Source organism: Streptomyces sp. NPDC101219 (genome assembly GCF_044767675.1).
Classification (GTDB): Bacteria; Actinomycetota; Actinomycetes; order Streptomycetales; family Streptomycetaceae; genus Streptomyces.
The window spans coordinates 1-57,671 of the sequence record NZ_JBIWOK010000027.1 but is presented as its reverse complement, the minus strand read 5'-3'; the positions used below and the strand labels follow the sequence as shown (position 1 = coordinate 57,671).

Here is a 57,671-nt window from a genome sequence, read left to right as displayed (position 1 = left end):
CGAAGGTCCGCGCCCGAGGACTCAACAGCCCCAATCCCCAGGGACCATCGGCCACCACCGACAGACGGAGCCGAACGGCACTGCGACGACGCCCGAGCTCTCACGCACGCGCGAACGCGAGCCGATGCCGGGAAGGGTCATCCACCAGCCCGGCCGGCCTCGGACGTGGGTGGGAAGGAGACCCGACGAGCTCCACGACCCTTGACGCCCCAGTCCCGGCGCTTCCGTCTCGATGCCGGCACCCGCACCGTGCGGACCGGCGCCGCCGCGGGCCGGGCACTTGCGCCAGAACGATCCGGTGGGCCGCGCCGTGCACCTGTCCGTGGGCTGCGCGGTCCTCGTTCGGTGATCCGGCTCGGGTACGGCCTTGAAGGGCCCGCTTCACCGTGGCCCGGTCGTGGAGGGCGAGGTGTGATCGTGCACCGCGCGGTCCCGTCGGCAACGCACGCGACCTGGTGGCATCCTGCCTGCGGCACGCCCCGGCCGGCACGACATCAGCCGGGGCTCTGCAGAAGTACGGCGCTGTGGACCCGTCTGCCGGGCCGGTCGGCCCACATCGACATGTCCGTGCTTCTTCCCGCGCGGCATCTCCCCGCCGTCCGGAGCGCACCCGGCATGCACCTGGATCTCCGGAGCCCGGGCCAACGTGCTGCTCACCGTGCAGTGGGAGACCACCGCGCGCGACGCGATCAGCCGCTCGTCGGGCAGGGACGGGCGCGGACGATCACCGACAGGGCGGCGACCCGCGCGGGTCGGTCGTCGGCCATGCGGAAGCCCACTCGGACGGTCGGACCGTCCCGGCTGAGGCCGTGGCGGTCCAGGTACCGGCCCGGGTGGTGCGCGGCGCAGGAGGCGACGGACGCGACGGACAGTTCCAGAGGAATGCGCACTGTGAGCGGATGGCCCCGGTGAGCGGCCGACCTCGCTGCAGCGCTCCTGAGGAGTCGCCGGAGGACGTCCGCTCGCCGGCGCCGTGCGTCACGAGGCGGGCCGGCCGCCCTCCGCGTCGGCCGAGGACTGCTCCAGCGGGGCGTGCCAGACGAGCCGTGTCCCCCTTCCTCCCGGACTCTCCAGCTCCATGTCGCCGCCGAGCTTGCGTGCCCGCTCGGCCATGTTGGTCAGACCGCTGCGGCGGCCTCCGGCCGGGACACCCACGCCGTTGTCCGTCACCGTCAGGCGGACCTGCTTGCCGTCGGTCTCCAGCACGACGTCGGCGCGGTCGGCGCGGGCGTGCCGGGCGACGTTGGACAGGGACTCGGTGAGGACGGCCAGGACGTGGTCGGCGGTCTCCGCGGGAACGTTCGTGTCGAGCAGGCCCTCCATGCGGACGCTGGGGGCGAAGCCCAGCATCGGGGTGGCCTCGCCGACCGCGCGCACCGCGCGGGAGCGCAGGCCGGGAGCCGTGTCGTCCGTCCGGGAGCGCAGGCCGAAGATCGTCGACCTGATGATCTTGATGGTCTCGTCGAGGTCGTTCACGGCCCGCTGGACCCGGTCCGAGGCCCCTTCGTGCTGGATGAACCGGTCGGCGCTCTGCAGCGTCATGCCGGTGGCGAAGAGCCGCTGGATCGCCAGGTCGTGCAGGTCGCGGGCGATCCGGTCGCGGTCCTCCAGCAGGGCGATCTGCTCGGCGTCCTCGCGGCGTTCCGCCAACTCCATGGCGACGGCGGCCTGGGCGGCGAAGACCTCGAGCGGCTCGGTCTCCTTCTCGGAGAACTCAAGGCCCCCCGACTGCCGTACCAGCAGCACCACACCGCGGGTCTCGTCGCCCGAACTGACCGGCACGGCGACGGCCGGCCCGAACCCTTCGAAACGCGGAGGTCCGGCCGAGGCCCGGAAGTCACGTGAGACGTCCGGGCTGCTGACAGGGGTCCGCTGAACGAACGCCTGCCCGATGAGCGTGCCCTCCACGGGCAGAACGACCCCGCGCCATACGTCGGCCTCCTGGCCGATCGCGAGTTCCACGACGAGTGTCTCCGTCCCGCTCACCGGCATGGCCACCACGCTCAGGGCGGAGGCGGTGATCTCCTTGGCCCGCTCGGCGATCAGCGGCAGCACCCCGCCCTGGTCCGCGCCGGACATCAGAGTGTGGGTGACCTCCGCGTTCACCTGAAGCCAGCGTTCGCGCAGCCGGGACTCCTCGTACAGGCGGGCGTTGTCGATGGCCACGCCGGCCGCCACGGCCAGGGTGGCCAGCACCGATTCGTCGTCCTCGTCGAACTGCTGCCCGCCGCGTTTCTCCGTCAGGTACAGGTTGCCGAAGACGTGGTCCCGCACCCGGATGGGAACCCCGAGGAAGCTGTTCATCGGCGGGTGATGGGCCGGGAAGCCATAGGAGGCGGGGTGGTCGGAGAGTCTGGCCAGGCGCAGTGGCTCGGGGTGGCGGATCAGTTCGCCGAGGATGCCGTGGCCCTCCGGGTAGGGGCCGATCCGCGCGATCTGTTCCTCGTCGACGCCCACCGTGTGGAAGGCCGACAGCCGCTCGCCGTCGGGGCCGATGACGCCGAGCGCCGCGTACTCCGCGTCGACCAGCGCCGCCGCCGCCTCCACGATGCTGTAGAGCGCCTGCTCCAGGTCCAGTTCGCGACCGACCGACAGCACGGCCTCCAGCAGGCTGTGCACCCGGTCCCGGGTGCCGCGCGCCGCGTCCAGCCGGGCCTGCAGTTCCTCCAGCAGTTCGTCCAGCCGCAGTTGCGGCAGTCGTACCCGCGCCTCGCGAGCTTCTTCGGCGTTCTCCAACGCTGATCCTCCAACGCCCCACCGCATGCCGGCAGCCGTACCGTTCACCTGCCACGGTATCGGCTCGAACAGGGAGACGATATGGGATCAGCGCCGGCGTGCGGGCCGCGGTGGGCGGCGTTGATCCCTCCGCGCGCGCCGCCCGGTCCGAGGACCACGATCAGGTCGGTCAGCGAGCCGTCCTCGACCGGTACGCGCACGGCGCTGCCGTCCGGCGTGCCCGCCGGCTCCGGCAGGAACAGGCCGACAGCGCGGGCCGAAGCCGATGGCGGGGGACGGGTACGTCGCCGACCGGCGGCCACGACTCCTATGGGGCTTCGGACCGCGTCCGGTCGCGTGCCTGGGTGGCGATGACGGCGGCCTGGACGCGGCGTTCCACACCGAGCTTGGCGAGCAGCCGGGAGATGTGGTTCTTGACCGTCTTCTCGGCCAGGTACAGCCGCTGGCCGATCTGCCGGTTGGTCAGCCCTTCGCCGATCAGGTCCAGGATCTCGCGTTCCCGGTCGGTCAGCCCCGGCAGGACGTCCGGCTCCTCGGCCGGCTGCTGTCCACCGCCCCGCAGCCGTGTCATCAGCCTGGCCGTGGCGCTGGCGTCCAGCAGCGACTGGCCGCGGGCCACCGTCCGCACGGCCGAGATCAGGTCCGAGCCCTGGATCTGCTTCAGCACGTATCCGGCCGCGCCCGCCATGATCGAGTCCAGGAGCGCCTCCTCGTCGTCGAAGGAGGTCAGCATCAGGCAGGCCAGGTCCGGCATCTTGGACCGCAGTTCACGGCAGACGGTCACTCCGTCCCCGTCGGGCAGGCGCACGTCGAGGACGGCCACGTCGGGGCGCAGGGCGGGGACCCGGATCAGTGCCTGCTCCACCGTCGCCGCTTCTCCGACCACCGTGATGTCCGGTTCGTCGTTCAGCAGGTCGTGCACTCCCCGCCGTACCACCTCGTGGTCGTCCAGGAGGAAGACCTTGATCGGGCTTCCCGTGCTGTCGCCCTGCTCGGTGTGCGCCATCGCATGCTCCTCGTGGTGCCTCGGTCTCCGTCGAACTCCCCATCCTGCCAGGGCGGCCGAGGTCCAGGGGCGGTCGGTCCCGTGCCCGCCCGCCTCAGTGGGCCGCGAGGCCGCGTCCACGGAACTGAGCCCGTACCCGGTCCACGAGCGCCGCGTCGGGGACCGGAGTGTCCCGCAGGGTGAAGGGGATACCCAGGGCGTCGTACTTGGCGGCACCGAGCTTGTGGAACGGCAGGATGTCGACCCGCTCGACGCTGCCCAGGCCGGAGAGGAAGCCGGCGAGTCCGTCGACGGCGTCCTCGTCGTCGGTCCAGCCGGGCACCAGGACGTACCGGATCCACACGCGCTTGCCCAGCCGGTCGAGGCGGGTGGCGAAGTCGAGGGTGGGGGCGAGGTCTCCGCCGGTCAGCTTCCGGTAGGTGCGGGCGTCGAAGGACTTGACGTCCAGCAGCACCAGGTCGGTGTCGGCGAGGAGTTCGTCCGTGGCGCGGGTGCCGAGGAAGCCGGAGGTGTCGAGCGCGGTGTGCAGTCCGAGCTCCTTGCAGCGGCGGAGGATCGCGGCGGTGAAGGCCGGCTGGAGGAGGGCCTCGCCGCCGGTGAGGGTCACTCCCCCGCCGGCGGTGGTGACGAAGGCCCGGTACTTCTCGATCTCGGCCATCGCCTCGTCGACGGTGGCCGGTTTCCCGTCCCGCATGTGCCAGGTGTCGGGGTTGGCGCAGTACAGGCAGCGCAGGGGGCAGCCGCTGAGGAACAGCACGAACCGGGTCCCGGGACCGTCCACTCCCGTGGACAGGTCCCAGGAGTGGATCCGGCCCGTGACCGGCTCGACTGTGGTGCTCACAGCGATCCGTGGAAGGTGCGGCTGATCACGTCGAGCTGCTGCTCGCGGGTCAGGCGGACGAAGTTGACGGCGTATCCGGAGACCCGGACCGTCAGCTCCGGGTACTTCTCCGGGTGCTCCATGGCGTCCTCCAGGGTCGCCCGGTCCAGCACGTTGACGTTCATGTGGAAGCCGCCCGAGGACATGTAGGCGTCGAGGATGCCGACCAGGTGACCCGCTCGCTCCTCGGGGACGTGGCCGAGGCCCTCCGGGGTGATGGTGGTGGTCAGGGAGATGCCGTCCCGCGCCGCCTCGTAGGGGAGCTTGGCCACCGAGAGAGTGGAGGCGGCGACGCCGTGCTGGTCGCGGCCGTTCATCGGGTTGGCGCCGGGGGCGAACGGGGCGCCCGCGCGCCGGCCGTCGGGGGTGTTGCCGGTGTGCTTGCCGTAGACCACGTTGGAGGTGATGGTCAGCACGGACTGGGTGTGCTCGGCGTCGCGGTAGGTGGGGTGCTTGCGCACCTTCGCCATGAACGACTCCACCAGGTCGACGGCGAGTGCGTCGGCGCGGTCGTCGTTGTTGCCGTAGGCCGGGAACTCGCCTTCGGTCTCGAAGTCCACGGCCAGTCCCGTCGCGTCGCGGAACACCTTCACCCGCGCGTGCTTGACCGCGGACAGGCTGTCCACGGCGACGGACAGGCCGGCGATGCCGCACGCCATGAAGCGGTGCACCGGATAGTCGTGCAGGGCCATCTCGATGCGCTCGTAGGCGTACTTGTCGTGCATGTAGTGGATGACGTTGAGCGCGTCCACGTACGTCCGCGCGAGCCAGTCCAGCACCCGGTCGTACGCGGCCGACAGCTCGCCGTAGTCCAGGTACTCCCCGGTCAGCGCCGGCATTTCGGGGGCGACCTGTTCGCCGGTCATCTCGTCCCGGCCGCCGTTGACCGCGTACAGCAACGCCTTGGCCAGGTTGACGCGCGCGCCGAAGAACTGCATCTGCTTGCCGACCGCCATCGCGGAGACGCAGCAGGCGATCGCGGTGTCGTCGCCGGTGCGCGGGCGCATCAGCTCGTCGGACTCGTACTGGACGGCGCTGGTGTCGATGGACACCTGCGCACAGAACTCCTTGAAGCCGGCCGGGAGCCGGGGCGACCACAGCACGGTCAGGTTCGGTTCCGGGGCCGGGCCGAGGTTGTACAGGGTCTGCAGGAAGCGGAAGGAGGTGCGGGTGACCAGCGTGCGTCCGTCGGCCCCGAGGCCGCCGATGGACTCCGTCACCCACGTCGGGTCGCCGGAGAACAGGGCGTCGTACTCGGGGGTGCGCAGGAAGCGCACGATCCGCAGCTTGATGACGAAGTCGTCGATCAGTTCCTGGGCGCGGGACTCGTCGAGGAGCCCTTCGTCCAGGTCCCGCTGGAGGTAGACGTCGAGGAAGGTGGAGGTGCGGCCCAGCGACATCGCCGCGCCGTTCTGCTCCTTCACCGCGGCCAGGAAGCCCAGGTAGAGCCACTGCACCGCCTCGTGCGCGGTGGCGGCGGGACGTGAGACGTCGCAGTCGTACGCGGCGGCCATCTCGGTCAGCTCTCCCAGCGCCCGGATCTGCTCCGCCAGTTCCTCACGGTCCCGGATGACGTCCGGGCCGGAGGGCCGCGCGTCCAGCAGGGCCCGCTCGGCGCGCTTGGCCTCGATCAGCCGGTCCGTGCCGTACAGCGCGACCCGCCGGTAGTCGCCGATGATCCGGCCCCGGCCGTAGGCGTCCGGCAGCCCGGTGATGATCCCGACCTTGCGGGCGGCCCGCATCTCGGGCGTGTAGGCGTCGAAGACGCCGTCGTTGTGGGTCTTGCGGTAGTTTCCGAAAACGCGCGTGACGAAGGGGTCCGGCTTGTAGCCGTACGCCTTGAGTCCGTTCTCCACCATCCGCAGCCCGCCGTTCGGCATGATGGCCCGCCGCAGGGGGGCCTCGGTCTGCAGGCCGACGATCAGTTCACGGTCGCGGTCGATGTAGCCCGGCCGGTGCGAGGTGATGGTGGACGGGTTGCCCGGGTCGACGTCGAGGACGCCCCGGCGACGTTCCTCGGGAAACAGTGCGGCCACCTTGCCCCAGACCGCGAGCGTGCGCTCGGTCGGACCGGCCAGGAACGCGGCGTCGCCTTCGTAGGGGGTGTAGTTGGCCTGGATGAAGTCGCGCACGTCGATGCGCTCACGCCACCCGCTCCCGGCGAACTGCCGCCAGGCGTCGGCGGTCCGGGGGCCGGCTGTCACCGTCGCGGTCATCTCAGGTCCTCTCCTCGAACGGTCTTGTCACTGTCGATCCTCGTCGTGCGGGATCGCGGCGAGGAGTGCCGGACAGGGCACCGGGCGGTCCCTTCCGCCCTCGGTCGGCCGGGACCTTCGGCCCCCTGTCCCGACAACAGCGCACCGCAGGACGGTTCCGTCGTGGGAAAGCCGGACAGCCGGGGAGGCGCGGTGCGCGTGCCCGACCGTGACGCCGCGGTGCCGGTGCCCCCTCGCGCCCGCCGGGGCCGGCACTGACCGGTGGGCCCCGGCGGGCCGGTGGCCGGCCGATGTGCCGCGCCACCTCAGTCGTGCGGGACGACGGCGACGGGGCATCCGACATGGTGCAGGACGGCGTGGGTGACCGGGCCCGTGTGGGCACCGACCCGGTGGTCGGCGGTACGGCGGCCCACCACGAGGAGGCCCGCGTTCCGGGTGGCCCGCACCAGTGCGACGGTGGCGCGTCCTTCGGTGACCGTCTCGGTCACGGGGACGGTCGGGTACTTCTCCCGCCAGGGGCGCAGCACCGCCGTCAGGGTGCGCTCCTCGTCCGCCAGCATCCGGGCCCGCGGCTGCGGGACGAGAGCCGGGCCCTCCGGGGCGACGGTCACCAGGGGCGCCGAGGCAGCGGGTGCGGGGCGGAACGGCGTCCGGAAGGCGTGGACCACCCGCAGGCCGGTGTCACGCCGGCGGGCGGCGTCGAAGGCGAACTCGATCAGTTCGTCGCAGGGACGGTCCGTCCGCAGTCCCAGGACCACCCGGCGGTAGGGCGTTGTCGGGATCTCCTCCGGGGCGACGCCGTCCGTGGCCGGCAGGTGCTCATCGGCGGCGCCCCGCCCCGCCCGGACCAGGACGACCGGGCGGGCGGACCGGCCGACGACGCGCTGGGACACGGAGCCCGTCACGAATCCGCTCAGGGCCCCGAGGCCGAGGGAACCGAGAGCCAGCAGGTCGGCGTCGGCCGAGGCGGCCAGCAGAGCGGTGACCGTCGCGTCGCACACGAGCCGGTCGGTGATCCGCAGACCCGGGTGGGCGGCACGGACACTGCGTACGGCCTCTCGCAGGAGCTGCTCGGCCCAGTTGTGCTCGTTGCTGTCCATGGGGATGTACGGCGCGGGACGGGCGTGGCGGTGCCAGGCGTGGACCACGGTGAGCCCGGTCCCCCGCCGCTGCGCCTCCTGCGCCGCCCAGTGCGCGGCGGCGAGGCCCTCGGCCGATCCGTCGACCCCCACCACGATGTCGTGCGGCATGACGTGTCCCCTCCCGGGTCGATGACTTCCGATGTCTTCGAGCGTCCTCCCGGCCGAGCGGGTGGTACACGGGTCGTACAGCCCCGGCGAGGCTCCCGAAGGTCCTTCCGGGACGGACGGTGCGAGCCGGGGCCGACCGGTCCCCCGGGCGGGACGGCCGGCACCTCGCGCCGGGCACGCCCCCGTCCGACGCTGGAACCATCACGCCCCCACGCTTGAGGAGCGCAACGTCATGGTCCGTTACGTGTACGACTTCACCGAGGGCGGCCGTGACATGGCCGACCTCCTCGGCGGCAAGGGCTCGAACCTGGCCGAGATGACCCGGCTCGGGCTCCCCGTGCCACCGGGCTTCACCCTCACCACCGAGGCGTGCCGCGCCTTCCTGGCCACGGGCAGCGAACCCGCGGGCCTGTGGGAGGAGGTCTCCGCGCACCTGTCGGCCCTGGAGGCGTCCGCCGGCCGGGTGCTGGGCCAGCCGGACGACCCGCTGCTGCTGTCCGTCCGCTCCGGCGCGAGGTTCTCCATGCCCGGCATGATGGAGACGATCCTCGACATCGGCCTGAACGACGACTCCGTCCTCGGGCTGGCCAAGGTCTCCGGCAGTGAACGCTTCGCCTGGGACTCCTACCGCCGTCTCGTCCAGATGTTCGGCGCCACGGTCATGGGCGTCGACTCCGCACGATTCGAGCAGGCCCTCGCCCGCCTGAAGGGGCTGCGCGGCGTCGAGGAGGACACGCACCTGGAGACGTCCGACCTGGCCGAGCTGGTCGAGACGTACAAGGACCTGATCCGCCTGGAGACCGGGGAGCCCTTCCCGCAGTCGCCCGCCGAGCAGCTGCGCCGGGCGGTGCTGGCCGTGTTCGAGTCCTGGAACGGCGAACGCGCCCGTCTGTACCGGCGGCGCGAGCACATCGCCGACGACCTGGGCACCGCCGTCAACGTGCAGCGCATGGTCTTCGGCAACCTCGGGGCCGATTCCGGCAGCGGTGTCGCCTTCACCCGCGACCCGGCCACCGGACGCCCCGGCCCGTACGGCGACTACCTGCCCGACGCGCAGGGCGAGGACGTCGTCGCCGGCATCCGCAACACCGTGCCGCTGGCCGAGCTGAAGCGCCTGGACTCCAGGTCCTACGACCGGCTGCGCGCGCACATGCGCACCCTGGAACGGCACTACCGGGACCTGTGCGACATCGAGTTCACGATCGAGCGCGGCACCCTGTGGATGCTTCAGACGCGGGTCGGCAAGCGCACCGCCGAGGCCGCGTTCGTGCTGGCCGCCGAACTGGCCGACGAAGGGCTCGTCACCCCGGACGAGGCGCTGGCCCGAGTGCACGGGGAGGGCCTGGCCCGGCTGATGTTCCCGCGCTTCGACACCTCGGCGACCGGCACCGCGCTCGCCCGCGGTGTCCCGGCCTCCCCCGGCGCGGCGGTCGGCACCGTGGTCTTCGACTCCGCCCAGGCCGTACGGCGCGCCGCGGCCGGCGAGAAGGTCGTCCTGGTCCGGCAGGAGACCACCCCCGACGACCTGCCCGGCATGATCGCCGCCCAGGCGGTCCTCACCAGCCGGGGCGGCAAGACCAGCCACGCGGCCGTCGTCGCCCGCGGCATGGGCAAGGTCTGCGTGTGCGGCGCCGAGGAACTCACCGTGGACACCGAGGCCCGCCGCTTCACCACTGCGGACGGCACCGTCGTCGAGGAGGGCACCGTCGTCTCGGTGGACGGCTCCGCGGGAGCGGTGTACCCGGGATCGGTGCCGCTGGTGGACTCGGCGGTCATCCGGTTCCTGGAGGGCGGCCGGGAGGACGAGGGCGCGCACCGCGTGGTCGACGCGGTGGCCCGGGCCCTGTCCCGCGCGGACACCGTCCGGCGCCTGGAGGTGCGGGCCAACGCCGACACTCCCGAGGACGCCGCCCGCGCCCGCCGGTTCGGAGCACAGGGCATCGGCCTGTGCCGCACCGAGCACATGTTCCTCGGCGAGCGCCGCAAGCTGGTCGAGCAGATGATCCTTGCGGGCACGGACGCCGAGCGCGACCGGGCCCTGGCAGACCTTCTCCCCCTTCAGCGGCAGGACTTCACCGGCATCCTGGAGGCGATGGACGGCCTGCCGGTCACCATCCGGCTGCTCGACCCGCCACTGCACGAGTTCCTGCCCGACCACACCGAACTGGCGGTGCGGATCGCCACTGTTCAGGCCCGTGACGAGGAACCGGACCCGCACGACGTCGAGCTGCTGACCGCGGTCAACCGCATGCACGAAGAGAACCCGATGCTGGGCCTGCGCGGCGTACGCCTGGGACTGGTCGTCCCCGGCCTGGTCGCCATGCAGGTGCGGGCCATCGGTGAGGCCGTCGCCGAGCGCCTCCTGAGCGGCGGAGATCCGCATGCGGAGATCATGGTCCCGCTCGTCGGGGACGTCCGGGAACTGCACCTCGTGCGCGAGGAGGTGCGGCGGGTGCTGGCCGAGGTCGCGCAGGCGTCCGGGGCCGGCGTCGACTGCCCGGTCGGCACCATGATCGAGCTGCCCAGGGCGGCCCTGACGGCCGGTCGGATCGCCGAGGAGGCGGAGTTCTTCTCCTTCGGCACCAACGACCTCACCCAGACCACCTGGGGCTTCTCCCGTGACGACGTCGAAGCCGAGTTCTTCTCCGCCTACCTCGACAAGGGCGTGTTCCCCACGTCGCCGTTCGAGACGCTCGACCGTGACGGGGTCGGCCGGCTGGTGGGCATCGCCGTCGCCGAGGGCCGCGCCACCCGCCCGGACCTCAAGATCGGTGTGTGCGGCGAGCACGGCGGTGATCCCGACTCGGTGCACTTCTTCCACACCGCGGGACTGGACTACGTCTCCTGCTCACCGTTCCGGGTGCCGGTGGCGCGGCTGGAGGCGGGCCGGGCGGCGCTGGAGGAGACCGAAGGGAGCGACAGCAGGTGAGGCCCTGGGCTCCTCGGCCCTGAGCCCAGGGGCCGAGGAGCCCCTCCCACCGGGTCGGTCGCCTCTGGGACACGGATGGCAAGCGCGGCAGTCTTGAGGTGTCGCAGAACGATCACAGGGAGTGGATCACATGACCGCCAAGGACATCGGTACCCGTGAGACCACCGCCACCGTGCGGGTGCGCGCCGACGGCAGGGTGGACGAGGAGTCCCTCGCCTATCTCCGCGAGAAGGTCGGCGCCGCCCTGGACCGGCCCGGACTGCCGCCCGTCAGCGGCGACGTGCGCATCGTCAGGGCCACGGCCCACCACATCGCACAGCCCTGGTCCGCCGGCGCCGAGATCCGGGTGGGCGGCGACCTCGTCGTCGTCCACGCCCGCGAGGCGACCGCCCGCGAACTCGCCGACCGGCTCCACGACCGGCTGCGCGCCGCCACCGAACGCGTCGCCCACCGAGGCGACACCACCCGCCGCACGGCCGCGCCGCCCCCGTGGCGCGGCGGCCCGCAGAAGTAGGCGCCGCACCGCGCCTGCCCGACCCGGCGGGAGGGCCGGAGCCAGCCACCGGCTCCGGCCCTGTCCGTCCGCGCCCGTGAAGGAGAATCCGCCATGACCGCTCACACCGTCGGTGAAGTGATGACCAGGGACGTCGTCCAGGCCCACCGGACGACACCGTTCAAGGAGGTCGTGCGGCTGCTCGACCACCACCGGATCAGCGGGCTGCCGGTGATCGACGCCGACGACAAGGTCCTCGGCGTCCTGTCCGGGAGCGACCTGGTACGCGTCCAGGCATACCGGCAAGGCTTCGCGCCTCCTCCCGCCCTCACGGCGGAGGACGTGATGTCGAGCCCCGCGATCACCGTGCACCCGGAGCAGACCGTGCCGGACGCGGCCCGGCTGATGGAGCGCCGTGGCGTCGAACGGCTGCCCGTGGTCGACGAAGCCGACCGCCTCATCGGCATCGCCACCCGCCGCGACCTCCTCCGGGTCTTCCTGCGCGCGGACGACGACATCCGCCGCCAGGTGACCGGGGACATCGTCGTCGGCACGCTGGCGCTGCCGTCCGACGCCGTCCTCGTCTCCGTGCGCGACGGTGTCGTCACCCTCGCCGGCCGTGTCGAACGGCGCAGTCAGGTGCCGGAGCTCATTCACGCCGCCTGGCGCCTCGAAGGCGTGGTCGGCGTGGTGAACCGCCTCACCTTCCACACCGACGACTGTGCGGCGGCCACCCCACCCGCTCGGGTCGGGAGCCTGTGAACGCGGCGGGCGCGGCCGTGCGGTGGCTCCGTCCGGCCCGGGCCGGCAGTCCCTGCCGGGCCGGGCCGGACGGACACGGAAGGGGCCCTTCGACGCCTCCTGCGGCAGGCGCTGTCGGAGAACAGTGAAGGCAGAGAGCGGCGCCGCCGTACACCGCGGCGGCCCCTGACGACGGAGGCACACCACCATGACCCGACAGAACGTGCGGACCAAGGACCGCGGGACCGACGCCCCGTCCGACACCGCGGTCGCCGTGGACCGTCTGGTCACGGCCGGCCTCAAGGCACTCGCCGACTACGAGGGTCTCACCCAGGAGCAGGTCGACCACATCGTGAAGAAGGCGTCGGTCGCCGCCCTGGACCAGCACACCGCGCTGGCCCGTCTGGCGGTCGAGGAGACCGGGCGGGGGGTGTTCGAGGACAAGGCGGTCAAGAACATGTTCGCCTGCGAGCACGTCACGCACAGCATGGGGCACCTGAGGACCGTCGGGGTCATCGCCCGCGACGACATCGAGGACATGGTCGAGATCGCCGAACCGGTGGGCGTGGTGGCCGCGGTCACCCCCGTCACGAACCCGACCTCCACCACCATCTTCAAGGCCCTGCTGGCGCTGAAGACCCGCAACCCGGTCGTGTTCGCCTTCCACCCCTCCGCCCAGCGTTGCAGCGCCGAAGCCGCCCGCGTCGTACGGGACGCGGCCGTCGCCGCGGGAGCGCCGGAGCACTGCGTGCAGTGGATCGAGCAGCCGTCGGTGGAGGCCACCCGCACTCTGATGCGGCACCCGGGCGTCTCACTGATCCTCGCCACCGGCGGCAACGCCATGGTCAAGGCCGCCTACTCGGCCGGCAAGCCCGCCCTCGGCGTGGGCGCAGGCAACGTTCCCGCGTACGTGCACAAGAGCGCGAAGCTGCGCCGGGCCGTCAACGACCTGGTGCTGTCCAAGGCGTTCGACAACGGCATGATCTGCGCCTCCGAGCAGGCCGTCATCCTGGACACCGACATCTACGACGCGGCGCTCGCCGAGTTCCGCACCCTCCACGCCCACCTGGCCACCTCGGAGGAGAAGGCGAAGCTGGAGTCCTTCCTGTTCCCCGCCACCGCCGGACCGGGCGCCGGCTGCGAGCCCAAGGTCAACGCGTCCGCCGTCGGACAGAGCCCCGCCTGGATCGCCGAACGGGCCGGGTTCTCCGTTCGGGAGAACACCTCGGTCATCCTCGTCGAGGCCGAACGCGTCGGCCCGGACGAGCCGCTGACCCGCGAGAAACTCTGCCCGGTCCTCGCCGTGCTGCGCGCCGAGGACGAGCGCCACGGCTTCGACCTGGCCGCCGACATGGTCGCCTTCCACGGCCAGGGCCACAGCGCCGTCATCCACACCGGGGACCCCGCCATGGCCGAGGCGTACGGCAAGCGGATGAAGACCGTGCGGATCATCGTCAACTCGCCGTCCTCGCAGGGTGCGATCGGCGGCGTCTACAACGGTCTGCTGCCCTCGCTCACCCTGGGCTGCGGCTCCTGGGGGAGCACATCGGTGTCCAACAACGTCTCCGCCGCCCAGCTGCTCAACGTCAAGCGGGTCTCCACCCGCCGCAACAACCTGCAGTGGTTCAAGGTCCCGCCGAAGATCTACTTCGAGCCGCAGGCCATCCGCTACCTGGCCTCCATGCCGGACGTCCACCGCGTCACGATCGTCACCGACGCCACCATGACCCGTCTCGGATTCGTCGACCGGATCAGCCGCGTCCTGCAACGGCGCCGGGAACCGGTCACCCTCCAGATCATCGACAACGTCCAGCCCGAACCCAGCATCGACTCCGTACAGCACGGTGCCGACCTCATGCGGGACTTCCGCCCCGACACGCTCATCGCACTCGGCGGCGGCTCGCCCATGGACGCGGCCAAGGTGATGTGGCTGCTGTACGAGCAGCCCGGCATCGACTTCGCCGACATGCGGCAGAAGTTCTCCGACATCCGCAAGCGCGCCTTCCGCTTCCCCACCCTGGGCAGGCTGGCCCGCCTGGTGTGCGTGCCCACCACCTCCGGAACCGGCGCCGAGGTCACCCCCTTCGCCGTCATCTCCGACCCCGCCACCGGCAAGAAGTACCCGCTGGCCGACTACGCGCTGACTCCCAGCGTGGCCATCGTCGACCCCCTCCTCACCACCGCCCTGCCCCCGGCGCTCGCCGCCGACAGCGGCTTCGACGCCCTCACCCACGCCATCGAGGCGTACGTGTCCGTCTACGCCAACGACTTCACCGACGGCCTCGCCCTCCACGCCATCCGTCTGATCTTCGGCCATCTCGAGGCATCGGTGAACAACCGTGGAGAGGCTGCTGAGGCCCGGGAGAAGATGCACAACGCCGGCACCATCGCGGGCATGGCCTTCGGCAACGCCTTCCTCGGCATCGTCCACGCCATGTCCCACACTCTCGGCGCCACCTTCCACATCGCGCACGGTCGCACCAACGCGGTCCTGCTCCCCCACGTCATCCGCTACAACGGCACCGTCCCCACGAAGCTCACCGGCTGGCCCAAGTACGAGAACTACCGCGCCCCCGAACGCTTCCAGGACATCGCCCGCACTCTCGGCCTGCCCGCCGCCACCCCGGCCGAGGGCGTGGAATCCCTCGCCGCCGCCGTCGAGCGCCTGCGCGACGCCGTCGGCATCGAGCCGACGTTCCAGGCCCTCGGCGTCGACGAGCGCGCCTTCCTCGACGCCCTGCCCCAGCAGGCCCTCAACGCCTACGAGGACCAGTGCGCACCCGCCAACCCGAGGATGCCGATGCTCGACGACATGCAGGAACTCATGCGCACCGCCTACCACGGCTGAACACGGCAGTGCCGGAAGCCGCCGTACGGGAGCCTGACCGCTTCCTCGCGGCGGCTTCGCCGTGCCGGGCGGTACCGGCCGACATGCCGGAGGGGTCCACGACCCCGGCGCACGGACCATCGGGCCCTAGGTGTGCTGTCCCGGGACGTTGGTGACACGACCGTCGTGGAGCTGCGCGGGGACCTCTGACATCGCCGTGACACCGATCGTCGCGGCACACCGGGAAGCCCTCACCGCGTACCCGCGCCCCGATCTGGTCGTGGACCCCTCCAGCACCGACGGCACCGCCGGCGCCTCGCGGTTGCCGAGTCTGCGCGGATCGCCGAGAAGGCGGGCGATGATGCCGGAGGACGAGACATGGGTCGCACCGGCCGGGGCGAGGACGCCCGCGGCGTCGAGACCGAGCAGCCATCCCGCCGCGGCGCCCGGGCGGCGTCGAGGACCAGGTCCACGACCGCGGAGGACCGGTGACGGCGCAAGCCGGCCGTGAATGCCCGGACAGTGAAGTCCAGACCGAGAGTCAGCAGCAGGAGGATCAGCCCGATCGCGGCGCCGGTGTCGACGAACGCACGGGCCGCCGGGACCGGCGCGATCCACCGTCACCGTCGCCCAAGGCGAGTCCCGCCAGCAGGTACAGCGCTACGGGTGTCGGGGCGAAGCGTCTGGTGACCGCGCCGAGCAGGCTCAACGCGGTCAATGTGAAGCCCGGTTCCGCAACAGGGTGACGGGGCATGCACGGTTCAGCCCTGGACGAACCCGCAGCGCAGCCCCACGCCGGGAAGCAGCACTTCGTCTACGTCCATACGTCTCCTCCTCACCGTGCTTCCTTTGGTGTGCCGGGTTTCCTCGGGCGCGCCTCGCGTACCGTCCCGTGCCCCGGAGCGTGCCCTGCGGGGCCGGGCTCGCCGGTCGTCATCGCGGGCCGTCCGACAGGCGGACGGCCGCGGGACAGCCCCCGGCGAACTTCCCGCCGGGGGCCTGTCGGCGTGCTGGTGGGGCGGGTCCTTGGGAGGGGTCCGTCTCACCGGCCTGGTTCAACGCAGCCATCGGTGGTCGCGGACGATCGGGAGCCGGGCCCACAGGCGGCCCAGACCCAGCGCGTCACCGGCCGAGACCGCGGCCAGCGCGATCAGCACCACCGCGTAGATCAGGTGGTAGTCCACGAACGGGTTCGTCGACATGCTCGCCGACCCGTCCGACAAGTGCTTCGCCGGCGGCCACTCCGCCACCCACATCAACGCCATCATCACCGTGCCCGCGAAGGCCGCCAGGCGCAGCGCCACCCCCGAAGTCAGGGCCAGCCCGATCCCCAGCAGACCCAGCATGAACAGCCAGTCCGCCCACGCCGCCCCGGCCCACGCGTGGAACGTCGACTCCATCGGACCGACCGCCACATGCCCCAGGAAACCCTCCGTGGGCGAGCCCCCGTCGATCCAGCCCTTGCCGGACGCGGTGGCATAACCGAAGCCGAACGTCTTGTCGAGGAACGCCCACAGAAAGACGAACCCCATCAACACCCGCACCGAGGCCAGGACATAGGCCCGTGCGGTGAGCGCGCCGGCCTCCGCCGGCACAGCCGCCTCCGGCGCGGAAACCGCGCGGTCGCGGCGGAACGACGGCAGGTGAAAACCCGAACCACGGTGCGTGGACTGGTGCACGGCCATGACAGTGACTCCTTCGGACGGACTCCGGCTTGCTTCCCGACACCACCCACTCTCCCGGCTCCCGCCACCCCGCACCCGACGCCGAAGGTCCGCACCCGAGGACTCAACAGTCCCGGACAGCAGGGACCTTCGGCCACGACCGGCGGCGCGCGGGACGGTCATCGGCTGTGCCGAGGCCGGCCCTGACCAACGAGCTGTGCCGGGGGCTTCGGTGGCGGTCCGGGCGGCAGCCCGTGCGGCGCGTTGCGCGGGGCGTGATCGGGCCGGGGACCCCGCCGGTGCACGGCGGGTCCCCGGCCCGCCCGCGTCACGGGCGGGCCGGGGACCCGAGCAGGCGTGGCCGGGGCCTCGCACCCCGCGAGTGCCGCGCGTCGGCACGCCGTTCACCCGGGACTCCGTCCCCCTGGGAACGGCCGTCGTCCCGCGTACTTCTTCCGGTCAGTCGTGCGAGACCACCGCTACCGGAGCGGCGGCGTGGTGAAGCAGCGCCTGGGTCACCGGCCCGATGCGCGCACCGACCGCCGCCCGGCGGACCCGCCGGCCCACGACCACGAGAGCGGCGTCGTAGGAGGCGTCGATCAGGTGGCCGCCCGCACCACCGACCGTGGCCTGCGCGCTGACCTCCACGGCGGGGTACTTCTCCTGCCACGGCCGCAGGACGTCGGCCAGTTCGCGCCGCACCTGGGCGGCCGTGCGGTCGTTCAGGCCGGGCATGAGGTCGCCGCCGTAGGTGTAGGGCGGCAGCGTCCAGCCGTGGACGATCCGCAGGCGTGCGGCGCGCCGCGAAGCCGCGTCGAACGCGAAGTCGATCACCGCGTCGTCGGGCTTGTGCAGGTCGAGGCCGAGGACGACGTCGCGGTGGTCGGTGGCAGCGGAGAGTCCTGGTGCCGAGGGCTCCGGCCGGTCTTCCTTCCCGCCTTGTCCGGCGGCCCGGACGAGGACGACGGGCCGCCTGCACGAGGCCAGGACGGGGAGGGAGACGGAACCGAGCAGGAATCCCGCCGTCCTGCTCAGTCCGCGGGATCCCAGGACCAGCAGCTCGGCGTCCTCGGCGGCCTTCAGCAGAGCAGGGACGGGCAACCCGGAGATCTCGTCCGTGTCGATCCGCAGCCCGGGACGGCGTTCGGCGACGCGCTTCCGTGTCTCGTCCAGCAGGCGCTGCGCTCCTGCGTGCTGGAGGTCTCTCGGCGGCACCGGCACGCCGAGTGCGGCCGGCGGCGCGTAGGCGGGTGGCTGCCACTGCCATGCGGTCACGAGCCGCAGGGGCAGGTCCCTGAGCTGTGCCTCGCGTGCGGCCCAGTCCGCGGCAGCCACGCTCGCGGGCGAGCCGTCCAGTCCGACGGTGATGGTGCGGGTCATGGTGAACCTCCTTCAGGCTGCTTCGAGTGTTCGTTCCGCGGGGCGGTGGCGGCAGGGGCCGCTGGTCCTCGCCCGGCATCCGACGGTCCCGGTGTCCGGCCCACCGGTTCGCCGCCCACCGTCGTCAGAGGGCGAGTTCAGGCCGTACGAGCGTCCCCGACGTTCCGTGGGCGATGGCGTACGCGGCATCGAGGGCTCCGATCGCGGCCAGACCACCGGTCCGTTCCACGAACCGGGCGGCGGCCTCGGCCTTGGGCTTCATCGACCCCTCGGGGAAGGCGCCGTCCCGAAGCTGTGCGGGGGTCACGTCGAGCACCGGCTGCTGGCCGGCCGTGCCGAAGTCTGCGTAGACGTTCGGGACGTCGGTGAGGATGAGCAGGAGGTCCGCCTTGAGTTCCTCGGCCAGGAGCGCTGCCGTGAGGTCCTTGTCGACGACGGCCTCGACCGCGGTCAGCCCGCCGGTGCCACGGTCGGCCGTCACCGGAACCCCTCCGCCGCCGGCGCAGACGGCCAGGGTGCCGCTGCTCAGCAGTGCGTGGACGGTGTCCGCCTCGACGATGGCCTCGGGCGTCGGGGACGGCACGACGCGGCGCCACCCCGTGGTGTCCTTGGCGATGTGCCAGCCGCGCTCGCGGGCGAGCGCGTGCGCCCCCTCCCGTGAGTGGGCCCGGCCGACGAACTCGGTGGGCCGCTCGAAGGCCGACGGACACCCGGCGGCGGCAACGGCCGTACGGGACACCGTCGGTGGTCGTACGTCTCCCGGCTTGTGGGATGATCCGGACGGCCTCCGAGCGGATCCGCCCCGGCCCTTGTCGGCTGACGGTGTCCTGAGGGAGGCCGGCCGTGGAAACAGGAGACTCGGACGAGGAGGCACGGTGAGCGGTGTCGTGGTGGTCGGCGTGGACGGATCGGCGTCGAGTCTCACGGCGGTGGAGGTGGCGGCGCGGGAGGCCCGGTTGCGCGGGGCGGCACTGCGCGTGGTGCACGCGTGGTTGTGGCCCGCGATGCACGTGCCGCTGGGACCGTCGCCGATGGGCCCGCCGGAGGGCGGGTTGCGCGGCATGGTCGACCGTCTGGTGACCGAGGCGGTGGAACGGGCCCGTGCGACGGCGCCGGACGTCGACGTCAGTCACGTCGTGGTGACCGGTGAACCGCTGACCGTGCTGGAGGCCCAGTCCCGTGCCGCCGAGCTGGTCGTGGTCGGCTCCCGCGGGATGGGCGGGTTCGTCGGCCTGCTGGTGGGCTCGACGGCGGTCCACCTGGCGGCGCACGGCCGGTGCCCGGTGCTGGTGGTGCGCGAGCAGCCGCAGGACGACGGTCCGGTGGTGCTCGCCGTCGACGGCTCCGCCGCGGGCGAAAGGGCTGTGGAGTTCGCCTTCGCCGAGGCCTCATTGCGGAAGGCGCCTCTTCTGGCATTGCACGCCTACACGAACTGGAACGCCCCACTGCCCTCTCCTCAGGACCCGTCGGAGCCGGACGCGAACCCTCCGGGTGCACTGGCTCAGGCTGAGGAGCGGCTGCTGGCCGAAACGCTCGCCGGCCATCAGGAGCGCTGTCCGGACGTGGTGGTGGAGCGCAAGGTGGTGCACGGCGGTCCGCGCGAGACGCTGATCGAGGCGAGCCGTTCCGCCCAGCTGCTGGTGGTGGGTGCCCGGGGCCGGGGCGGCTTCGCGGGTCTGCTGCTGGGATCGGTCAGTCAGAGCCTTCTGCACCACGCGCACTGCCCGGTGGCGGTGGTGCGGGGAGCGGACGGTTCTCACTGACACGCCTCGCCCACCGCCCCGTCCTTCGGGGCGGTGCCGGGCGGGGATCCACCCCGGGGCCCCGCCCTACTCGGTGCCCTCGGCAAGCGCGGCAGGCCACCCGAGTACGGGCGCCTCGGTGTCCGGCCGGGCAGGATCGGGCCGGGGTCGGGCCGGGATCGGGCCAGGGTCGGGCCGGGGTCGAACGTCCCGGGTCCTGACCTGGTCAGCGCTTGACCTTGATGATCATCCTGCTGGAGGGTGAAAGCGAGGGGCCGCATCCGCGGCCTCCCGAAGAGGGAGAGCACAGTGAGTGATCCGGTGATCGTGGGAGTGGACGGCTCGGCGTCGAGTCTCACGGCGGTCGATGTCGCGGCCCGCGAGGCCCGCCTGCGGAGCACATCGCTGCGCATCGTCCACGCCATCGGCCGCCCGTCCGCGCACCTGCCGTCCGGCGCGGCGCCGTGGAGTCCTGCCGACCACGGCCTGGAACCGATGGTGGACGGACGACTGGCCCGGGCGGAGGAGAGCGCGCACGCGGTCGCACCCGGCATCGAGATCACTCGCTCGGTGGTGCCCGGTGACCCGATCGAGGTCCTGGAGATCGAGTCGCGGTCGGCGGCGCTGACGGTGGTCGGCAGCCGCGGCCTCACGGGCTTCTCCGGGCTGCTGCTCGGCTCGACTGCGGTCCATCTGGCCGCGCACGGCCACGGCCCGCTGATGGTGGTGCGCGGCCGGCCGGACCCGGCCGGACCGGTGCTGCTCGCCGTGGACGGCTCCCCGGCCGGGGAACGGGCCGTGGAGTTCGCGTTCGCCGAGGCCGCCCTGCGCGGCGCCCCGCTCGTGGCACTGCACGTGTGGAACACCTGGAGCGAACGCGCCTACGAGGGACCCGGCGATCCGCTGACCTCGGTGGTGGCGGACGCCGAGCGGCTGAGGGAGGCCGAACAGCAGCTCCTCGACCGGACCGTGGCCACATGGCAGGAGAGCTACCCGCAGGTCACCGTCGAGCGGCGCCTGACGCGGTCCCGGATCCGCAACGCGCTGATCGACGCCAGCAAGGAGGCCCAGCTGGTGGTGGCCGGAGCCCGCGGCAGCGGCGGCTTCACCGGCCTGCTCCTGGGATCGGTCAGCCAGGCCCTGCTGCACCACGCCCACTGCCCTGTCACCGTCGTCCGCGGCAAGGAGTGACCGGGCCCCGGCGGGCCGCAGCCCTCGCCCCGCCCTCACTTCACTGCGAAGACGCCACGAGCGGGAGGCCACCGACGTGGCGGACCTGCTCGACGCCGCCCGGCCACGGGCCCCGACCACGGCCGAAGCCGGGTGCCGGCGGCGGTTGAGACGGCGGGCCTCGACGTCGAGCACCCGGCCGTCGCGGCGCACCCGGGCTCTCGGGAACAGCACCTCCGGCATCGGCTCGCTACGACTCGTCGGTCGTGACCTGGAGCGATCCGGTTCTTCTCGTCACCCCACGCGTTCCCAGCCACGGCGCGGGGGACGTGCGCCGAGCCGGGTGTCGCGGCTGCGGTAGACGATGTAGGGGCGGGTGAGGTAGCCCAGCGGGGCCGTGAGCATGTGGACGAGCCGGGTGAAGGGCCAAGCCGCGAAGAGCAGCAGGGCGCTGATCGCGTGCAGCTGGAACAGCACCGGCGCGCCGGTCATCAGGTCCGGATCGGGCTGGAAGTAGAAGATGGAACGGAACCACGGGGAGATGGTCTCGCGGTAGTCGTATCCTCCGCCCACGACGTTCGCGGCCACCGTGGCGGCCAGGCCGAGCACGATGGTCACCGTCAGAGACAGGTACATGGCTTTGTCGTTGCGGGTGGTGGCGGAGAAGACCGGGCCGACGGTGCGGCGGCGGTAGATCAGGATGGCCGTTCCGCCGAGCGTGGCGACACCCGCGATCGTGCCGAGGACGACCGCGCCGATGTGGTACATGTGCTCGCTGACGCCGACCGCCTCGGTCCAGCTCTTCGGGATGAGCAGGCCCCCGATGTGTCCGAGGAGTACGACGAGGATGCCGAAGTGGAACAGCGGGCTGCCGATGCGCAGCAGGCGCCGTTCGTACAGTTGGGAGGAGCGGGTGGTCCAGCCGAACTTGTCGTAGCGGTAACGCCAGACATGGCCGAGGACGAAGACAGCCAGGGCGACATAGGGCAGGACCACCCACAACAAGATGCCCCCGGTGCCTGACTCCGCCGCCAGGGTGAGGGGATGCGCCAACGCGGTCATCGGGGGCCTCCTACGACGGGGTCGGGCAGGAACACGGGGGACGACGCGTACGGGTCGAGACCGACCTGTTCTTCGGGCGGGCCCTGGGCGGCGAGACGCAGGACGGCTTCGCGGTCGTCGCCGGCGAGTGCGGGCAGGGTGGCGGAGACGGAGTCCAGCACGTGTGCCCAGGGGGAGCCGTCGTCGTTCAGGGCCAGGCGCAGCAGCTCCAGTCCGGCGCGGTGCTCGGTGAGCAGGCGCGCTCCGGTGGCCGGGTCTGTCGCGGCGAATTCGAGTACGACGGCGAGGTGGTCGGGCAGTTCGTCGTCGGTCAGGCGCCAGCCGGCCGCGGCGTAGGTCTGCTTCAGGCGCAGCAGGGCGAGGCCCCGTTTGCGGGTGTCGCCGTGGGCGTAGTAGGTGAGGTAGGGGCAGCAGCGCTTGCGGTGGTCGAAGGTGGCGACGTAGGCGGTGGTCAAGTCGGCGGTGGCGGTCTGCTCTGCGTGTGCGGTGAAGCGGAGCAGAGGGCCGGCGACCGGTTCGGGCAGGGAAGCGGCGACTCGGCCGGCCAGGGTCAGGCGCTGCTCGAACTGCTCGTCGGGGTAGGCGAGCAGCAAGGACTGGGCCTGCCAGGCGTAGGGGTGCCAGGAGTCGGTGCGATCGGTGCGGGTGGTCTTCTTCTTGAAGGCTTTCACGGCTTCGGATCGACCTCCCCGTCGCTGTCCCCGTCGGCGCTGCTGCCGTCGGATGGCCGGTCCGGGAACAGGCCGGGCGGGGAGCCCTTGCCGTCCCAGTTCAGGAGATTCACGCGGGCGGCCTTGTCGGTGGGCGCTGCCGGGGTGTCGGCGGTCTGCCGGTCGCGCAGGGCGTGGAAGTTCTCCACCGCGATGGGGGCGGCGCCGCCGGAGGTCTCGCCGAAGGGGCCGGAGCCGCCCATGCCGGGGCCGCCCTCGTAGTCGAGGCTGCACTCGGTGGCCAGTTCCTCGAGACTATGGGCCTGTTCGGCGTGGGCGGCCGGGATGACGTACCGCTCGTCGTACTTGGCGAGGGCGAGCAGCCGGTACATGTCGTACATCTGCTCCTCGCCCATGCCGACCGACTCGGGGATGGAGGCGTCCGGTTCGCGGCCGAGGTTGATGTCGCGCATGTAGGAGCGCATGGCGGCCAGCCGGCGCAGGACCGCGTCCACGGGAGCCGGGTCGCCGGCGGTGAACAGCTGGGCCAGGTAGTCGACGGGGATGCGCAGGGCGTCCACGGCGGCGAAGAGGTTGCCGTGGTCCTCCGCGTCCCGGCCGGTGTCACGGACCGCGTCGACGACCGGGGACAGCGGCGGGATGTACCAGACCATGGGCAGGGTGCGGTACTCCGGGTGCAGCGGAAGCGCCACCTTGTAGGTGTTGATCAGGGCGTGGATCGGGGAGCGCTGCGCGGCATCGATCCAGTCCCGCGGGATGCCGGCCTTCTCGGCTGCGGCGATGACGGTCGGGTCGTGCGGGTCGAGGAACACCTTGCGCTGCGCCTCGTACAGGCCGGTCTCGTCAGGCGTCGAGGCGGCTTCCAGGACGCGGTCGGCGTCGTAGAGGACGAGCCCGATGTAGCGCAGCCGGCCGACGCAGGTCTCGGAGCAGACGGTGGGCAGGCCGACCTCGACGCGGGGGAAGCAGAAGGTGCACTTCTCGGCCTTGCCGGTGCGGTGGTTGAAGTACACCTTCTTGTAGGGGCATCCGGTGATGCACATCCGCCAGCCCCGGCAGCGGTCCTGGTCGACCAGGACGATGCCGTCCTCCTCGCGCTTGTAGATCGCCCCGGAGGGGCAGGACGCCGCGCAGGACGGGTTGAGGCAGTGCTCGCAGATGCGCGGCAGGTAGAACATGAAGGTCTGCTCGAACTCGAGCTTGATCTTCTCCGAGACCTCGTTGAGGAGGACGTCCTTCTCGCCGGTCGCCGCCGATCCTCCGAGGTTGTCGTCCCAGTTCGCCGACCAGGCGATCTTCATGTCCTTGCCGGTGATCAGGGACTTGGGGCGGGCGACGGGGGTGTGTTCCTGCAGCGGGGCGTTGGTCAGGGTCTCGTAGTCGTAGGTCCAGGGCTCGTAGTAGTCGTCCAGGGACGGCATGACGGGGTTGGAGAAGATGGTGATCAGCTTCTTGAACCGGCCACCCGCCTTCAGCGCGAGCTTCCCACGCTTGTTGAGTTCCCAGCCGCCCTTCCAGGTCTCCTGGTCCTCGTAGCGGCGGGGGTAGCCCTGGCCGGGCCGGGTCTCGACGTTGTTGAACCACACGTACTCGACGCCGGTGCGGTTGGTCCACGCCTGCTTACAGGTGACCGAGCAGGTGTGGCACCCGATGCACTTGTCGAGGTTCATCACCATCGCCATCTGGGCCATGACACGCATCTCAGTACTCCACCTCCTGGTTCGCGCGGCGTCGGATGACGGTGACCTCGTCGCGCTGGTTGCCGGTCGGGCCGAGATAGTTGAAGGCGTACGACAACTGGGCGTAGCCACCGATCAGATGGGTCGGCTTGATGAGCAGGCGGGTCAGGGAGTTGTGGATGCCGCCACGCCGGCCGCTCGTCTCGGTGCGGGGCACGTCGATCAGCCGGTCCTGCGCGTGGTGCATGTAGACGGTGCCTTCCGGCATGCGGTGCGAGACGACCGCGCGGGCGGCGACGACACCGTTGCGGTTGACGGCCTCCACCCAGTCGTTGTCGCTCACGCCGACCTTCTCCGCGTCCTGGGTACTCATCCAGATCGTCGGACCGCCCCGGGAGAGCGAGAGCATGAACAGGTTGTCCTGGTACTCGGAGTGGATGGACCATTTGTTGTGCGGGGTGAGGTAGCGGACCGTCACGCCCAGTTCACCGACCTCTCCGAGACGTGGCTCGCCGAAGAGTGCGTCCATGTTCAACGGCGGTCGGTATACGGGGAGTTGCTCACCCAGAGCGGTCATCCAGTCGTGGTCGAGGTAGAAGTGCTGGCGGCCGGTGAGGGTGTGCCACGGCTTGTCTCGCTCCACGTTGACCGTGAACGGGGAGTAGCGGCGTCCGCCCGTCTCCGAGCCGGACCACTCGGGGCTGGTGATGACCGGGACCGGAGCGGCCTGGGTTTCGGCGAAGGTGATCTGCTTGCCCTCGTGCTCGGCGGCCAGGTCCGCGAGTTGCGTGCCGGTGCGGGCCTCGAGGGTGTGGAAGCCCTGGGTGGCCAGGTGCCCGTTGGTGGTGCCGGACAGGGCGAGGATCGCCTCGCAGGCCTGGGAGTCACGGGCGATCGAGGGCCGTCCGTCGGCCGGGCCGCCCCTCACGGTGCCGTTCTTGTGCCGCAGGTACTCCAGCTCACGGCCGACCTTGAAGGTGACGCCCTTGGTGGTGGCGCCCAGGGTGTCCAGCAGCGGGCCGAGGGCGCCCATCTTGTCGGCGACGGCCGCGTAGTCCCGCTCGACCGTGATCAGTTTCGGCATGGTGCGGCCGGGCACCGGCTCGCACTCCCCTGCCTTCCAGTCGCGGACCCTGCCGTGCGGGGTGGCCAGTTCGTCGGGGGTGTCGTGCAGCAGCGGCGCGGCGACCACGTCCTTGCGCACCCCGAGGTGTTCGGCGGCCTGGCGGCTGAACTCCTTGGCGAGGGTGTGGAAGGCGTCGAAGTCGGTGCGGGTCTGCCAGGGCGGGGCGATGGCCGGGTTGAAGGCGTGCACGAAGGGGTGCATGTCCGTGCTGGACAGGTCGTGCTTCTCGTACCAGGTCGCGGCCGGCAGGACGACGTCGGAGAAGACGGTGGTGCTGGTCATGCGGAAGTCCAGCGTCAGCAGCAGGTCGAGCTTGCCCTCCGGGGCCTCCTCCCGCCACACCACATCCCGCGGGCGGGCGTCCGGCGGCGCTTCCGTGGCACGCACCGACGCGTCGGTGCCGAGCAGGTGTTTGAGGAAGTACTCGTTGCCCTTCGCCGAGGAACCCAGCAGATTGGCCCGCCACACGGTCAGCACCCGCGGGAAGTTCTCCGGCGCGTCAGGATCCTCACCCGCGAACCCCAGTCGCCCTGACCTCAGCTCCTCCACGACGTGCGCGCCCACGTCACGGCCCGCGGCCTCCGCCTCGTCGGCGAGGTCCAGCGGGTTGCGGTCGAAGGTCGGATACGAGGGCATCCAGCCCATCCGTGCCGACTGCGCGATCACATCGGCGGTGGTCTTCCCCGCGAACGGGCCGCCCTGTCCCGCCGCTGCGAGGGTATCGGCGGAGAACGGGTCGTAACGGAACTGGTCACTGTGCAGGTACCAGTACGCCGTCTGGATCATCAGCCGGGCCGGACGGTTCCAGTCCGCGGCGGTCGCGATCGCCGAGTAGCCGGTGATCGGACGGACCTTCTCCTGGCCGACGTAATGAGCCCAGCCGCCGCCATTGACGCCCTGGCAACCCGTGAGCGTGGTGAGCGTGAGGAAGGCCCGGTAGATGGTGTCGGAGTGGAACCAGTGGTTGGTGCCCGCCCCCATGATGATCATCGAACGGCCGCCGGACTCCTCGGCGTTGGCGGCGAACTCACGCGCGATCCTGGCCGCCTTCTCCGCGGCGACCCCGGTGATCGCCGCCTGCCAGGCGGGGGTGTACGGCTCGCTCGCGTCCTCGTACGACGCCGGCCACTCACCCGGTAGCCCATCGCGGCCCACCCCGTACTGCGCCAGCAGCAGGTCGAACACCGTGGTCACCAAGCGGCCCGCCACCCTGCGCACCGGTACGCCACGTCGCAGCCGTCCCGCGCTGCCGTCGGGTACGTCGAAGCGGGGCAAGTCGACGGCAACCGGTGCCTCGTCAGTGCCTCCGGCGGACAGGAGAGGGTCGATGGTGCCGAGATCCAGGTTCCATTTCCCGGCCCCTGCCTCGCCGTAGCGGTCGCCGAGAGTGCCGTTCGGCACCACCGGCTGCCCGATGGCCGCGTCCAGCAGCACGGTGCGGAACTCCGCGTGCTCGGCCTCGGCGTGCTCGCCGCCCAGGTCGGCCGCGGTAAGGAACTTGCCCGGCCGGTAGGTGCCCGGCGTGCCGTCGATCTCGTCGAGGGCGACCAGGAACGGCAGGTCGGTGTACTTCTTCACGTAGTCGGTGAAGTACGGCGTGGCCCGGTCGACGAAGAACTCCTTGAGGATCACATGCCCCATGGCCATCGCCAGCGCCCCGTCGGTGCCGGGCTGGGCCGCGAGCCACTCGTCGGCGAACTTCACGTTGTCCGCGTAGTCCGGGGAGACCGCCACCACCTTCTGGCCGCGGTAGCGGGCCTCGGCCATCCAGTGGGCGTCCGGGGTCCGGGTCACCGGCAGGTTCGACCCCCACATGATCAGATACCCGGCGTCCCACCAGTCCCCGGATTCCGGGACGTCGGTCTGGTCGCCGAACACCTGCGGCGAGGCCACCGGCAGGTCGGCGTACCAGTCGTAGAACGACAGCATCGCCCCGCCGAGCAGTGAGTAGAAGCGGGCCCCGGCCGCGTGGGAGACCATCGACATCGCCGGGATCGGCGAGAAGCCGGCCAGCCGGTCCGGCCCGTACTCCTTGATGGTGTGCACGTGCGCGGCGGCGACCATCTCCACCGCCTCGTCCCAGCTCGCCCGCACCAGGCCGCCCTTGCCCCGCGCCCGCTTGTAGCGGCGCGCCTTCTCGGGGTCCGAGACGATGTCCGCCCAGGCCGCCACCGGGTCGCCCAGCCTCCGCCTGGCCTCCCGGTACATCTGCAGCAGCACGCCCCGCACGTACGGGTAGCGGACCCGGGTGGGCGAGTAGGTGTACCAGGAGAAGGCCGCGCCCCGGGGGCAGCCGCGCGGTTCGTACTCGGGGCTGTCCGGGCCGACGGAGGGGTAGTCGGTCTGCTGGGCCTCCCAGGTGATGATGCCGTCCTTGACGTACACCTTCCACGAGCACGAACCCGTGCAGTTCACTCCGTGCGTGGACCGCACCACCTTGTCGTGCGACCAGCGGTCCCGGTAGAACTCGTCCGCCTGCCGGCCGCCCTTGCGGTGCAGGGTGCGCAGGTCGTCAGAGACCTCCGCCCTGGTGAAGAAGCGGCGGCTGCGCACCAGCGCCTCCGCCAGATCGCCGTCCATGCCCGCCCGTGCCCGTTCCGGGCTGGTCTCCGTACTCACCGTGCCACTCCGCTCCGGGCACCCGAGACGCCCGTTCGAATCGTGATCGGTTCCGGCCGCTGACGACTCTACGACCGCCGCCCCCGGCAAGGTCAACAACCAACTCCACAACAGCGTGCGACTTGGTGAAGATCGTCTGCGTCCAGGGTGGGCTACCCGGACTCCGAGTGACCACACCTGTGCATGTCGGCCCTGTGCCCCGCTCGGCTGAGCGGGGCACAGGCATGGGTTGTTCCGCTGATGAGGCCGAGTGCGGCCGGTCAGGTGACGGGCCGGGGCAGGGCACTGCCCGCCTGCTCGCACACGGCCTCGACCGCTTCCCATTCCTCGGTACTGAGATGTGCGAGTGCGGCCGGGAAGACGCCGTCCTGTTCCTTGAGGATGTGGGAACGGAGCAGGTCCATGGCACCCAGCAGCCGGTCCGGCCACGTCCGGTCAGCGGGCGTGACGCCGTCGGCGACCTCGGCCAGCACCGCCTCGATGTGACGGTGCTCGGCCTCCAGGACCGCGATCCGGTCGGGGAAGTCTCCGGCCATCGCGGGGAACAGGCCGTGCTCCTCCACGTGCGTGTGAGGACCGAGCACGGTCGCGATCTCGCGGGCGACCTCCGCCATTCCGGCCACGTCTCCTGCCGGCTGGGCGGGGCGGAGGTGGCTGATCAGACGGACGACCTCGTCATGTTCGCGGGTCAACTCGTCGATCGATGCCAGCGACTGACATCCGCAGTACTCGCACACCGGTTCTTCTCCTTGCTGCTCGCTGTCCCCGGATCGTGTGCCGCCCTTGGACCCTGTTCGTTCCCGCCGCCCTTACGCGGTGGTGCGGGCGCTCGTGCGGTGCTGGTGCCGACGGCCGGCACGCGGCGTGCGCTTGCCACCACCGGCCGCCGTGCGGACGCCGGTGAGGGTGTAGGCCAGCGCGGCGGCGGCGACGATGGCGAGCAGGGCCAGGCCGGCCGCGTACGTTCCGTACTGGCCGTACAGCGAGCCCATGACCAGCGGCGGCAGGAAGCCGCCCAGGCCGCCCGCGGCGCCGACCACGCCGGTGACCGAGCCGACCTGGTCGGCCGGGGTGCGCAGGGCCACCAGGGCGAAGGTCGCTCCGCTGCCCGCGCCGAGCGCGGCGGCCATGGCCAGGAAGGCGATGGTGCCTGCCGGGGCCAGCGCCGGGGTGAACGCCTGAGTCACCGCTCCGGCCACGACCACGACCAGCGAGCCGGCCAGCACGCGGACCGGGCCCAACCGGTCGGACAGCCAGCCACCGATCGGACGCATCGCCACGGCGAGGAGCACGAAGCCGGCCATGCGGTTGGCGGCGTCGGCCTGGGTGAGGCCGTAGCCGGTCTTGAGGTAGGTGGGCAGGTAGACGGAGAAGGCCACGTAGCCGCCGAACGCGACCGCGTACAGCGCGGACGCCTGCCAGGTGATGGGCAGCCGGGCGGTGGTGGCCAGGCGGCGGCCCAGCGGCTCGGTCGGCACAGTGCGGCCGGGTGCGTCCCGCAGCAGCAGCGCAGCGACCACGGAGTAGCCGGCCAGCACCGCGGCGGTGATCAGGAAGGGGGTGGACATGCTGTTCGCGTCGACCAGCTTCACCGTGGTCAGGGCGCTGATGGCGGTGCCGCCCATGCCGGCGCCGAAGACGCCGATGGCCAGGCCGCGCCGCTCGGGCGGGAACCAGGCGTTGACCAGCGGCACGCCGACGGCGAACGCGGTGCCGCCGATACCGAGGAAGAAGCCGCCGATCAGCAGGGCGGCGAGGGAGTCGTGTCCGGCCAGGCCGAGGTAGAGCACGGGCACGATGGTGGCCGCCGACACGATCGGGAACATGACCCGGCCGCCGAACCGGTCGGTCAGGGCGCCCACGGGGATGCGGCCCAGGGAGCCGACCACGACCGGAACCGCCACCAGCAGCGACTGCTCGAACGACGACAGGTCGAGGCCGTCCTTGAACCGGGGGCCGAGTGGGCTGAGCAGCGCCCACGCCCAGAAGTTCACGGCGAAGCCGACCGTGGCCAGGGCCAGCATCAGCCAAGCCCGGCCGGAGACCTGGGCGTCCGACGGCGAACTGCCGCTCTTCGACTTCAACGGCTGGGCCATGTTGTCCGTCCCTTTCGTCTTGTGGTGGTTCTGCGCATCTGGACCACCCATGGCCGCAGGCCCCTTGCCTGCGGAGCGGCCTTCAGGAACCACTGTCCGCATCGGGGCCGACCGCAGGCATGGGCCAACAGTCCCTGCCGACGGACGGACGGTCCCCTGACCCGGACCCGGCAGTCCCTCCGCGCGGCCGCGTCCCTCCGCGCGGCCGCGTCCCTCGTCCACCGGCTTACCCGCACGGTTCCCGCGAAACGACGGCAGCGGTCGGCCGTCCTCACACCGCGAGGGGCCCATGGGGGTAGGGCCGGTCGGCCCTACCCCCACACGGCATCCGCGGGGACGATGGACCGATGTCCCACAACGATGCCTTCCGCGCACTCGACCGGCAGGAGTGCCTGCGCCTGCTCGCCAAGGTGCCGGTCGGCCGCGTGGTCTACACCCGACACGCACTGCCCGCGGTCCTGCCCATCAACTTCTCCCTCGACACGGACGCCTCCGTCCTGCTGCGCACGTCCCCGGACTCGGACCTCGTCCGCGCCATCGACGGCGTCGTGGTCGCCTTCGAGGCGGACGAGTTCGACGCCGCTACCCGCTCCGGCTGGAGCGTGGTCGTCACCGGACGGGCCACCGTCGTGACCGGTCCCGACGAGCACGCCCGGCTCTCGGAGACCGGCCCCGCGTCATGGATGCCCCTGCAGGACGAGGTGTTCGTACGGATCGAGTCGGAGATGGTCACCGGACGCGAACTCAGGGGAACGCCCGGCATGCGGTGAGGCGCGGCCCTGGGCTCCGGCCGCCTGGATTGCGGTGTCGGTCGGCAAAGGCTCGGCCTCTTCCGAGGAGCACCCGCACGGGCACGTCGAACGGATATCGGCCGCCGCGACCTCAGGCAGGGCGGTCGGGCGGCACGGGCCCGGTGATACGCCATCAGCCCGGGACGTCCCGACCGCAGCCCTCCGATGGACTACTCGCCGCGGCGCTGTCCTCCGGCAGGACCCCGTTGCCGGGCACCATGCCGGGCACCATGCCGGGCACCATGCCGGGCACCATGCCGGGCACCGGGAGCATACGGGGCCGGCTGTCGCGACGCGCCCGGGGACCCGGCCCTCGTCAACTCCACGGAATCTGCCTCCTGTTCCGCAGGGTCACCTGGCTCGTATGCACACGGCCAGGCCCCGGGTGTCCGGAGCAGGACGGTGCAGCGCTCAGTCCTCCTCGGTTCCGGCCGCGGGAGGCGGTGCTGGCCGAGCAGCGGATTGCCCGGGGGCTCGCGGTGTGCCGGCGCCGTCCGGTCCGTAGCCGAAGCGGATCAGCACGTGAGGGTGGCACCGCTTGGGTCGCGGAAGCGCGGTCGCGGCCCGCAGGTCGGGCCATTCCATGGCCTGGTGCAGCAGTGACGTGCGCACCCCGTGGGCGGTCGCCGTCAGGAGGACGTACTGCAGGGCCTGGCCCGCCCGCAACCAGTCCTCCCGCCGGTCGTGTGCCGTCCACAGCAGACCGAGCTGGGCGTGGCGTTCGAACCACAGGGCGGGCCGACGGCCGGCGGAGAGGGGACCGGTGAAGTCCCGCATCGGCATGCGCTTGCCCGCATCCGGCGGGCCGAGTGCGGTGGCGGGTATGCCGTAGGGGGCATCCCTTCCTGGAGCGGTGATCCAGGTGAGGGTTTCGGCGGTGCGGTCCGGGTGGGCCCGGTTGCGTGCCTCGGCTGCGGCGGTCAGGCGCAGAAGCCGCCGTGTTCCGGCGAAGTCCGGTACGTGAAGACGTGCGCCGGCGGCGTGTGCCGCCGACGTCATCTCCGCCACGATCGGCTCGGGCACGGGGCGGCCGGTGAACGGCATCCGGCTCGTGTGCCGCCGTGCGATGGCCTCGTAGAGGCCGTGGCTCATTGGCCGTTCGTCCGCGCCGAGGGGACCGGTCAGTCGTACGGTGGCCGACAGGCCGGGGTTGTGCGGGTCCGGCAGCAGCCTCACCTCCGGGCGCCGGCCCAGGTGGAGGGCGGCGAGACGGAGGTTGAAGACGGCGGCGCCCACGGACAGGTACTGGGCGCGGTGCAGGGGGTCGGTCAGCGGCAGCGTGCGTTCCGGTGCCGAATGGACCTCCAGCACCTGGTGGTGGGGGTCGAGGCGGAAGCGCCAGGGCTGGGTGTTGTGGATCGACGGGGCCGCCACGGCGGCCGTCAGGAGCGACTCCACGGTGGCTGCGTCCAGGACGGCTCGGGTACGCACGATGCCTTCTCCTTTTCCTTCTTCTTCCCTTTTCTTCTTCGTGGCTGCTGGTCAGGTGACGGGCAGGGCGGTGGCGAGCAGGACGACACCGAGTGAGCCGACGAGGGACGCGACCGCCAGGGCGCGGGCCAGGTCCGCACGGCCCTTTGCGTGGGCGATGCCGTGTCCGGCCGCGGCGAGCATCACCATCACGAACAGGGCGAGTTTGGTGGTCAGGGTGCGGCCGTAGCCGGGTTCGGCGAGCGAGGCCCAGGTGACTCCCTTGTGCCAGGCCATGGCCCAGCCGGTGACCAGTTGCACGGGCAGGAACACCGCCCCGGTCAGCATCCCGAACCGGCGGCCGGCCGCGGCGGTGAAGCCGTCCTTGGCCTCCGGGGCGAGCAGATGGCGGGCCAGCGGCAGGACCACCAGGGAGAGTGCCAGCTGGCCCCCGACCCACAGAGCGGCGCCGGCCACGTGCGCGAAACGCACCAGGGACCACCAGCCGACGGTGTCCACTACTCGCTCACCTCCACCATGCCGTGCGCGCCGGCCTCGGCGTGGCGCATGTCGTGGTCGACGAACGGATAGTGGCCGGCCTCGGGGAACGTCGTCTCGACGAAGCCGCCCTGCGCCGGGGCCAGATCCAGTACCTGGGCACCGCCCGCATCGCCGGACTTCAGCGCATAGGCGCCCTCCTTGTACACGGTGTCGAAGACGGTGCCGACGATGTGGAAGGCGATGCCGTCGCTGGGACCTGCGGCGACCACCCAGAAGCGGGCCCGCTCGCCGGCCTTCGCCTTCAGGGGCCGCTGGGTGTACTGGTTCGCGATGCCGTTGAACAACCAGGCGTCCGGGGTGTTCCGGCGCATCTTCGTCACCTGGGCCGTGCTGCCGGGCGTGCCGGTGTAGAGCTCGGAGGAGACCAGCACGTACTCGTGGTCGACCTTCGCCAGGCCGGGCGGGTCGATGATCACGGCGCCGTACATGCCGTTGCCCATGTGCTGGAGCATCGGCGAGGTGCTGCAGTGGTACAGCCACGCTCCGGCCTTCTCGGCACGGAACCGGTAGACCAACTGCTCGCCCGGGTCGAGGGTGCGCATGGGCTTGTCGGGGGCGAGGGCGCCGGCGTGGAAGTCGATGCCGTGGCCCATGCCGGTGTCGTCGTTGACGAGGGTGATCTCGAAGACGTCGCCGACCTTGCCGCGCAGGGTGGGGCCGGGTGCGGTGCCGCCGAAGGTCCACATCTGCTGTTTCACGCCGGGGGCGACCTCCACCGTGGTGTGGGCGGCGTGCAGTTCGACCTCGTGGACGGTTCCGCCGGGCGCGGGGGCCAGTCCGGCGTCGCGTGCTTGCCAGCCGTCGGAGAAGTCGGCGGCGAGGTCCAGTCCGTTCGAGGCGGTGGTGGAGTGCCCGTCGTGACCGTCCGCGTGCTCGGCCGTGCCGTTCTTCGCGGTGTCCTTCACGACGATGTCCATGGTCATCCCGGCGGCCCGGTGGCCCGGCAGCGTGCACCACGCCTCGCGGTCCTCGGTGACGGTTCCGAGGTCGAGGGTGTGACTGTCGCCCTTGCCGAGCATCGGAGTCGACGGGCCGTCCTCGACCTTGAGGTCGTGGCGCTGGACATCGGCGTTGGTGACCTTCAGCCGCAGCGCCGTTCCCGCAGCGACGTCGAGCCGGGCCGGGCGGATACGCATGTCGGCGAGGGTCACCTCGATGGTGCGGGTCGCGGTCGCAGCTCCGCTTCCCGCCGCGGAGGCGACGGCCGGATCGCCGGTGTCACCTCCGCTGTTGGCCACGAGCACGGCCAGCACGGTCAGGACGACGCCCGCGGCCGTGCCCCACAGCGCGGGGCGCCGAGACGCACCGGCGGCTCCCGCGTCCGGGGACGCCTTCCGGCCGCTGCGGACGAGTACGGGCACCGCGAGGGTGAGGAACGCGGCCCCGGCCAGCGCGGCCAGCAGCATGCCGGTCGTGGCGGCGGGATCGGGCAGCGGGAGTGCCGCGAGCGCTACACCGGTGTTGAGGGCCGCCAGCCGCGGCAGCCAACCCCGTTCGAGCAGCGCCCGTACGGTGGCACGGTCTCCGGGGCCGCTGCTGAGGACGACCGGGAGCAGGTAGGTGAGGGCCCCGATGAGGATCTGGGCGACGAAGCCGATGAGCAGCACCGGCAGCAGAGCGTCGATCGCGGCCTGTGCCTCCGCGAGCGGTCGGGCGGCGAGCCGTGCCAGGTCGGCCGCCACGGCGATCAGCAGCCAGCAGGTGGCCGTGGCGAGCATCCAGGCTGCTGCCGCGGACACGGGACGGCTGCCGCGTACCGTACGCACGAGCAGGTGGACTGCGAGAGCCGCGCCCGCCGCATAGAGGGCGACGCCCGCCGCCGCCGGCAGGCGCCGGCCGAGGGCCAGAGCGGCGGCCGCGACCAGGAGTCCGCTGCCGGTGAGCCACAGCACCCATCGGGACACCGTGGTGGTGCGGTCCTTCATCCGTACGCCCAGCACGGTCGGCCACAGCATGAACAGCGTGCCCAGGACGGGCAGCCCGATCCAGCCGAGCAACGTGACGTGGAGGTGCGCCAGGCGCAGTCCGGCGTACCGGCCGGGCCCGCCGGCCCCGCCGCTCGACAGCATCCAGCCCAGGACGGCGCCGGCGATCAGAGCGGCGGTGGCCGCCCGGTAGTAGGAGACGATCGGCTTGAGCCGTCCGCCGAGTGCGCCCCGCCCCAGGCGGACCAGCATCACCAGGTGCGCGCCGGCCGCGGCCACCAGCGACGCGGCGGAGACGGCGGTGAGGACGGCAGTGGCGGTCCACACCCCGAGGAGCAGTCCGGCCACGGCGAGGTTGGCCGTCACGAGCCGGGCGGTGCTCCAGCGCTGGTCGGGGATCCTCGCGTGCAGCAGGGCGACGGCGAAGTGCTCGCTCCAGATCAGGACGGCGGTGGTGACGGCACCGAGCAGGAACATGTGCACGGACAGCCAGCGGGCCACCGGCATGGTCTCCTGCACCGCGGCCGCGAGCAGGGCCAGGCCCAGCCACGCCGCGACCAGGACGTGGGCGCGCAGATGCCGGGCCTGCACGCCCGACGCCCTGAATCTGTTCGGGTACTTGGCGGGTCCGCTCGCGTCGCCTGTCCCGGTGGGCCCGTCGGCAACGGTGGTCATGCCACTCCTCGGTGCTGTTGCGAACCCGCGTCGCTGTCCTGGTGCGAAGCGTTCCCGCCGTCGTTGCCGCCGGGCAGCAGCGCGGTCAACTCCGCCTGGTAGGGGAAGGATCCGGGGACGTATCCGCACCACGGTTCCTCGGCGTACGGGTCGCCGGTGACGCCGTACGCGCGCGATCGCGAGCCGCCGCAGACCCGGCGGAACTCGCAGGCTCCGCACCGGCCGCCCAACCGGTCGGCGTCCCGCAGTCCGGTGAAGAGCTCGGAGGTGCGGTAGATCTCCGTGAGCGGCGTCTCGCAGACGCTTCCGGCGCCCAGCGGCAGGAAGCCGCTGGGGTGCACGGTGCCGGTGTGGGAGATGAAGACGAAGCCGCGGCCCGCGTTGACGTCCAGCGGCGGACGCCTCGCCCGGCGCGCTGCGGCGTCCAGGCCCAGCTCGGCGGCCCGCTCGCGCAACTCCCGGTACAGCGCTCCGAGTCCGAGGACCGCCACGTGGTCGTCACCGGTGGCGGCGAGGATCCTGCGCTGCAGGGCGACGCGGCGGAAGTGGTGCGCCTCGGTGGTCTTGGCGGGTACGGTCAGGCCGACGTCGTGGACGAAGTTGAGGACGTCCTCCGTCTCCGCCGGCGTGAGTACGCCGAGAGTGCGGCCGCGACCGGTGGGCACCAGGAAGAAGGCGCTCCACAGCATCGCGCCGTGCTCGGCGACCAGGCGGACGATGTCGGGGAGGTCGTGCAGGTTGTGCCGGGCGACCGTGGTGTTGATCTGCACCTTCATGCCGAGTGCGCGCGCGGTGTCCCAGGCGTCCAGGGTCCAGCGGAACACTCCGGCCACGCCTCGGAAGGTGTCGTGGAGGTCGGCGGTGGAACCGTCCAGACTCAGTGAGAGGCCGACGGTACCCGCCGTGTGCAGCTCCCGCAGCCGCTCGGCGGTGAGCGTCGGCGTACCGGAGGGGGACACCGCGACCCGGACGCCGGTCTCCCTGCCGTAGGCGATGAGCTCGGTCAGGTCGGGGCGCTGGAACGGGTCACCACCGGTGATCACGAACAGCGGGGCGGGCTGCCCGAAGGCGGCCACTTGGTGCAGCAGGTCCTTGGCGGCGGCGGTGTCCAGTTCGCGCGGGTCGCGGTCGGGCACGGCCTCGGCACGGCAGTGCAGGCAGGCCAGCGGGCAGGCCCGGGTGGACTCCCAGATGACGATGAACGGCCGCTCCCCCGCGTCGTGCCGCTGACGCCGGATGGGCTGGGCGACGGCGTTCATCGCGCAGCCCGGCCGAGCGCCCGGAGGCTGTGTCCGGCCGCCCTGGAGTCGGGGCAGACGAGGCGGGCGGCCGGACGGTGACCTGACCGGACAGGGCGCGGCACCCACCGCGAGCGACAGCGGTGGAATCGGCCTCGAGGGCGGTCGATGTGGTCGTGCACGGGACACCTCCGGATCGGTCGCCGTCAGCATCCACCGGCGGCGGTGGCCGGCGCGGCGGCCGATGGTCTTGTCGGACAGGGCCGTTGGTCCTTCTTCGTGCCAGTGCAAGAGGGCCGGACGGACCGTCGGAGAGGCAGCGCGTGCGGGGATCCCCTGCGGCAGTCGGCCACGTCGCCGTACGCGCTGCGCCTGCGGCGGTCAGGGACGGGAAAGGGCCGCCCGGCCGGCACGGAATGCGGTCGTACCGATGGGCACCCGCGGCTCGATCCATGCCCGGCATGCAGGGTCGGGCGCGCTGGCCTCTCGGCCGGCCGGTCCCCGCCACAGGGACCATCGGGCCCTGTGGCGACCTGCAGGATGGGGTCGGAAGGCCATCCGGCAGGGACCGCCAGTCCCAGGCGGGGGGCGCGGTGTGCCGCCTAGCGTTCCCGGTCATGGAGAACGATCAGAACGCACGGCGTGAGGCGCTGCGCGCCGGTGAAAGCTGGCCGCTGGCCGCCCGCAGGCTGCTCACCCGCCGCGAGGTGTCCGCCGACGGACGCGCCGTGTTCGGCACGGGCGATCCGAAGTGGGAGGGCTTCTACCGGGACCGGTGGGCGCACGACAAGGTGGTGCGCTCCACGCACGGGGTGAACTGCACCGGTTCGTGCTCGTGGATGGTGTACGTCAAGGACGGGATCATCACCTGGGAGCACCAGGCCACCGACTATCCGTCGATCGGCGCGGACTGCCCGGAGTACGAGCCGCGCGGTTGCCCCCGGGGGGCGTCGTTCTCCTGGTACACCTACTCCCCCAGCCGGGTCCGCTACCCCTACGTGCGCGGTGCCTTGCTGAAGCTGTGGCGCGAGGCCCGCAGACGGCTGGGCGACCCGGTGGCCGCCTGGGCCGAGATCACCGGCGACCCGGCGAAGGCGCGGGCGTACAAGCGGGTGCGCGGCAAGGGCGGTCTGGTGCGCGCCGACTGGGACGAGGTGAGCGAGCTGATCGCCGCCGCCCAGGTGCACACCGTCAAGACGTACGGTCCCGACCGCGTCGCCGGCTTCTCGCCCATCCCCGCGATGTCGATGGCGTCCTTTGCGGCAGGGGCACGGTTCCACTCACTGATCGGCGGCACGCTGCTGTCGTTCTACGACTGGTACGCCGACCTGCCGATCGCCTCCCCGCAGGTGTTCGGCGACCAGACGGACGTGCCGGAGGCGGCCGACTGGTGGAACGCCGGCTACCTGATCATGTGGGGCTCCAACATCCCGGTCACCCGCACACCCGACGCGCACTTCCTGACCGAGACCCGCTACAACGGCACCAAGGTCGTCGCGGTCAGCCCGGACTACGCGGACAACGTCAAGCACGCCGACGAGTGGATGTCCCCGCACCCCGGCACCGACGGGGCGCTGGCGATGGCCATGGGGCATGTGATCCTGCGCGAGTTCCTCGTGGACCGCGAGGTGCCCTACTTCCAGGACTACCTGCGGAAGTTCACCGACGCGCCGTTCCTGGTGACCCTGCGCGAGCACGACCACGGTCTCGTCCCGGACGGGTTCCTGACCGCCGCGGACCTCGGCCGGGACGGCGAGGAGAACGCGGAGTCCAAGACCGTCCTCCTGGACCGGGTCACGGGCGAGCCCGTGGTCCCCGGCGGCTCGCTCGGCTTCCGGTGGGGGGAAGCCGGGCGGGGCCGCTGGAACCTCGACCTGGGTGACGTCATCCCTGAGCTGAGCCTTCTGGAGCGTGCGGTGGACACGGCGGAGGTCGCGCTGCCCCGCTTCGACGAGGGAACCACGGAGGGCGGTTCGGTCATGGTCCGGGGCGTTCCGGTCCGCCGGATCGGCGGCCGGCTCGTCACCACCGTCTTCGACCTGATGCTCGCCCAGTACGGGGTACGGCGCCCCGGGCTGCCGGGCACATGGCCGTCGTCGTACGAGGACGCGAGCGAGCCGTACACGCCCGCCTGGCAGGAGACGATCACCTCGGTTCCTGCGGAGCAGGCGGCCCGGATCGCCCGGGAGTTCGCCCGCAACGCCGAGCGCACCCAGGGCCGTTCGATGATCGCGCTGGGTGCCGGAACCAACCACTGGTTCCACTCCGACACCATCTACCGCGCCTTCCTGGCCCTGACCACCATGACCGGCTGCCAGGGCGTCAACGGCGGCGGCTGGGCGCACTACGTCGGCCAGGAGAAGGTCCGCCCGGTCACCGGGCAGCAGCATCTGTCGTTCGCCTTCGACTGGCAGCGGCCCACCCGGCACATGGCGGGCACCTCGTACTGGTACCTCAACTCCGACCAGTGGCGCTACGAGGCGTTCGGACCCGACGAGCTGGCCTCCCCGCTCGGCAACGGCCGGTTCAAGGGCAAGGCGTTCGCGGACACACTCGCGCAGGCCGTGCGGCTGGGCTGGACTCCGGGTCACCCCGGCTTCAACCGCAATCCCCTCGACCTGACCGACGAGGCAGCCGCCGCAGGGCGGCCGGTCGCCGAGCACATCGTCGACGAACTGAAGTCGGGGCGGCTGCGGTTCGCCGCCGAGGACCCCGACGACCCGGCCAACTTCCCGCGCGTACTGACCGTGTGGCGGGCGAACCTGCTGGGTTCCTCCGGCAAGGGCAACGAGTACTTCCTGCGCCATCTGCTGGGCACCGACGCGGCAGTCCGCTCCGAGGAGACCCCGGCCGAGCACAGGCCGAAGGACGTGGTGTGGCGGGACGAGGCGCCCGAGGGCAAGGTCGACCTGCTGGTCACCATGGACTTCCGGATGACCTCCACCGGTCTGTTCTCCGACGTCGTCCTGCCGGCCGCGACCTGGTACGAGAAGGACGACCTGTCCAGCACGGACATGCACCCCTTCGTGCACGCCTTCACCCCGGCCATCGCCCCGCCCTGGCAGGCCCGCACCGACTACGACACCTTCCTGACCATGGCCGACAGGTTCAGTGAGCTGGCCGCCGAGCACCTGGGCACGCGTACTGACGTCCTGGCGGTGCCGCTGCTGCACGACACCCCCGACGAACTCGCCCAGCCGGGCGGGGTGGTGCGGGACTGGAAGACCGGGGAGTGCGAGCCGATACCGGGCCGGACCATGCCCAAGCTGGCCGTCATCGAACGGGACTACGCCACGATCGCGCAGAAGATGCGCGCCGTCGGCCCGCTGCTGGACACCCTGGGCACCACCACCAAGGGCGTCACCGTACGCCCCGACCGGGAGATCGAGGACCTGCGCCGGCGCAACGGCACCGTCCGGGACGGGATCGCCGCCGGCCGGCCCTCGCTCGCCACCGCCTCCGACATGTGCGAGGCGATCCTCGCCCTGTCCGGCACCACCAACGGCCGCCTGGCCACCGAGGGCTTCCGCGAACTCGAGCGGCAGACCGGCAGCGAAGGTCTCGTCGAGCTCGCCTCCGAACGCGAGGCCGAGCGGATCACCTTCGCCGACACCCGCGCCCAGCCACGCTCCGTGATCACCTCCTACGAGTGGTCGGGCTCGGAGACGGGTGGCCGCCGCTACTCCCCGTTCGTCATCAACACCGAGCACAAGAAGCCCTGGCACACCCTCACCGGCCGCCAGCACTTCTTCGTCCAGCACGACTGGATCGCCGAACTCGGTGAGCAACTACCGGTCTACCGGCCGCCGTTGAACACCCCCCGGCACTACGGCGACGAGCAGCTGCGCGAGGACGGCCGGGCCGAGGTCACCGTCCGCTATCTCACCCCGCACTCGAAGTGGTCCATCCACTCCAACTACCAGGACAACAAGTACATGCTCGACCTGTCCCGCGGCGGCCCGGTCATCTGGATGTCCCTGGAGGACGCCGAGAAGATCGGCGTCAAGGACAACGAGTGGATCGAGGCGTACAACCGCAACGGCGTCGTCGCCGCCCGCGCCGTGGTCACCCACCGGATGCCGGAGGGAACCGTGTACATGTACCACGCCCAGGACCGCAACGTGAACGTCCCGAAGACCGAGGTCAGTGGCCGCCGCGGCGGCATCCACAACTCGCTGACCCGCCTGCTGCTCAAACCCACCCACCTCGCCGGCGGCTACGCCCAGTTCACCTACGCCTTCAACTACTACGGACCCACCGGCAACCAGCGCGACGAGGTCACCGTCATCCGTCGTCGCTCGCAGGATGTGGAGTACTGACATGCGCGTGATGGCTCAAGTGGCGATGGTGATGAACCTCGACAAGTGCATCGGGTGCCACACCTGCTCGGTCACCTGCAAGCAGACGTGGACCAACCGCACCGGCGTCGAGTACGCCTGGTTCAACAACGTCGAGACCAAGCCCGGCGTCGGCTACCCCCGCCGCTACGAGGACCAGGAGCAGTGGAAGGGCGGTTGGATGCTCGACCGGCGCGGACGTCTCGTCCTGCGCTCCGGGGGGCGGGTCAAGCGGCTGCTCTCGCTGTTCTCCAACCCCGACCTGCCGTCCCTGGAGGACTACTACGAGCCGGTCACCTACGACTACGACAACCTCATCAGCGCCCCCGCCGGCCCGGACGTGCCCGTCGCCCGGCCCCGCTCGGTCCTCACCGGGAAGCCCACGGCCATCACGTGGGGGGCCAACTGGGAGGACGGGCTCGGCGGCGCCCCGGAGAACGCCGGCGCCGACCCCAACCTGTCGGGCGAGTGGGCCGAGAAGGTGAGGTTCGAGTTCGAGCAGACCTTCCTCTTCCACCTGCCCCGGCTGTGCGAGCACTGCCTCAACCCCGCCTGTGTCTCCGCCTGTCCGTCGGGCGCCATGTACAAGCGGGTCGAGGACGGCATCGTCCTGGTCGACCAGGACAAGTGCCGCGGCTGGCGGATGTGCGTGACGGCGTGCCCGTACAAGAAGGTGTACGTCAACCACACCACCGGCAAGGCCGAGAAGTGCACCTTCTGCTTCCCGCGCATCGAGGCCGGGCAGCCCACCGTCTGCTCCGAGACCTGCGTCGGCCGGCTGCGCTACCTCGGCCTGCTGCTGTACGACGCCGACCGCGTCGGCGAGGCCGCCGCCACCCCGGACGAGAAGGACCTGCTGGACGCCCAGCGGGGCGTCTTCCTCGACCCGCACGACCCCGAGGTCGCCGCCGCCGCCCGGGCGTCGGGCATACCCGAGGACTGGCTGGAGGCGGCCCGCCGCTCCCCCGTGTACGACCTGGTCATGCGCTACAGGGTCGCGCTGCCCCTGCACCCGGAGTACCGCACCCTGCCCATGGTCTGGTACGTACCGCCGCTCTCCCCGGTACTGGACGCCGTCGACGCGGCCGGCGGCGACCAGGACGACCCCGACCACGTGTTCGCCGCCGTCACCCGGCTGCGCATCCCCCTGGAGTACCTGGCGGAACTGTTCACCGCCGGCGACTCGGAGGTGGTCGCCGGAGTGCTGATGAAGCTCACCGCGCTGCGCTCGTACATGCGCGAGCGCACCCTCGGCGAGGCCGGCGACGAGGCCGTGCTCAAGGCCGTCGGGCTCACCGTGCGCGAAGCGGAGGACCTGCACCGACTCCTCGCCGTCGCCAAATACCAGGACCGCTACGTCGTCCCCGCCGCCCACAAGGAGGACGCCGCCGCGCTCACCGCGATGGAGAACCGCTGCCCGGTCGAGACGTCCGGCGACCCCGAGCCCCGCAAGATCATGCTCGGCATCCCCACCCTGCGCCGCAACACCACTGCCGGAGGCCGATCGTGAGCCCGCTGCCGGCATCGATTCCCGCCCTCGTCCGCACCCGCGTCCGGGCCGCCGTACGCCGCCCAGCCAGGCTCACCCCCGAGGAGACGGCGGGCCGGGCGCTGACACTGCGGCTCGTATCGCTGCTTCTGCAGTATCCGGACGCAGAACTGACCGCAGCGCGTGCTGAGTTGACCACCGTAGTCGCGGCTCTGCCGGCCACGCCCGCGGCGGAACACCTCGCCCGGTTCACCGACTGGTTCGGCGCACAGGATCCCGAGGCGCTGGAGCGGCACTACGTCGAGATGTTCGACCTGCGCCGCAAGAGCAGCCTCTACCTCACCTACTACCTGCACGGCGACACCCGCCGCCGCGGCATGGCCCTGCTCACCCTCAACCAGCGTTACCGGGCCGCCGGCTGGGACACCGGCGGCGGTGAACTCCCCGACCACCTTCCGGTCGTCCTGGAGTTCGCCGCCCTGGCAGGCCCCGGTGGCGGCGAGGCCCCCCTGCGCCAGCACCGACGCGGCCTGGAACTGATCCAACGGGCTCTGACCGACGCCGACTCCCCCTACCGACACCTCCTGGCCGCGCTGCTCACCCTGCTGCCCCCGCCCACCGAGGCCGACCGCGCGGCAGTGGCCCGGCTCGTCGCCGAGGGCCCGCCCGACGAGGAGGTCGGCCTCGACCCCTACGGGACCTATGGGGACGGGGAGTTCGCACCTCCCGGCACCTTCGTACCACCCATGCAGGCCCCGTCCACCCGAGTCCCGCCCGCCCCGACCAGCCGTACGGAAGGCCCTCGATGAACGCCGTACCCGCCCCCGCGGCCGCAGCCTCGGCAAGTGGTGCCGATCTGCTCCTGTGGGTCGCCGTCCCCTACATCTGCCTCGCCGTGTTCGTGGTCGGGCACATCTGGCGCTACCGTCAGGACCAGTTCGGCTGGACCTCCCGCACCACCCAGCTTCTCGAACACCGCTGGCTGCGCTGGGGCAGCCCGCTGTTCCACCTCGGTGCCTTCATGGTCATCGCCGGACATGTCGTGGGCCTCGCCATCCCGCACGCGTGGACCGAAGCCGTCGGCATCACAGAGCACACCTACCACTCCACGGCCGTCTGGGCCGGATCGGTCGCCGGCGTCGCCATGGTCACCGGACTCGGCATGCTGTGCGCCCGCCGGCTGCTGAACCGCCAGATCCGCCGGGGCACCGACCGCAGCGACAAGCTCCTCTTCCCCCTGCTGTCCGCCACCGTCCTGCTCGGCATCGCCGCCACCGCCGCCCACAACGTGTTCGGCGCCGGCTACGACTACCGCTCCACCGTCTCCGTCTGGTTCCGCGGCCTGTTCGTCCTCCAGCCCCACCCGGAGGCGATCTCCGGAGCCCCGCTGCTGTTCCAGCTCCACGCCCTGACCGCCTTCCTGCTCTTCGCCGCCTGGCCGTTCACCCGGCTGGTCCACGTGTGGAGCGCCCCGATCGGCTACCTGGTCCGCCCGTACCTGGTCTACCGGCGGCGCACCACACCGACGGCAGCCACGACGACGGGCGGCCGGCCCCGGCCGGCCTCGGGCTCCCGGCGAGCCGCATGAATCACGGACCCGCGCTTGCGCAGGCGGCCCCGTCCACCCGGTCTCCCGCCGCGGTGGGCGCGAGCCGCCGCACGGGATGGGTGATGGTCCTCACCGGGATCGTCGGCTGGCTGGCCTCCTTCCAGCTCACCGTGGACGACTGGCGGCTGCTGCGCGACCCCGCATACCAGCCGCCGTGCGACATCAGCCCCGTCGTGAGCTGCGGCAGCGTCATGTCCAGTCCGCAGGGCAGTCTGCTCGGCTTCCCCAACATGCTGTTCGGGCTGGGTGCCTTCGCCGCGGTGACCGCCCTGGGTATCGCCGTGCTCTGCGGGGCGCGACTGCACCGCCGGCTGTGGCTCGCGCTGACCGCCGGCGCGCTGGTGGGAGTGGTGTTCGCGCACTGGCTGATCGGTCAGTCGCTCTACGAGCTCAACAAGCTCTGCCCCTACTGCGCCGTGGTCTGGATCGTCACCATCGCCCTGTTCTGGTACGTCACCCTGCACTGCCTGGAACGGGGGATCGTCCCCGTGCCCCGAGGCGTGCTGCATGTCGTCCGCGACACCCACTGGCTGCTCCTCGGCGCCTGGTACGGCGTGATCGCGCTTCTCGTCCTCACCCGCTTCTGGCCGTACTGGAGCAGCCTGCCGTAACCGGCCACCGCCCTCCGCGCAAGCCGCGCACTGGTCGCACATGACCCTGGCCATGACTGCCCACGCCTGCCTGACCGTCCTGCGCGCCCGCGAGCCGGACACCGGGACAGCAGAAACGGATCATCCCGGCTCATTCACCTCGGCCTCGCCGGGATACGACGGCTGATCACCCGTCTCACCGACCGCCGACCCGCCCCCGTCGAGCACATCCTGTACTGGTCGGCCTGGCGCCGAGAACGACAACACCAGGCCCGAACCAGCCACTACGAACGACTCGGAAACAGCCCCTGACCTGGCCGGCAGTCACGTAAGCACCGTTGCAGTACTGGGCCCCATGGCACAGGGCGGCGGCCGCCGTGGTCACCGGTACGGCGCTGCAGGGGCCCGTCACCCGGGCCGGAGACCCACACGCACCAGCCGCGCCGTGACCACCTCCGCCCCGGTTTCACCGCAGACCGGCGGCGGCCGCGGTCGTTGCCGTCGGACCGGGCCACACGGCCGAGGCGTCGTCCCGGTACGGGTCGGGCAGGCGGATCGGGCGGACGGGGACCGGGCCGGCACCGTTGCCGGTGACCGCCGTCCAGGGGACGGGCCGACCGGAATAGCACAGGGCGGTCAGCGCGAAGGTCTCGTCGGCGTAGACCTCGACGTATTCGCCGACCGTGAGGATGCGCAACGCGCCGGGGGGACTCGACAGGACGCTCTGTGCCAGTACCCTTCCGCCGGGCCCGGTGATCCGGAGGTCCTTGCCGTCGCAGGCCACGGCGAGGGCGGCACGGTCGTTGCCCGCACCTTCGGCGCGCAGGACGACCTCGGTGCGGCCGCCGACGTCGACGCGGCCGACCGCGTGCAAGGGGGCGTCGTACGTCTCCTGGCCGAGCCAGGTCTCCAGGCCCGGCCACCATTCCAGTCGAGGCGCCGAATCCGCGGACGTGATCAGGGACTTGGGCTGGGCCAGCATGCCGCGGCAGCGGTCGCCGGTGTCGGTGAGGCCGACGCGGCGCGGGGTGGTGTGCAGCACGACGCGGGAGCCGCCGGGGGCGGCGACGACACGCGGGGCGTACGCGCCCGTCGGGCCGAGCGGGCCGCGACGGGTCCACGGGCCGCGCAGGCGGGGCGCGGTCCACGCCTCGAAGCCCCGGGTGGCGCCGATGGAGCCGAGCAGCAGCCAGCTGCCGTCGTCGAGGCGCTCGAGGACCGGGCACTCCAGCTCGTCGACGTCGCCGGGAGAGACGAGCGGCGGGTGGACGGTCCAGTGTTCCAGGTCGTCGGAGGTGGCCCAGGCGACGCAGCCGCCGGCCTCGACCGGCAGGGAGGCGTCGGCGGCGCAGACCACCATGACCCAGCCGCCGGACTCGTCGTCGCGGACGACGAAGGGGTCGCGCCAGGCCATGCCTTCGCCTGTGCGGTACCAGCGCGGGTCGGCCTCGGCCACCGGATCCGTGCCGTGGCGGCGCCAGCCGGTGCCGTCGGTGCGATCGGAGTACGCCAGGCCGACCGACTGCAGCGGCCAGCCGTCCGGGGTGAGGCCGGAGACGGCGGTGTAGAGCATCGCCATGCCGGTGCCGTGCGGGAAGGCGTGCATGGTCCACACCGCCTGCTGGTCGAAGCGGCCCGGCAGGCCGTTGCCGAAGGCGGTGCCCTGCGGCTCCCAGTGGACCAGGTCGGCGGAGGTGGCCCGGCCGTAGGAGGTCTCCATGCGCAGGTGGTCGAACTCGGCCGTCCACGGGCCCTGCAGGTGCAGCACGGTGTAGGTGCCGTCCGCATGGCGCAGGAGGTCGAAGTCGTTCACGCAGAGGCCGGGCGGCGCGTATCGCATGGACAGGTCCTGTCTGCCGACAGCGGCACTCAAACGTGTGCGCTGTGAACTTGCTGGCGGGGGTCCCTCGGGGAGTCAGCCGAAGTAAATCTGAACGCAAACGCTTGCGCAACTGGGTGGTCGGGTTTACGGTCTCGTCACTCCCCCTCCCGCCGCCGTGCTGCCGGGCCCCGGCCACGCGGCGTGCACCCGATCAAGGAGCGTTCCGTGACGGTCAGCATCACCGATGTCGCCGAGGCCACCGGAGTCTCGGCGTCCACCGTGTCCCGCGCCCTGCGCGGCCGTCCCGGGGTGTCGGAGGAGATGCGGGCGCGGATCGTCGCGGCCGCCGCCGAACTGGGCTACACCGCCTCCCGCTCGGCCTCCAGCCTGGCTAGCGGGCGCACCCACACCGTCGGCGTCGTCGTCCCGTACGTCGGCCGCTGGTTCTTCGGCACGGTGCTGGACGCGGCCGAGAAGGTCTTCAGTGCCGCCGGTTACGACGTCCTGCTGTACAACCTCGGCTCACCGGAGGCGCGCAAGCGCTTCTTCACCAAGCTGCCGATCCGCAAGCGGGTCGACGCCGTGCTGTCCCTGTTGATCCCGGACCCGGAGGAGGCCGCCGCGCTGCGCTCCCTCGACGTGCCCCTGGCGACCACGGTCGGCGGCGCCCGGCCCGGCTTCACTGTGGTCGGCATCGACGACCGGGGCGGCGCGGAGAGCGCCGTACGGCACCTGGTGAACCTCGGTCACCGTCGGGTCGGCATGATCTCCGGGGCCAGCGAGCCACTGCACTGGACCACGCCCCTCGACCGCCGGCAGGGCTACCTCGACGTGCTGGCCGACGCCGGGATCGAGCCCGACCCCGTCCTGGAGGCGGACGGCGGTTACACGGTCGAGGGCGGCGAGCGGGCCATGACCGGGCTGCTGGCGCTGCGCCACCCGCCGACCGCCGTGTTCGCCCAGTCCGACGAGATGGCGATGGGCGCCCTGCGCGCCCTGCGCCGGCACCGGCTGAGGGTTCCGGAAGACGTGTCCGTCGTCGGTTTCGACGATCACGAGCTGTCCGAGGTGGTCGGGCTGACCACCGTGGCCCAGCCGGTCGCGGCTCAGGGCAGGGAGGTGGCCCGGCTGCTGCTGGCGCGGCTGGACGACCCGGACGCCGGGCCGGCGGACCCCGTCGAGATGCCCATCCGCTTCGTCCTCCGCGAGACCACCGCTCCGCCGCACAGCAGCCGGCGGCGGTAGCCCAGCCGCCTCGTCGACCGCCCGCTTCCGGAGGGCCGTTCCCACCGGAGGGCCATTCCCACCGGAGGGCCATTCCCACCGGAGGGCCATTCCCACCGGAGGGCCGTTCCCACCCGCCCCTGCCCCGCTCCCCCACTGTCCCCGCACCCACCGCACACCGCTCGGAGGCACCACCATGACCAACGGACCCGGAAGACACCGTCGCACGGGCCTGACCGCCCTCGCCCTCCTGCCACTGGCCGCGCTGGCCGCCTGCGGCGGCGGGAACGGCGCCGGCAACGCCTCTGCCGAGGAGGGCAGCGGCAAGGGCACCATCAGTGTCTGGGCCCACCAGGGCCAGGCGAGCGAGACGGCTGCGTTGCAGAAGGCCGTGCGGACCTTCAACTCCTCGCAGAGCGACATCAAGGTTGAGCTGAAGCTGATCCCCGAGAACGACTACACGAAGACCATCACCGCCACCGACCCCGCCGAACTGCCGGACGTGCTGGAGTTCGACGGCCCGACGATGGCGAACTTCGTCTACAACGGCAAGGTCGCCCCGGTCGACGGCCATGTCTCCGCCAAGACCCTCGGCAACGCCACCGACGCCGTCAAGGCGCAGGGCGAGATCGACGGCAAGCACTACGGCCTGGGCATGTTCGACGCCGGGCTCGGCGTGTATGCCAACAAGAAGCTGCTGGACGCGGCCGGCGTGAAGTACCCGACGCGGGTGGACGACGCCTGGACGGCCGAGGAGTTCGGCAAGGCGCTCGAGGCACTGAAGGCCGAGGACTCCGACGGCAAGGTCCTCGACCTGTCGGAGCAGTACGGCCTGGCCACGGAGTGGGGCACCTTCGGCTTCTCCCCGATCCTCTGGTCGTCCGGCGGGGCCCTGCTGAAGGACGGCAGGGCGGAGGGCGCCCTCGACAGTCCGAAGGCCGTCGCCGCGATGAAGACCTTCCAGTCCTGGAAGACGTACGTCGACCCCAACACCGACGGCAACGCCTTCGCCAAGGGCAAGGTGGCGCTGAGCTGGGTCGGCCACTGGATGTACCCCGCCTACAGCGAGGCCCTCGGCGACGACCTCGTCGTGCTGCCGCTGCCCGACTTCGGCAACGGCCCGAAGACCGGGCAGGGCTCCTGGGCCTGGGGCATCGGAGCCGGGAGCAAGAACGGCAAGGCCGCCGGCACCTTCCTGGACCACCTGCTGAACGACACCAACGTCGGCGCGATGACGAAGGCCAACGGCGCTGTGCCCGCCACCAGGACCGCGCTCGCCAAGAGCGAGCTGTACAAGGAGGGCGGCCCGCTCCAGCTCCTCGCCGACCAGCTCGCCCGGCCCTGCGGTGACAGCGACGTCAACGCCTCCTGCGTCGCCGTGACCCGGCCGGTGACCGCCGGATACCCCACGGTCACCGCCAAGTTCAACACCGCCCTGAACTCGATCTACGGCGGTGCCGACCCCGAAGAGGCCCTGCGCAAGGCCGCCCGGGCCATAGACCGGGACTTCACCGACAACGCCGGCTACGCGATCCCGTAGCCCGCAGGACGCATCGGCCGGGGCGGGCCACCGGCGACGTACCGACCACGCCCGCCCCGGCCGGGAAGAGGAACCCTCCCGTGAAAACCGTGGATACCGCGCACGCCGCGGCCCCTGGCCGGGCGCAGGCCGTCTCGCCTGCGCCTGTCGCGAAACCTTCGCGTCCCTCACGCGGCAACCGTGACCGGCTGCACGGGCTGCTGATGTCCGCCCCGGCCGTCGGCGGGCTGATCGCCTTCGTCGGCATCCCGTTCGGCTACGCCGTGGTGCTGTCCTTCTACAACGTCCGTCTCGGCTCGCCGCTGGAACCCGCCTTCTTCGGTGTGGAGCACTACCGGCGGCTGTTCACCGACCCCGACCTGTCCGGCCCGTTCCTGCGGGCGCTGCTGAACAACCTGACCTTCGCCGCGGTCGTCGTACCGCTCCAGACCGGCCTCGCGCTGGCGCTGGCGATCCTGCTCAACCGCAAGCTGAAGGCCATCGGCCTGTTCCGGTCCTTCTTCTTCATGCCGGTGGTCTTCCCGATGGCGCTGGTCGCCGTGATCTGGCGGCTGATCCTCGCCCGCAGCGAGCAGGGCATGCTCAACTCCCTGCTCGACGCGGTGACGTTCGGCAACTGGGGTGCCTTCGACTGGCTCGGCGACGGCCTCACCGCGATGGGCTCGATCGTCGTGCTGTCGGTGTGGCAGGGCGTAGGCTTCCAGATGGTCATCCTGCTGGCCGGCCTCCAGCAGATACCGGGCGAGCTCTACGAGGCCTCCCAGCTCGACCGGGCCTCGCGCTGGCAGCAGTTCCGGCACGTCACCCTGCCCGGCATCCGCGGCACCGTCGTCTTCGTCGCGATGCTGACGTCGGTGCTGTCCTTCCGGGTCTTCGACCAGGTGTACATCCTCATCCGTGGTGGCGGCCTGGACGAGAACGCCACCCGGACCATGATGTACCAGGCCGTCACCACGGCCTTCGACCAGAACGACATCGGGCAGGCCTCGGCCGTCACGGTGGTGTTCTTCCTGATCGTCGTCGCTCTGACGATCGTCCAGCGCCGCGTCGTCCGGCCCGACAACGAGGACTGACTCTCCATCATGGCCATGACCCCCATGCCCGCACGCCGCGTCCTCGACTATGCCGTCCTGAGCGTCCTGGCGTTCGTATTCGCCCTGCCCGCGCTCTACCTCTTCCTCGGCAGCCTCAAGCCGTCCGACGAGGTCCTGAACGGCCTGTCCGGCTTCCTGCCCACCCATCTCTCCTTCGACAACTACGCTGCCGTCTTCGACAGCCTCAACTCCGACAGCACCGGTTACTTCTGGCAGTTCATGGGCGTGTCGGTGCTGCTGTCGTTCGTGGTGGTGACGGGCGGTCTGATCGTCAACTCGATGGCGGCGTACGGGCTGACGCGGCTGAAGTGGCGCGGGCAGAACGCAGTGTTCACCCTGGTCCTGCTGCTGATGCTGATCCCGTTCGAGTCGGTGGCGGTGCCGCTGTTCTACATGTTCAACGGCCAGCGCAACACCCTGTACATCCAGGCGCTGCCCTTCGTCGCCAACGCCTTCGCCGTGTACCAGTTCCACACGTTCTTCAAGAAGATCCCGCCGAGCATCGAGGAGGCGGCCCGGCTGGACGGCGCGGGCCCCTGGCGCACGTTCTTCGCGATCATCGTGCCGATGTCGAGACCGGTGTTCGCCTCGGTCGCGATCCTCACCTTCCTCATCCAGTGGGGCTCCTTCCTGTGGCCGGTACTGATGGTGTCCGACCCGTCGGTGCGTCCCCTCCCGCTGGAGATGAGCGTCTTCCAGGGGCAGCAGCCTCCGGACTGGGGCCAGATCCTCGCCTTCGGCGTCCTGCTCGTCCTGCCGGTCCTCGTCGTCTTCGCCTTCTTCCAGCGCTGGTTCGTCCAAGGGGTCGCCAGTTCCGCCGTCAAGGGCTGACCGCAGCCGTGCGGGGCGGGGCGGCGCGGGCTCGGAAGTCCGTCGCCGCCCTGCACGGGGCCGGGGTCTTACTGATCGTTTCAGAATGGTGTCCTGGGGAGACACTGGCGATCCCTGGAAGAATCGCTTCAGCCACGGGCTCCGGGGGTGATGCCGTATGTCAGGGGTTGGAACTGCGCGAGACCTCGTGCTCGGTTACGTCCGTGCTCTGAACGCGATTGATGAGGCCATGAGGGTGGCGATTCCCTCGCTTGAGCGGCTGGCCGATGTCCTTGGCCTGGCCTGTTCGCGCCGGATCAGCCGGAGTGGGCACATCGGTAGCTACTCCTACAGGGTTCATGGGGCGGGATGCCGATTCCTCAGCGGCAACGGCGCTGAGGTCGATGTGGACTTCGCAGCCGGCGGGAGCGCAATTTTCGACCTCTGGCGGCTGCGCTGGTACGGGCTGAGCCTGCCGAATCCTCTTTACGTCACGGATGAGGACCTGCGGTCCGCAGTGCGGTCGCTGCAACCGCTGCTGGTCGAGGTGCGGCCGGGGTGGTTCAGCGTAGCCAGCTGATCGCTCCAGGATGAGGCCCGCAGACGGCGGAGGCACATGAGGCTGCAGGCCAGTTCGAGCAGGCCCTGATGGGCCCTGAGGGAGATCGACGCGTCGCTCGTAGCGGGTGCGGAGGCGTTTGAACCGGTGCAGCCAGGCGAAGGTGCGCTCGACGACCCAGCTCACCTGACCCAGCCCGGAACCGTGGGCGACGCCGCTTCGGGCGATCGACGGCTGATGCCCCGCACCCACAGCGGGCGGTGGTACGTGTCGAAGTCGTAGCCCCAGTCCGCATACCGACGTCGAGGTCTGCGGCGGGGGCGCCCCCGGGCTCCCCGAATCGGCGGGACCGCGTCGAGCAGGGACTCGAGCTCGGTGACATCGTGGTGTTGCCGCCGGTGAGCGTGACGGCGAGCGGGGTTCCGTGCCGATCGACGATCAAGTGGTGCTGGGAGCCGGGGCGAACGCGGTCGACGAATAAGGGTCCAACGTGGTCCCCCACCTTTTGAAGGCCCGGAGATGCGATCCGTCCACAGCACAGTCGTCCAGGTCCAGCAGTTCGGCGCCGCGCAGCTCGGTCAGCAGCGCGGCGTGCAGGCGTGGCCAGACGGCCGGCCTCGGTCCAGTCCCGCAGCCGGGGCCAAACCGTCACGCCGGAACAGCCCGCGGTCTCCGCCGGGGAGTCCCGCCACGCGACACCGGTCCGCAGTACGAACAGGACGCCGGCGAGTGCTGTTCGGTCAGGAACACGCAACTGCCCGGGATGCCGGTGGCACCGCGCAACTGCCCGGGATGCCGGTGGCACCGCTGGGGAGCGGGCGGCAGCCGTGAAGCCACCCGCTCCCACAAGTCGTCAGGAACAAGATCAGCACGCACCTGGGATCCCCTGCCGACCACCAATGGCCGAGCACAACACCCGCAGCTCAACTCGTTCCGAAGACGGTCCGCTATTCGGGCTGGGTCACCGTCAGGGACCAACGGATGCTGTCGTTCGAGGCGTCCACGCCGATGGTGAACGAGCCCTGCTTCACCACCCCGGGGTCCATGGTCACCGCACCCACGCCCACACCGTCGGCGGGGCAGTCCACCGAGAAGTCGGCCACCCGCTCCTGCTGGGAGTCCATCGAGACCGCCACGCTGCCGCCGCCCTCACATGCCACGGTGAGCACTGTGGGCAGCCTGTCCCAGGCCCCGCCCGACGCGACCCCGCCGTCTCCCGTCCGCTCCGGCACCCACACCAGGCCCTCGGGGCCCGGGTGAGGGAGCAGCACGTCCTCTGCTCCCGCTGCCGGTACCGCCATCGCAGTTGTCGCTGCGGCGGCCGCCAGCGTGATCGCCGCCATCCTGCGTACGCGCATGGTGATGTCTCCTCTGCTCTGATGCGCCATCAAGACATGGACATGGCAGTCTGACCCGTTGGCACTCTCCCGCGCATGAGTACGGCGACTCATGACAACAACCGCGCCGCCGCGGAGGCATGCAGGGGCCGCGTGTGCAAGTGCGCATGGACTTCCTGCTCCTGGCCCAGGACCGCTCCGCGGATCGTGGGGATGCCCTGTAGGCACTGCCGGTCCGGCACCGGCCCAGGGGCCCTCTCGGGCCAGCTGGGGAACGGTTCGCTCCCGGGCTGTGCCCGGGGCAGGAGAAGCCAACTAGTACGGCACTGTCCGTGCCTGCTGGCAGGATGGCGGGCATGTCGATCACGTACGTGGCGCGCCACGACGTTGCTGAAGAGCTCGTGGCGCACCGTACGGGGATGGCCGCCGGTCCGGCAGCGCCGCGGACCCTGCTGCCGGTCAGAGCCGCCGCCCTGGCCGCTCTCGCGTGCCTCGCGCATGGATGGCAGCTGGGGATCACGTCGGCCTACCTGCCCGGCTCCCTGTTGCGTGCCCCGCAGCGCTGACGAAGCCGTCGACCGGAAGGGGTATTCCGTCCCTGAGGGTGAGGGCGGGGTAGCGGTGGCTGGTCTTTCGGCGCTGCCTGACGATCGGGGCGGGCGGTAGGCTCCCACACGTGAGTTGATCTTCCGGGCGGCAGCCAAGTGCGGCCGCAGACGATGCGGGAGGCCTCGTGACGAGGCTTCCCCTGGCAGGCATACCCGTCGTCGCCACATAGGAGGTCCACACCATGACTGCTCAGCAGCCGCTCACCTATGACGCGTTCGTCGAACTCGCCGTCGCCGACGCAGCCGTCGTCGGTCTCGTCCTCAAGGGCTCCCGCGCCCATGACGGCATGACCACTGCGCACTCCGACCACGACCTGTACGTGATCGTGGCCGACGGCGCCAGGACCGGCCTGACCCGGTTCGCGGGTGGCCGCACTGCCGGGCTCGACCTCGTCGTCGTCACTCTGAGCGAGTTCTGCGGGGCCGGCATGCCCGAATGGGAACGCTATGCCCTTGCCCGTGCTCGGGTCGTGCTCGACCGGCTCGACGGTGCCATCGCCCGTGTCCTTGCCGACCGGGCCCGGCTGGATGCCGATGAGGCGTTCCGCGACTGCGGCGAATGGCTCGACGCCTACGCCAACTCCTCTTACCGATCGCTCAAGAACCACCGGGACGGCCTGGCGCTGGCGGCGCGCCTCGACGCTGCAGACAGCATGCGGTTCCTGCTCGAGTTTCTTTTCGCTCTCCACCGTCGTCCCCGCCCCTACAACAAGTATCTGGACTGGGAGCTCGCCCGGTACCCACTGCCGGGCTGGGACACCGGCATGCTGCTGCATGCCGTGGATCGCATCGCGGCAGCAGGCGATCAATCCCTGCAACGGCAGATGTTCGTCCGAGTCGAGCAGGCGGCCCGGGACGCCGGTCACGGCTCCGTGCTGGACGCCTGGGGCGACGCACTTGACCTCTTGCGACCGCACGCGGCGGACAGCCGCACCGACACCTGAGTTCCCCCCCTCGGTCAACAGTGCCGGGCCGGGATCTGTGACCGTGCAGCGTGCTTCGGCTCCTTCGGGTCCTTGGGCTCCCTGGGCTCCCTGGGCTCCTTGGAGCCGTTCGGCGTCCCCCCGGCGTCGGGGCCGTGCATCCGACCGGTGGACCGATCCCCCGGCCATGACGGCGAGGGAGACGGTCTCGAGCGAGGCTCGCGATCGCCGTCGGTGCAGGGCCACTCCGACCTGGCGGGCCCCATCGGTGGGGTGGTGGGAGGGTTCTGTTCGACCAGCCTGCGGCTGCCGTTCCGCCCCCGGTCCGGCCGCATCGGGTCCGGTGCGGCCCCGTGGGCGGGCCGTCCTCGTTCGGTCACCGGTGCGCTGTCTGGTCGTCCAGGGTGTCGAAGAGCAGGTTGAGGCCCTCCGCCATGGTGGGGTGGGTGAAGATCGCGTCGCGGACCTGCTGGTAGGGCAGTCGGCCGAGCATGGCCATCTGCACCGCGGAGAGCACCTCCCCGGCGTCGGGGCCCAGCAGGGCGGCGCCGAGGATCCGGTCCGTCGCGGAGTCGACAACAGCCTTCCAGGTGCCGGCCTGCTCGTGCAGGGTCTTGGCGCGCGGGATGGCGGCGACCTGGAGCCGGGCCACCTTCACGTCGTATCCCTGCGCACGGGCCTCGGTCTCCGTGAGTCCGATGCGGGCGAGCTCGGGCGTGGTGAAGACGGTGTAGGGCACGGTCCGGCCGCTGGTGACGGCGTCGCCGCCGGTGAGGTTGGCCCGCAGGATGCGGAAGTCGTGCCAGGAGGCGTGGGTGAACTGTGGGCTGCCCGCGACGTCCCCCGCCGCCCACACACCGTCGGCGGTGGTGCGCAGGTGATCGTCGACGGCGACGAACCCGCGGCCGGTCAGCCGCACCCCCGCCGCTTGAAGGCCGAGGCCTGCGGTGACCGGTGTCCGGCCGGTGGCCACCATGGCCGTCGGTCAGCCAGGTGACCGTCTGCAGACCGATGTGAGGGTGCGGTCCGATGTCCAGCCCGCTGTGCTCGGTGACGTCGGCGGGTCCCATGTGGTCGGCGAAGCACCAGGCCCCGACCGTGCGCCGGCCCCGACGGGGCAGGGCCCGCCGCACCCGGATCGCGCCCACGGCCGCCTCACGGCTGTCGCTCACCTCCAGGCAGGGCGGTTCGGGATGGCCGGTGTCGGCCTGATCGGCAGGCGCATCGACAGTGCTGACCGGTCCGCTCATCGCACAACCCCTCTTCCTGTCCTTCGCCGGTGAGTCAAGGATGTGCTCCATGCGCCCCTCCGGCACCCGGGAATACCCCGACGAGCCCCGTTCAGGCGCAGTGGGAGCCGTACGGTAAGCGCATTGCGGCTCGGAACGCCGGGACCGGGCTCGCGCGACCCGGCGGCCCCGGCGACCCTGTGTGCTTTCGGTAGGCCCTGCGCAGCGCCGACCCGCTGATCACCCCGCCGGCCCCGTGCGATCACGCGCCCACGCGCCGATCGCGTCCAGCCAGGGCCCACGGTCCTCATCGGTGAGCGCGATACCGGACGACATCTTCGCGATATTGGCCGGCGACGGGTGCGGCGGCCAGTGTGATGCCAGTCGGACGTCTGTTCCAGAGCCGGTTCCTGGCCTGGAGCGGATCGGCGCGAGCCTACTGCCCTGCTCCCTGCTCCCCGCCTCCTGCTTCCTGCTTCCTGCTTCCTGCTTCCTGCTTCCTGGAAAGATCAGGCCGCACTCCCCAGCCGCTGTAGAGGAAGAATCGAGAGAATCCTGTATGCCGACCACCATCGATGCCTACCAGGATCGTTGTGAGCAGCTGTTCCTGGCCGGGGGATACGCGGCTGTGCGGCGAGCGGCGCAGCAAGGGCTCGACGAGCTCGGGCCGTTGGCCGAGCTCTATTGCTGGCTGGCTCTGGGGCATGCCGCCGAGGACGAAGACGACCACGATGACCTTGCGGAAGAGGCGTTCCGGGCCGGACTGGCGCTGGAGGCCGGGCATCCTGGCCTGCTCGCCGGATATGCAGAACTGTGCCTGCGCGCCGATGCCTTCGACCATCCCGGCCGTGCGGCGCGTGCCGTGGACCTCTCACGGCGTCTGAAGGAGGTGGCTCCGCAGTCCCCCGAGGCCGATCGGCTATCCGCTGCGGAGCGCTGGGCTCGGCGCAGCTACTGGGACGACCTGAGGATGCAAGCAGCGGTCACCGCGCTGGGGGGACACGCGACCGAGGAGCAGGCACGCACTCTCGATGCGGACCGGAAGGATGCGGAGCGCGGGGTCAGCGTGCGTGACGCGGACGCCGACGCCGACGAGCGTGCAGCCGCCGTGCGCGCCGCGACGCTGGAGGCGCTGTCGGGTCCGTGGAACGCGCCGGTGCGCTTCATAGGCCGGTACCGCAGCGCCGCTTGGGGAGTGTGTGCCGGCCTGTGCGTCGTCACGAACACGGTGCTGCGTCAGAGCGGGATCGTGGACTCCTTCAGTCTCTGGGGTTTTCTCTGGGCCCTGCCGGTGCTGGTCGTCGACCGGCGGTTCACGGCCGTCCGCAGGCAGGCCGAAGCGCGCTACGTCGCGGACCTCGAGGCCAGGCTCGCCGCCCAGCAGTGATCCGGGGGCAGGCAGGCATCCCGGTCTGCGGTGCCTGTCGAACCGGCCGCCCGTTGGCGGGGGTGGGCAGGTGCCGTCCGGGGGCTCCGCTCGGCCTCGCCGGGGGTCGGCGCCGGGAGGAACCGCCGCCAGGGGGGTGCCTCTATGTCTTTCGTCAAGCTGCGAGGGGGCTTCTCGGTTCGTAGAAGGTTCCGTCGCGGAGCATGGCGAACAGGACGCTGATGCG

At 71.5% G+C, this 57,671-nt stretch carries 42 protein-coding genes and 5 pseudogenes; 21 read left to right on the top strand and 26 right to left on the bottom strand.

Annotated features, from left to right (window positions below; all coding sequences use genetic code 11):
- Positions 1-689: 689 nt before the first annotated feature.
- The 7 genes from ACIRPP_RS31685 to ACIRPP_RS31655 all read right to left on the bottom strand — a co-directional run bounded on the left by ACIRPP_RS31685 (position 690) and on the right by ACIRPP_RS31655 (position 8,088).
- A complete protein-coding gene (locus ACIRPP_RS31685; RefSeq protein WP_403650146.1) occupies positions 690-890 on the bottom strand; it encodes a hypothetical protein in 201 nt (66 codons plus the stop codon).
- An 88-nt stretch (positions 891-978) separates the two neighbouring features.
- The gene (locus tag ACIRPP_RS31680; protein ID WP_403650143.1) at positions 979-2,736 is read right to left on the bottom strand and encodes a GAF domain-containing protein; all 1,758 of its coding nucleotides are present in this window, start codon (positions 2,734-2,736) and stop codon (positions 979-981) included.
- A 44-nt stretch (positions 2,737-2,780) separates the two neighbouring features.
- Complete coding sequence (locus ACIRPP_RS31675; protein ID WP_403650141.1) at positions 2,781-3,038, bottom strand: hypothetical protein; 258 nt, start codon at positions 3,036-3,038, stop codon at positions 2,781-2,783.
- A 5-nt stretch (positions 3,039-3,043) separates the two neighbouring features.
- Complete coding sequence (locus tag ACIRPP_RS31670; RefSeq protein ID WP_403650139.1) at positions 3,044-3,742, bottom strand: response regulator; 699 nt, start codon at positions 3,740-3,742, stop codon at positions 3,044-3,046.
- 94 nt (positions 3,743-3,836) lie between these two features.
- Positions 3,837-4,583, bottom strand: coding sequence for a pyruvate formate-lyase-activating protein (pflA, locus tag ACIRPP_RS31665; protein ID WP_403650136.1), 747 nt, complete (start codon positions 4,581-4,583; stop codon positions 3,837-3,839).
- Positions 4,580-6,838 carry a formate C-acetyltransferase gene (pflB, locus tag ACIRPP_RS31660; protein ID WP_403650133.1) on the bottom strand — a complete coding sequence of 753 codons (2,259 nt, stop codon included), beginning with the start codon at positions 6,836-6,838 and terminating at the stop codon, positions 4,580-4,582. The genes pflA and pflB overlap by 4 nt, the downstream gene beginning before the upstream one ends.
- 305 nt (positions 6,839-7,143) lie before the next feature.
- The gene (locus ACIRPP_RS31655) at positions 7,144-8,088 is read right to left on the bottom strand and encodes a universal stress protein (RefSeq protein WP_403650130.1); all 945 of its coding nucleotides are present in this window, start codon (positions 8,086-8,088) and stop codon (positions 7,144-7,146) included.
- A 232-nt stretch (positions 8,089-8,320) separates the two neighbouring features.
- Here ACIRPP_RS31655 and ppdK point away from each other — a divergent pair, with 232 nt between their 5' ends.
- The 4 genes from ppdK (at position 8,321) to adhE (ending at position 15,099) form a co-directional block, all read left to right on the top strand.
- Positions 8,321-11,017: a pyruvate, phosphate dikinase gene (gene ppdK / locus ACIRPP_RS31650; protein ID WP_403650127.1), complete on the top strand. Its 2,697-nt coding sequence runs from the start codon at positions 8,321-8,323 to the stop codon at positions 11,015-11,017.
- A 130-nt stretch (positions 11,018-11,147) separates the two neighbouring features.
- Positions 11,148-11,531 (top strand): hypothetical protein, encoded by a 384-nt coding sequence (locus ACIRPP_RS31645; RefSeq protein ID WP_403650124.1) that lies wholly within the window; start codon positions 11,148-11,150, stop codon positions 11,529-11,531.
- A 93-nt stretch (positions 11,532-11,624) separates the two neighbouring features.
- Positions 11,625-12,272 carry a CBS domain-containing protein gene (locus ACIRPP_RS31640; RefSeq protein ID WP_403650122.1) on the top strand — a complete coding sequence of 216 codons (648 nt, stop codon included), beginning with the start codon at positions 11,625-11,627 and terminating at the stop codon, positions 12,270-12,272.
- A 187-nt stretch (positions 12,273-12,459) separates the two neighbouring features.
- Positions 12,460-15,099, top strand: a complete 2,640-nt coding sequence (adhE, locus tag ACIRPP_RS31635) for a bifunctional acetaldehyde-CoA/alcohol dehydrogenase (protein ID WP_403650119.1) — start codon at positions 12,460-12,462, stop codon at positions 15,097-15,099.
- A 1,034-nt stretch (positions 15,100-16,133) separates the two neighbouring features.
- On the opposite strand, the gene ACIRPP_RS31630 is transcribed toward adhE, so the two are convergent.
- The 3 genes and pseudogenes from ACIRPP_RS31630 to ACIRPP_RS31620 form a co-directional block, all read right to left on the bottom strand.
- Positions 16,134-16,763 carry a hypothetical protein gene (locus ACIRPP_RS31630; RefSeq protein ID WP_403650117.1) on the bottom strand — a complete coding sequence of 210 codons (630 nt, stop codon included), beginning with the start codon at positions 16,761-16,763 and terminating at the stop codon, positions 16,134-16,136.
- A 438-nt stretch (positions 16,764-17,201) separates the two neighbouring features.
- On the bottom strand, positions 17,202-18,122 hold the full coding sequence (locus ACIRPP_RS31625; protein ID WP_403650114.1) for a universal stress protein: 921 nt from the start codon (positions 18,120-18,122) through the stop codon (positions 17,202-17,204).
- A gap of 124 nt (positions 18,123-18,246) precedes the next feature.
- Positions 18,247-18,988, bottom strand: a pseudogene (locus tag ACIRPP_RS31620) (carbamate kinase); the annotation flags it as partial.
- Between the two features lie 9 nt (positions 18,989-18,997).
- Between ACIRPP_RS31620 and ACIRPP_RS31615 the strand changes: the two are divergent.
- Both ACIRPP_RS31615 and ACIRPP_RS31610 read left to right on the top strand, forming a co-directional pair.
- Positions 18,998-19,885, top strand: a complete 888-nt coding sequence (locus tag ACIRPP_RS31615; protein ID WP_403650111.1) for a universal stress protein — start codon at positions 18,998-19,000, stop codon at positions 19,883-19,885.
- Positions 19,886-20,173: 288 nt separating this feature from the next.
- Positions 20,174-21,055 (top strand): universal stress protein, encoded by an 882-nt coding sequence (locus tag ACIRPP_RS31610; RefSeq protein ID WP_403650108.1) that lies wholly within the window; start codon positions 20,174-20,176, stop codon positions 21,053-21,055.
- Between the two features lie 273 nt (positions 21,056-21,328).
- Here ACIRPP_RS31610 and narI (ACIRPP_RS31605) read toward each other — a convergent pair whose 3' ends face one another.
- The 6 genes from narI (ACIRPP_RS31605) to ACIRPP_RS31580 all read right to left on the bottom strand — a co-directional run bounded on the left by narI (ACIRPP_RS31605) (position 21,329) and on the right by ACIRPP_RS31580 (position 30,215).
- Positions 21,329-22,096, bottom strand: coding sequence for a respiratory nitrate reductase subunit gamma (gene narI, locus ACIRPP_RS31605; RefSeq protein WP_403650105.1), 768 nt, complete (start codon positions 22,094-22,096; stop codon positions 21,329-21,331).
- Complete coding sequence (gene narJ, locus ACIRPP_RS31600) at positions 22,093-22,767, bottom strand: nitrate reductase molybdenum cofactor assembly chaperone (protein ID WP_403650102.1); 675 nt, start codon at positions 22,765-22,767, stop codon at positions 22,093-22,095. The genes narI (ACIRPP_RS31605) and narJ (ACIRPP_RS31600) overlap by 4 nt, the downstream gene beginning before the upstream one ends.
- Positions 22,764-24,467 carry a nitrate reductase subunit beta gene (gene narH / locus ACIRPP_RS31595; RefSeq protein WP_403650099.1) on the bottom strand — a complete coding sequence of 568 codons (1,704 nt, stop codon included), beginning with the start codon at positions 24,465-24,467 and terminating at the stop codon, positions 22,764-22,766. The genes narJ (ACIRPP_RS31600) and narH (ACIRPP_RS31595) overlap by 4 nt, the downstream gene beginning before the upstream one ends.
- Before the next feature lies 1 nt (position 24,468).
- Positions 24,469-28,152 (bottom strand): nitrate reductase subunit alpha, encoded by a 3,684-nt coding sequence (locus ACIRPP_RS31590; RefSeq protein ID WP_403650151.1) that lies wholly within the window; start codon positions 28,150-28,152, stop codon positions 24,469-24,471.
- Between the two features lie 299 nt (positions 28,153-28,451).
- Entirely contained in the window at positions 28,452-28,928 is a 477-nt protein-coding gene (locus ACIRPP_RS31585; RefSeq protein ID WP_403650096.1) for a hemerythrin domain-containing protein, read from the bottom strand.
- A gap of 72 nt (positions 28,929-29,000) precedes the next feature.
- A complete protein-coding gene (locus ACIRPP_RS31580) occupies positions 29,001-30,215 on the bottom strand; it encodes an MFS transporter (protein WP_403650149.1) in 1,215 nt (404 codons plus the stop codon).
- Between the two features lie 419 nt (positions 30,216-30,634).
- Between ACIRPP_RS31580 and ACIRPP_RS31575 the strand changes: the two genes are divergently transcribed.
- Positions 30,635-31,057 carry a pyridoxamine 5'-phosphate oxidase family protein gene (locus tag ACIRPP_RS31575; protein ID WP_403650093.1) on the top strand — a complete coding sequence of 141 codons (423 nt, stop codon included), beginning with the start codon at positions 30,635-30,637 and terminating at the stop codon, positions 31,055-31,057.
- A gap of 432 nt (positions 31,058-31,489) precedes the next feature.
- Here ACIRPP_RS31575 and ACIRPP_RS31570 read toward each other — a convergent pair whose 3' ends face one another.
- The 4 genes from ACIRPP_RS31570 to ACIRPP_RS31555 are packed head-to-tail and all read right to left on the bottom strand — an operon-like array spanning position 31,490 to position 36,908.
- A complete protein-coding gene (locus ACIRPP_RS31570) occupies positions 31,490-32,509 on the bottom strand; it encodes an Acg family FMN-binding oxidoreductase (protein ID WP_403650090.1) in 1,020 nt (339 codons plus the stop codon).
- 51 nt (positions 32,510-32,560) lie between these two features.
- Complete coding sequence (locus tag ACIRPP_RS31565) at positions 32,561-33,007, bottom strand: hypothetical protein (protein WP_403650086.1); 447 nt, start codon at positions 33,005-33,007, stop codon at positions 32,561-32,563.
- Positions 33,007-35,649: a multicopper oxidase domain-containing protein gene (locus ACIRPP_RS31560; protein WP_403650083.1), complete on the bottom strand. Its 2,643-nt coding sequence runs from the start codon at positions 35,647-35,649 to the stop codon at positions 33,007-33,009. Before ACIRPP_RS31560 ends, ACIRPP_RS31565 begins: the two co-directional genes overlap by 1 nt.
- Positions 35,646-36,908 (bottom strand): TIGR04053 family radical SAM/SPASM domain-containing protein, encoded by a 1,263-nt coding sequence (locus tag ACIRPP_RS31555; protein WP_403650080.1) that lies wholly within the window; start codon positions 36,906-36,908, stop codon positions 35,646-35,648. Before ACIRPP_RS31555 ends, ACIRPP_RS31560 begins: the two co-directional genes overlap by 4 nt.
- 596 nt (positions 36,909-37,504) lie before the next feature.
- Here ACIRPP_RS31555 and ACIRPP_RS31550 point away from each other — a divergent pair.
- The 6 genes and pseudogenes from ACIRPP_RS31550 to ACIRPP_RS31525 form a co-directional block, all read left to right on the top strand.
- Positions 37,505-41,206, top strand: coding sequence for a nitrate reductase subunit alpha (locus ACIRPP_RS31550; protein WP_403650077.1), 3,702 nt, complete (start codon positions 37,505-37,507; stop codon positions 41,204-41,206).
- A 1-nt stretch (position 41,207) separates the two neighbouring features.
- Positions 41,208-42,734, top strand: a complete 1,527-nt coding sequence (narH, locus tag ACIRPP_RS31545; protein ID WP_362102004.1) for a nitrate reductase subunit beta — start codon at positions 41,208-41,210, stop codon at positions 42,732-42,734.
- The gene (gene narJ, locus ACIRPP_RS31540) at positions 42,731-43,522 is read left to right on the top strand and encodes a nitrate reductase molybdenum cofactor assembly chaperone (RefSeq protein ID WP_403650073.1); all 792 of its coding nucleotides are present in this window, start codon (positions 42,731-42,733) and stop codon (positions 43,520-43,522) included. Before narH (ACIRPP_RS31545) ends, narJ (ACIRPP_RS31540) begins: the two co-directional genes overlap by 4 nt.
- On the top strand, positions 43,519-44,301 hold the full coding sequence (gene narI / locus ACIRPP_RS31535; RefSeq protein WP_403650070.1) for a respiratory nitrate reductase subunit gamma: 783 nt from the start codon (positions 43,519-43,521) through the stop codon (positions 44,299-44,301). The genes narJ (ACIRPP_RS31540) and narI (ACIRPP_RS31535) overlap by 4 nt, the downstream gene beginning before the upstream one ends.
- Before the next feature lie 83 nt (positions 44,302-44,384).
- On the top strand, positions 44,385-44,933 hold the full coding sequence (locus ACIRPP_RS31530; RefSeq protein WP_403650067.1) for a vitamin K epoxide reductase family protein: 549 nt from the start codon (positions 44,385-44,387) through the stop codon (positions 44,931-44,933).
- A 37-nt stretch (positions 44,934-44,970) separates the two neighbouring features.
- Positions 44,971-45,099 (top strand): annotated as a pseudogene (locus ACIRPP_RS31525) (IS701 family transposase); the annotation flags it as partial.
- A gap of 279 nt (positions 45,100-45,378) precedes the next feature.
- On the opposite strand, the gene ACIRPP_RS31520 reads toward ACIRPP_RS31525, so the two are convergent.
- A complete protein-coding gene (locus ACIRPP_RS31520) occupies positions 45,379-46,752 on the bottom strand; it encodes a mucin-1 (RefSeq protein ID WP_403650064.1) in 1,374 nt (457 codons plus the stop codon).
- Positions 46,753-46,959: 207 nt separating this feature from the next.
- Between ACIRPP_RS31520 and ACIRPP_RS31515 the strand changes: the two genes are divergently transcribed.
- The 5 genes from ACIRPP_RS31515 (at position 46,960) to ACIRPP_RS31495 (ending at position 51,982) form a co-directional block, all read left to right on the top strand.
- Positions 46,960-47,979 carry a LacI family DNA-binding transcriptional regulator gene (locus tag ACIRPP_RS31515; RefSeq protein WP_403650061.1) on the top strand — a complete coding sequence of 340 codons (1,020 nt, stop codon included), beginning with the start codon at positions 46,960-46,962 and terminating at the stop codon, positions 47,977-47,979.
- Positions 47,980-48,154: 175 nt separating this feature from the next.
- Positions 48,155-49,498 (top strand): ABC transporter substrate-binding protein, encoded by a 1,344-nt coding sequence (locus ACIRPP_RS31510; protein WP_403650058.1) that lies wholly within the window; start codon positions 48,155-48,157, stop codon positions 49,496-49,498.
- Between the two features lie 80 nt (positions 49,499-49,578).
- Positions 49,579-50,571, top strand: a complete 993-nt coding sequence (locus ACIRPP_RS31505; protein ID WP_403650055.1) for a carbohydrate ABC transporter permease — start codon at positions 49,579-49,581, stop codon at positions 50,569-50,571.
- A gap of 9 nt (positions 50,572-50,580) precedes the next feature.
- Positions 50,581-51,423, top strand: coding sequence for a carbohydrate ABC transporter permease (locus tag ACIRPP_RS31500; protein WP_403650053.1), 843 nt, complete (start codon positions 50,581-50,583; stop codon positions 51,421-51,423).
- A 187-nt stretch (positions 51,424-51,610) separates the two neighbouring features.
- Entirely contained in the window at positions 51,611-51,982 is a 372-nt protein-coding gene (locus tag ACIRPP_RS31495; protein ID WP_403650050.1) for a DUF6896 domain-containing protein, read from the top strand.
- A 14-nt stretch (positions 51,983-51,996) separates the two neighbouring features.
- On the opposite strand, the pseudogene ACIRPP_RS31490 reads toward ACIRPP_RS31495, so the two are convergent.
- Positions 51,997-52,837 (bottom strand): annotated as a pseudogene (locus tag ACIRPP_RS31490) (IS5 family transposase); the annotation flags it as partial.
- Between the two features lie 71 nt (positions 52,838-52,908).
- Positions 52,909-53,319 (bottom strand): hypothetical protein, encoded by a 411-nt coding sequence (locus tag ACIRPP_RS31485; protein WP_403650047.1) that lies wholly within the window; start codon positions 53,317-53,319, stop codon positions 52,909-52,911.
- 335 nt (positions 53,320-53,654) lie between these two features.
- On the opposite strand from ACIRPP_RS31485, the gene ACIRPP_RS31480 reads away from it, so the two are divergent.
- The gene (locus ACIRPP_RS31480; RefSeq protein ID WP_403650044.1) at positions 53,655-53,864 is read left to right on the top strand and encodes a hypothetical protein; all 210 of its coding nucleotides are present in this window, start codon (positions 53,655-53,657) and stop codon (positions 53,862-53,864) included.
- A 224-nt stretch (positions 53,865-54,088) separates the two neighbouring features.
- The gene (locus ACIRPP_RS31475) at positions 54,089-54,850 is read left to right on the top strand and encodes a hypothetical protein (protein WP_403650041.1); all 762 of its coding nucleotides are present in this window, start codon (positions 54,089-54,091) and stop codon (positions 54,848-54,850) included.
- Positions 54,851-55,205: 355 nt separating this feature from the next.
- On the opposite strand, the gene ACIRPP_RS31470 is transcribed toward ACIRPP_RS31475, so the two are convergent.
- The 3 genes and pseudogenes from ACIRPP_RS31470 to ACIRPP_RS31460 all read right to left on the bottom strand — a co-directional run.
- Positions 55,206-55,805: an FAD-dependent oxidoreductase gene (locus tag ACIRPP_RS31470; protein ID WP_403650038.1), complete on the bottom strand. Its 600-nt coding sequence runs from the start codon at positions 55,803-55,805 to the stop codon at positions 55,206-55,208.
- A 28-nt stretch (positions 55,806-55,833) separates the two neighbouring features.
- Positions 55,834-56,079 (bottom strand): annotated as a pseudogene (locus ACIRPP_RS31465) (pirin family protein); the annotation flags it as partial.
- Between the two features lie 163 nt (positions 56,080-56,242).
- Positions 56,243-56,421, bottom strand: a pseudogene (locus ACIRPP_RS31460) (gluconokinase); the annotation flags it as partial.
- Positions 56,422-56,617: 196 nt separating this feature from the next.
- On the opposite strand from ACIRPP_RS31460, the gene ACIRPP_RS31455 reads away from it, so the two are divergent.
- On the top strand, positions 56,618-57,445 hold the full coding sequence (locus tag ACIRPP_RS31455; RefSeq protein ID WP_403650036.1) for a hypothetical protein: 828 nt from the start codon (positions 56,618-56,620) through the stop codon (positions 57,443-57,445).
- Positions 57,446-57,671: the final 226 nt, after the last annotated feature.

Excerpts from the sequence above, each read along its gene's own strand:
- adhE (WP_403650119.1), top strand. The coding sequence starts at position 12,460 with ATGACCCGACAGAACGTGCGGACCAAGGACCGCGGGACCGACGCCCCG.
- ACIRPP_RS31580 (WP_403650149.1), bottom strand. The coding sequence starts at position 30,215 with ATGCTGGCCCTGGCCACGGTCGGCTTCGCCGTGAACTTCTGGGCGTGG.
- ACIRPP_RS31475 (WP_403650041.1), top strand. The coding sequence starts at position 54,089 with ATGACTGCTCAGCAGCCGCTCACCTATGACGCGTTCGTCGAACTCGCC.
- narI (WP_403650070.1), top strand. The coding sequence starts at position 43,519 with ATGAACGCCGTACCCGCCCCCGCGGCCGCAGCCTCGGCAAGTGGTGCC.
- ACIRPP_RS31645 (WP_403650124.1), top strand. The coding sequence starts at position 11,148 with ATGACCGCCAAGGACATCGGTACCCGTGAGACCACCGCCACCGTGCGG.
- ACIRPP_RS31550 (WP_403650077.1), top strand. The coding sequence starts at position 37,505 with ATGGAGAACGATCAGAACGCACGGCGTGAGGCGCTGCGCGCCGGTGAA.
- ACIRPP_RS31520 (WP_403650064.1), bottom strand. The coding sequence starts at position 46,752 with ATGCGATACGCGCCGCCCGGCCTCTGCGTGAACGACTTCGACCTCCTG.
- ACIRPP_RS31485 (WP_403650047.1), bottom strand. The coding sequence starts at position 53,319 with ATGCGCGTACGCAGGATGGCGGCGATCACGCTGGCGGCCGCCGCAGCG.
- ACIRPP_RS31455 (WP_403650036.1), top strand. The coding sequence starts at position 56,618 with ATGCCGACCACCATCGATGCCTACCAGGATCGTTGTGAGCAGCTGTTC.
- ACIRPP_RS31530 (WP_403650067.1), top strand. The coding sequence starts at position 44,385 with ATGGTCCTCACCGGGATCGTCGGCTGGCTGGCCTCCTTCCAGCTCACC.
- ACIRPP_RS31640 (WP_403650122.1), top strand. The coding sequence starts at position 11,625 with ATGACCGCTCACACCGTCGGTGAAGTGATGACCAGGGACGTCGTCCAG.
- ACIRPP_RS31470 (WP_403650038.1), bottom strand. The coding sequence starts at position 55,805 with ATGGTGGCCACCGGCCGGACACCGGTCACCGCAGGCCTCGGCCTTCAA.
- ACIRPP_RS31480 (WP_403650044.1), top strand. The coding sequence starts at position 53,655 with ATGTCGATCACGTACGTGGCGCGCCACGACGTTGCTGAAGAGCTCGTG.
- ACIRPP_RS31655 (WP_403650130.1), bottom strand. The coding sequence starts at position 8,088 with ATGCCGCACGACATCGTGGTGGGGGTCGACGGATCGGCCGAGGGCCTC.
- narH (WP_403650099.1), bottom strand. The coding sequence starts at position 24,467 with ATGCGTGTCATGGCCCAGATGGCGATGGTGATGAACCTCGACAAGTGC.
- pflB (WP_403650133.1), bottom strand. The coding sequence starts at position 6,838 with ATGACCGCGACGGTGACAGCCGGCCCCCGGACCGCCGACGCCTGGCGG.
- ACIRPP_RS31500 (WP_403650053.1), top strand. The coding sequence starts at position 50,581 with ATGGCCATGACCCCCATGCCCGCACGCCGCGTCCTCGACTATGCCGTC.
- narH (WP_362102004.1), top strand. The coding sequence starts at position 41,208 with ATGCGCGTGATGGCTCAAGTGGCGATGGTGATGAACCTCGACAAGTGC.
- ACIRPP_RS31575 (WP_403650093.1), top strand. The coding sequence starts at position 30,635 with ATGTCCCACAACGATGCCTTCCGCGCACTCGACCGGCAGGAGTGCCTG.
- ACIRPP_RS31630 (WP_403650117.1), bottom strand. The coding sequence starts at position 16,763 with ATGGCCGTGCACCAGTCCACGCACCGTGGTTCGGGTTTTCACCTGCCG.
- ppdK (WP_403650127.1), top strand. The coding sequence starts at position 8,321 with ATGGTCCGTTACGTGTACGACTTCACCGAGGGCGGCCGTGACATGGCC.
- ACIRPP_RS31555 (WP_403650080.1), bottom strand. The coding sequence starts at position 36,908 with ATGAACGCCGTCGCCCAGCCCATCCGGCGTCAGCGGCACGACGCGGGG.
- ACIRPP_RS31590 (WP_403650151.1), bottom strand. The coding sequence starts at position 28,152 with ATGGACGGCGATCTGGCGGAGGCGCTGGTGCGCAGCCGCCGCTTCTTC.
- ACIRPP_RS31670 (WP_403650139.1), bottom strand. The coding sequence starts at position 3,742 with ATGGCGCACACCGAGCAGGGCGACAGCACGGGAAGCCCGATCAAGGTC.
- ACIRPP_RS31625 (WP_403650114.1), bottom strand. The coding sequence starts at position 18,122 with ATGACCCGCACCATCACCGTCGGACTGGACGGCTCGCCCGCGAGCGTG.
- ACIRPP_RS31510 (WP_403650058.1), top strand. The coding sequence starts at position 48,155 with ATGACCAACGGACCCGGAAGACACCGTCGCACGGGCCTGACCGCCCTC.
- narI (WP_403650105.1), bottom strand. The coding sequence starts at position 22,096 with ATGACCGCGTTGGCGCATCCCCTCACCCTGGCGGCGGAGTCAGGCACC.
- ACIRPP_RS31560 (WP_403650083.1), bottom strand. The coding sequence starts at position 35,649 with ATGACCACCGTTGCCGACGGGCCCACCGGGACAGGCGACGCGAGCGGA.